Origin of the sequence: Methanimicrococcus blatticola, assembly GCF_004363215.1 — an archaeon.
Taxonomy (GTDB): domain Archaea; phylum Halobacteriota; class Methanosarcinia; order Methanosarcinales; family Methanosarcinaceae; genus Methanimicrococcus; species Methanimicrococcus blatticola.
Genome location: NZ_SNYS01000008.1, coordinates 1 through 57,671, shown reverse-complemented (window position 1 = coordinate 57,671; position 57,671 = coordinate 1). Strand labels below are relative to the sequence as shown.

53 protein-coding genes, 3 tRNA genes and 1 pseudogene (1 of these 57 running past the window's edge) are annotated in these 57,671 nt (G+C 41.8%); 35 read left to right on the top strand and 22 right to left on the bottom strand.

The genetic code is table 11. The features are described from left to right. On the bottom strand, positions 1–675 hold the 5' portion of the coding sequence (locus tag C7391_RS04690) for a hypothetical protein (protein ID WP_133517399.1). It extends 93 nt beyond the left edge of the window; 675 of the gene's 768 nt are visible here — the first part of the coding sequence; the start codon lies at positions 673–675; the stop codon falls past the left edge of the window. A gap of 747 nt (positions 676–1,422) precedes the next feature. Here C7391_RS04690 and pssA point away from each other — a divergent pair. Both pssA and C7391_RS04680 read left to right on the top strand, forming a co-directional pair. Further along, positions 1,423–2,127, top strand: coding sequence for a CDP-diacylglycerol--serine O-phosphatidyltransferase (gene pssA, locus C7391_RS04685; protein ID WP_133517398.1), 705 nt, complete (start codon positions 1,423–1,425; stop codon positions 2,125–2,127). Positions 2,128–2,143: 16 nt separating this feature from the next. Continuing rightward, positions 2,144–2,521: a dihydroneopterin aldolase family protein gene (locus C7391_RS04680; RefSeq protein WP_133517397.1), complete on the top strand. Its 378-nt coding sequence runs from the start codon at positions 2,144–2,146 to the stop codon at positions 2,519–2,521. Between the two features lie 56 nt (positions 2,522–2,577). Here C7391_RS04680 and C7391_RS04675 read toward each other — a convergent pair whose 3' ends face one another. Continuing rightward, positions 2,578–3,672, bottom strand: coding sequence for an AI-2E family transporter (locus tag C7391_RS04675; RefSeq protein ID WP_133517396.1), 1,095 nt, complete (start codon positions 3,670–3,672; stop codon positions 2,578–2,580). 257 nt (positions 3,673–3,929) lie between these two features. On the opposite strand from C7391_RS04675, the gene argS reads away from it, so the two are divergent. From argS to C7391_RS04660, 3 genes are all read left to right on the top strand, one after another. Beyond that, a complete protein-coding gene (gene argS / locus C7391_RS04670) occupies positions 3,930–5,690 on the top strand; it encodes an arginine--tRNA ligase (RefSeq protein WP_133517395.1) in 1,761 nt (586 codons plus the stop codon). Positions 5,691–5,760: 70 nt separating this feature from the next. Beyond that, positions 5,761–6,798 (top strand): methionine synthase, encoded by a 1,038-nt coding sequence (locus C7391_RS04665; protein ID WP_133517394.1) that lies wholly within the window; start codon positions 5,761–5,763, stop codon positions 6,796–6,798. Positions 6,799–6,807: 9 nt separating this feature from the next. Further along, positions 6,808–7,140 (top strand): ribonuclease P protein component 4, encoded by a 333-nt coding sequence (locus C7391_RS04660; RefSeq protein WP_133517393.1) that lies wholly within the window; start codon positions 6,808–6,810, stop codon positions 7,138–7,140. A gap of 88 nt (positions 7,141–7,228) precedes the next feature. Here C7391_RS04660 and C7391_RS04655 read toward each other — a convergent pair whose 3' ends face one another. Further along, positions 7,229–7,924, bottom strand: coding sequence for a YkgJ family cysteine cluster protein (locus C7391_RS04655; protein ID WP_133517392.1), 696 nt, complete (start codon positions 7,922–7,924; stop codon positions 7,229–7,231). 290 nt (positions 7,925–8,214) lie between these two features. Between C7391_RS04655 and C7391_RS08295 the strand changes: the two genes are divergently transcribed. Beyond that, complete coding sequence (locus C7391_RS08295) at positions 8,215–8,388, top strand: DUF5350 domain-containing protein (RefSeq protein ID WP_166627409.1); 174 nt, start codon at positions 8,215–8,217, stop codon at positions 8,386–8,388. A gap of 325 nt (positions 8,389–8,713) precedes the next feature. Here the strand turns inward: C7391_RS08295 and C7391_RS08290 are convergent, their stop codons facing one another. After that, positions 8,714–8,851 (bottom strand): hypothetical protein, encoded by a 138-nt coding sequence (locus C7391_RS08290; RefSeq protein ID WP_166627408.1) that lies wholly within the window; start codon positions 8,849–8,851, stop codon positions 8,714–8,716. 453 nt (positions 8,852–9,304) lie between these two features. Then, the gene (locus tag C7391_RS04650) at positions 9,305–10,195 is read right to left on the bottom strand and encodes a TrmB family transcriptional regulator (protein WP_166627407.1); all 891 of its coding nucleotides are present in this window, start codon (positions 10,193–10,195) and stop codon (positions 9,305–9,307) included. A 1,101-nt stretch (positions 10,196–11,296) separates the two neighbouring features. On the opposite strand from C7391_RS04650, the gene C7391_RS04645 reads away from it, so the two are divergent. The 3 genes from C7391_RS04645 to C7391_RS04635 all read left to right on the top strand — a co-directional run bounded on the left by C7391_RS04645 (position 11,297) and on the right by C7391_RS04635 (position 16,393). Then, positions 11,297–13,714, top strand: coding sequence for an efflux RND transporter permease subunit (locus tag C7391_RS04645; protein ID WP_133517390.1), 2,418 nt, complete (start codon positions 11,297–11,299; stop codon positions 13,712–13,714). Further along, entirely contained in the window at positions 13,711–15,120 is a 1,410-nt protein-coding gene (locus C7391_RS04640) for a COG1361 S-layer family protein (protein ID WP_133517389.1), read from the top strand. Before C7391_RS04645 ends, C7391_RS04640 begins: the two co-directional genes overlap by 4 nt. A 103-nt stretch (positions 15,121–15,223) precedes the next feature. Next, positions 15,224–16,393 (top strand): COG1361 S-layer family protein, encoded by a 1,170-nt coding sequence (locus C7391_RS04635; RefSeq protein WP_133517388.1) that lies wholly within the window; start codon positions 15,224–15,226, stop codon positions 16,391–16,393. Positions 16,394–17,084: 691 nt separating this feature from the next. Here the strand turns inward: C7391_RS04635 and C7391_RS04630 are convergent. Beyond that, on the bottom strand, positions 17,085–17,927 hold the full coding sequence (locus tag C7391_RS04630; RefSeq protein ID WP_133517387.1) for a TatD family hydrolase: 843 nt from the start codon (positions 17,925–17,927) through the stop codon (positions 17,085–17,087). Between the two features lie 121 nt (positions 17,928–18,048). Between C7391_RS04630 and lpdD the strand changes: the two genes are divergently transcribed. From lpdD to C7391_RS04610, 4 genes are all read left to right on the top strand, one after another. Next, entirely contained in the window at positions 18,049–18,396 is a 348-nt protein-coding gene (lpdD, locus tag C7391_RS04625; RefSeq protein WP_133517386.1) for a prenylated flavin chaperone LpdD, read from the top strand. A gap of 23 nt (positions 18,397–18,419) precedes the next feature. Continuing rightward, positions 18,420–18,977 carry a UbiX family flavin prenyltransferase gene (locus C7391_RS04620; protein WP_133517385.1) on the top strand — a complete coding sequence of 186 codons (558 nt, stop codon included), beginning with the start codon at positions 18,420–18,422 and terminating at the stop codon, positions 18,975–18,977. A gap of 146 nt (positions 18,978–19,123) precedes the next feature. Continuing rightward, a tRNA-Pro gene (locus C7391_RS04615) sits at positions 19,124–19,198 on the top strand. 65 nt (positions 19,199–19,263) lie between these two features. Beyond that, positions 19,264–19,338 (top strand) — tRNA-Pro (locus tag C7391_RS04610). A 1,400-nt stretch (positions 19,339–20,738) separates the two neighbouring features. On the opposite strand, the gene C7391_RS04605 is transcribed toward C7391_RS04610, so the two are convergent. After that, positions 20,739–20,810: transfer RNA gene (locus C7391_RS04605), tRNA-Thr, on the bottom strand. Between the two features lie 228 nt (positions 20,811–21,038). Here C7391_RS04605 and C7391_RS04600 point away from each other — a divergent pair. From C7391_RS04600 to hisC, 3 genes and pseudogenes are all read left to right on the top strand, one after another. Further along, positions 21,039–21,620, top strand: coding sequence for a flavin reductase family protein (locus tag C7391_RS04600; protein ID WP_133517384.1), 582 nt, complete (start codon positions 21,039–21,041; stop codon positions 21,618–21,620). A gap of 60 nt (positions 21,621–21,680) precedes the next feature. Then, positions 21,681–22,850, top strand: a pseudogene (locus C7391_RS04595) (acetylornithine/succinylornithine family transaminase). 31 nt (positions 22,851–22,881) lie between these two features. After that, positions 22,882–24,006 carry a histidinol-phosphate transaminase gene (gene hisC, locus C7391_RS04590; protein ID WP_133517383.1) on the top strand — a complete coding sequence of 375 codons (1,125 nt, stop codon included), beginning with the start codon at positions 22,882–22,884 and terminating at the stop codon, positions 24,004–24,006. 4 nt (positions 24,007–24,010) lie between these two features. Here the strand turns inward: hisC and C7391_RS04585 are convergent, their stop codons facing one another. Further along, positions 24,011–24,361 carry a UPF0058 family protein gene (locus C7391_RS04585; RefSeq protein WP_133517382.1) on the bottom strand — a complete coding sequence of 117 codons (351 nt, stop codon included), beginning with the start codon at positions 24,359–24,361 and terminating at the stop codon, positions 24,011–24,013. A 583-nt stretch (positions 24,362–24,944) separates the two neighbouring features. On the opposite strand from C7391_RS04585, the gene C7391_RS04580 reads away from it, so the two are divergent. Beyond that, a complete protein-coding gene (locus tag C7391_RS04580; RefSeq protein ID WP_133517381.1) occupies positions 24,945–25,703 on the top strand; it encodes an anaerobic ribonucleoside-triphosphate reductase activating protein in 759 nt (252 codons plus the stop codon). 194 nt (positions 25,704–25,897) lie between these two features. On the opposite strand, the gene nrdD is transcribed toward C7391_RS04580, so the two are convergent. From nrdD to C7391_RS04560, 4 genes are all read right to left on the bottom strand, one after another. Continuing rightward, entirely contained in the window at positions 25,898–28,213 is a 2,316-nt protein-coding gene (gene nrdD / locus C7391_RS04575) for an anaerobic ribonucleoside-triphosphate reductase (RefSeq protein WP_133517380.1), read from the bottom strand. A 203-nt stretch (positions 28,214–28,416) separates the two neighbouring features. Next, on the bottom strand, positions 28,417–28,671 hold the full coding sequence (locus tag C7391_RS04570; protein ID WP_133517379.1) for a glutaredoxin family protein: 255 nt from the start codon (positions 28,669–28,671) through the stop codon (positions 28,417–28,419). Positions 28,672–29,268: 597 nt separating this feature from the next. Continuing rightward, positions 29,269–30,273, bottom strand: coding sequence for a 4-demethylwyosine synthase TYW1 (gene twy1, locus C7391_RS04565; protein ID WP_133517378.1), 1,005 nt, complete (start codon positions 30,271–30,273; stop codon positions 29,269–29,271). Between the two features lie 60 nt (positions 30,274–30,333). After that, positions 30,334–31,506 (bottom strand): hypothetical protein, encoded by a 1,173-nt coding sequence (locus tag C7391_RS04560; RefSeq protein WP_133517377.1) that lies wholly within the window; start codon positions 31,504–31,506, stop codon positions 30,334–30,336. A 255-nt stretch (positions 31,507–31,761) separates the two neighbouring features. Between C7391_RS04560 and C7391_RS08580 the strand changes: the two genes are divergently transcribed. Together C7391_RS08580 and C7391_RS04550 are read left to right on the top strand one after the other, a co-directional pair. Next, positions 31,762–31,893, top strand: coding sequence for a hypothetical protein (locus tag C7391_RS08580; RefSeq protein ID WP_279526728.1), 132 nt, complete (start codon positions 31,762–31,764; stop codon positions 31,891–31,893). Positions 31,894–32,096: 203 nt separating this feature from the next. After that, positions 32,097–32,465: a hypothetical protein gene (locus tag C7391_RS04550; protein ID WP_133517376.1), complete on the top strand. Its 369-nt coding sequence runs from the start codon at positions 32,097–32,099 to the stop codon at positions 32,463–32,465. Between the two features lie 98 nt (positions 32,466–32,563). Here the strand turns inward: C7391_RS04550 and C7391_RS04545 are convergent, their stop codons facing one another. The 8 genes from C7391_RS04545 to C7391_RS04515 form a co-directional block, all read right to left on the bottom strand. Next, on the bottom strand, positions 32,564–33,526 hold the full coding sequence (locus C7391_RS04545) for a tyrosine--tRNA ligase (protein ID WP_133517375.1): 963 nt from the start codon (positions 33,524–33,526) through the stop codon (positions 32,564–32,566). Between the two features lie 216 nt (positions 33,527–33,742). Continuing rightward, the gene (locus C7391_RS04540) at positions 33,743–34,168 is read right to left on the bottom strand and encodes a flavodoxin (protein ID WP_133517374.1); all 426 of its coding nucleotides are present in this window, start codon (positions 34,166–34,168) and stop codon (positions 33,743–33,745) included. A gap of 149 nt (positions 34,169–34,317) precedes the next feature. Further along, entirely contained in the window at positions 34,318–34,548 is a 231-nt protein-coding gene (locus C7391_RS04535; RefSeq protein WP_166627406.1) for a hypothetical protein, read from the bottom strand. Positions 34,549–34,774: 226 nt separating this feature from the next. Further along, on the bottom strand, positions 34,775–34,927 hold the full coding sequence (locus tag C7391_RS08285; RefSeq protein WP_166627405.1) for a hypothetical protein: 153 nt from the start codon (positions 34,925–34,927) through the stop codon (positions 34,775–34,777). A gap of 61 nt (positions 34,928–34,988) precedes the next feature. Continuing rightward, positions 34,989–35,642 carry an ADP-ribosyltransferase gene (locus tag C7391_RS04530; RefSeq protein ID WP_133517372.1) on the bottom strand — a complete coding sequence of 218 codons (654 nt, stop codon included), beginning with the start codon at positions 35,640–35,642 and terminating at the stop codon, positions 34,989–34,991. Positions 35,643–35,794: 152 nt separating this feature from the next. After that, positions 35,795–36,052: a PRC-barrel domain-containing protein gene (locus C7391_RS04525; RefSeq protein ID WP_133517371.1), complete on the bottom strand. Its 258-nt coding sequence runs from the start codon at positions 36,050–36,052 to the stop codon at positions 35,795–35,797. A 168-nt stretch (positions 36,053–36,220) separates the two neighbouring features. After that, positions 36,221–37,840: an O-phosphoserine--tRNA ligase gene (sepS, locus tag C7391_RS04520; protein ID WP_133517370.1), complete on the bottom strand. Its 1,620-nt coding sequence runs from the start codon at positions 37,838–37,840 to the stop codon at positions 36,221–36,223. 95 nt (positions 37,841–37,935) lie between these two features. Then, positions 37,936–38,961 (bottom strand): presenilin family intramembrane aspartyl protease PSH, encoded by a 1,026-nt coding sequence (locus C7391_RS04515; RefSeq protein WP_223610998.1) that lies wholly within the window; start codon positions 38,959–38,961, stop codon positions 37,936–37,938. A gap of 290 nt (positions 38,962–39,251) precedes the next feature. Here C7391_RS04515 and C7391_RS04510 point away from each other — a divergent pair, with 290 nt between their 5' ends. The 13 genes from C7391_RS04510 (at position 39,252) to C7391_RS04450 (ending at position 51,061) form a co-directional block, all read left to right on the top strand. After that, on the top strand, positions 39,252–39,575 hold the full coding sequence (locus C7391_RS04510) for a hypothetical protein (protein ID WP_133517369.1): 324 nt from the start codon (positions 39,252–39,254) through the stop codon (positions 39,573–39,575). A gap of 208 nt (positions 39,576–39,783) precedes the next feature. After that, positions 39,784–40,596: an HAD family hydrolase gene (locus tag C7391_RS04505; protein WP_133517368.1), complete on the top strand. Its 813-nt coding sequence runs from the start codon at positions 39,784–39,786 to the stop codon at positions 40,594–40,596. Positions 40,597–40,817: 221 nt separating this feature from the next. After that, on the top strand, positions 40,818–42,590 hold the full coding sequence (gene atwA, locus C7391_RS04500; RefSeq protein WP_133517367.1) for a methyl coenzyme M reductase system, component A2: 1,773 nt from the start codon (positions 40,818–40,820) through the stop codon (positions 42,588–42,590). Between the two features lie 42 nt (positions 42,591–42,632). Continuing rightward, on the top strand, positions 42,633–44,240 hold the full coding sequence (gene mmp3, locus C7391_RS04495; RefSeq protein ID WP_133517366.1) for a methyl-coenzyme M reductase-associated protein Mmp3: 1,608 nt from the start codon (positions 42,633–42,635) through the stop codon (positions 44,238–44,240). Beyond that, a complete protein-coding gene (locus C7391_RS08450) occupies positions 44,237–44,905 on the top strand; it encodes a methanogenesis marker 6 protein (protein WP_208107062.1) in 669 nt (222 codons plus the stop codon). Before mmp3 ends, C7391_RS08450 begins: the two co-directional genes overlap by 4 nt. Before the next feature lie 57 nt (positions 44,906–44,962). Next, positions 44,963–45,442: a methanogenesis marker 5 protein gene (locus C7391_RS04485; protein WP_133517365.1), complete on the top strand. Its 480-nt coding sequence runs from the start codon at positions 44,963–44,965 to the stop codon at positions 45,440–45,442. Further along, positions 45,439–46,800, top strand: a complete 1,362-nt coding sequence (locus C7391_RS04480) for a methanogenesis marker 15 protein (RefSeq protein WP_223610997.1) — start codon at positions 45,439–45,441, stop codon at positions 46,798–46,800. Before C7391_RS04485 ends, C7391_RS04480 begins: the two co-directional genes overlap by 4 nt. A gap of 2 nt (positions 46,801–46,802) precedes the next feature. Beyond that, a complete protein-coding gene (locus C7391_RS04475) occupies positions 46,803–47,492 on the top strand; it encodes a methanogenesis marker 17 protein (protein WP_133517364.1) in 690 nt (229 codons plus the stop codon). Further along, positions 47,492–48,430, top strand: a complete 939-nt coding sequence (locus tag C7391_RS04470) for a methanogenesis marker 7 protein (protein WP_133517363.1) — start codon at positions 47,492–47,494, stop codon at positions 48,428–48,430. The genes C7391_RS04475 and C7391_RS04470 overlap by 1 nt, the downstream gene beginning before the upstream one ends. Before the next feature lie 11 nt (positions 48,431–48,441). Then, complete coding sequence (locus C7391_RS04465) at positions 48,442–48,843, top strand: hypothetical protein (protein WP_133517362.1); 402 nt, start codon at positions 48,442–48,444, stop codon at positions 48,841–48,843. A 3-nt stretch (positions 48,844–48,846) separates the two neighbouring features. Continuing rightward, positions 48,847–49,317, top strand: coding sequence for a hypothetical protein (locus C7391_RS04460; RefSeq protein WP_133517361.1), 471 nt, complete (start codon positions 48,847–48,849; stop codon positions 49,315–49,317). Between the two features lie 175 nt (positions 49,318–49,492). Next, a complete protein-coding gene (locus C7391_RS04455) occupies positions 49,493–49,879 on the top strand; it encodes a translation initiation factor IF-5A (RefSeq protein ID WP_133517360.1) in 387 nt (128 codons plus the stop codon). Between the two features lie 459 nt (positions 49,880–50,338). Next, a complete protein-coding gene (locus C7391_RS04450; RefSeq protein WP_133517359.1) occupies positions 50,339–51,061 on the top strand; it encodes a 30S ribosomal protein S3ae in 723 nt (240 codons plus the stop codon). A gap of 268 nt (positions 51,062–51,329) precedes the next feature. Here the strand turns inward: C7391_RS04450 and C7391_RS04445 are convergent, their stop codons facing one another. Next, complete coding sequence (locus C7391_RS04445; RefSeq protein WP_208107061.1) at positions 51,330–52,031, bottom strand: MIP family channel protein; 702 nt, start codon at positions 52,029–52,031, stop codon at positions 51,330–51,332. 75 nt (positions 52,032–52,106) lie between these two features. Here C7391_RS04445 and C7391_RS04440 point away from each other — a divergent pair, with 75 nt between their 5' ends. From C7391_RS04440 to C7391_RS04430, 3 genes are all read left to right on the top strand, one after another. After that, positions 52,107–52,310, top strand: a complete 204-nt coding sequence (locus C7391_RS04440) for a hypothetical protein (protein WP_133517358.1) — start codon at positions 52,107–52,109, stop codon at positions 52,308–52,310. A 26-nt stretch (positions 52,311–52,336) separates the two neighbouring features. Continuing rightward, the gene (locus C7391_RS04435; RefSeq protein WP_133517357.1) at positions 52,337–53,410 is read left to right on the top strand and encodes a formate--phosphoribosylaminoimidazolecarboxamide ligase; all 1,074 of its coding nucleotides are present in this window, start codon (positions 52,337–52,339) and stop codon (positions 53,408–53,410) included. 342 nt (positions 53,411–53,752) lie between these two features. Continuing rightward, the gene (locus tag C7391_RS04430; RefSeq protein ID WP_133517356.1) at positions 53,753–53,965 is read left to right on the top strand and encodes a hypothetical protein; all 213 of its coding nucleotides are present in this window, start codon (positions 53,753–53,755) and stop codon (positions 53,963–53,965) included. A gap of 433 nt (positions 53,966–54,398) precedes the next feature. Here the strand turns inward: C7391_RS04430 and C7391_RS04425 are convergent. Further along, positions 54,399–57,671, bottom strand: a 3,273-nt coding sequence (locus C7391_RS04425; protein WP_166627404.1) for an InlB B-repeat-containing protein, incomplete at its 5' end; no start/stop codon positions are given.

Below are 57,671 nucleotides of genomic sequence, written 5' to 3'. Positions count from 1 at the left end.
CTGACCGATGACAAAAGATTCCTGAGCGTAGATCAAATTCAAAGTTGTCACGCCGTCTTTTACCTGAGTCGGGATGTAAATTTCATACACGCCGTCTTCAAATTTGCCGGAAGATGTGATGTTTTCTTTGTCAACGGTTTCTGCGCTGCCGCCGAGAACAACATTGACATCAACTGTGATGTTGTTGCCGTCTGTGCCGACTGCGACGTCGCCGACAGAGCCGGGACCGTAGGAATAAAGTTCTCCGCCTTCAAATTTCAAGTCAGAAGTGTATTCCTTTTCAGTGCCGCAGTTAATGATAACCGTGTAGTCGCCATCCTTAAACTGATCTTTTGTTCCGAGAACAACTTCAACTTTTTCGTAACCGAAGTCTTTGGTGTTTACCGGGCTTGAATTGGTGACAGGAACATTGACATAAATTTTGTCGCCGATGATTGTCACGGTAATGTTTTCTTTGTCAACGCTCTGGCTGTGTGTTCCCTGAATTTGAACAAGAATGTCAGCAATCACATCATCCCCATTGACGGGGAAAGTGTAATAAGTAACGGATTGAATCGTCGCGGGATTGTCAATAATAACGGTTTTGTCGTCTCCGGATGCCAAGCAGCCGCTGAAGCTGACAGCCAGAACCGCGACGGCAAAGACGGAAAGTGCTAAAAGAATAGATTTTTTCATGTTTTCATCTCTGTTTTTGTTTTTGATAAATTTTGATGGATTTTATTGGATTGATAAATAAAATTGATAGATTTATTTTGGTAAATTTGATTTGTAAATTTGATTGTTAGATTTGGTTGTTAGATTTGGTCGTTAGATTTGGTCGTTAGATTTGGTCGTTAGATTTGATTGGTAAATTGAAACCGGTTAATGACTTTGCTCAGATTTTCATTATGGGCTTACATGTTTAAGCTTTCGTTTTGGGCTTTCATAAATGGATTTTTATTTTCAGATCTTTTATTTTGACGTGTTTTGATTGATACATTATAGATCGGATAGATGTCGGCTTCACCCTGAATTCGTTTTTGGATTCGTTTTTGTGAAAGGGCGAAACCGACCATTTTATTGTTTTTCGAGTTCGTTTTTATTAGGGATTTAGGGATATGGGATGAAAAACAAAACTCGTTTTTCCGTTTTTGTTTCTTTTTTCGTTTTTTTGTTGAATGTTTTGAAATATAATAATAGTTCTAAAACATTCAAGTAAATGATAAGTATACTTAATTCTTTATAACCGTTACTTTAAATACGATTTGGTTCGAAGTTACAAATACCGAATTTAAAAAGAATTCAAGCGGCATCTTTTCAAAAACAGAATATATCAGTCAAAACAAAAGTTTCCGACACATACGCCTTTTTTGTAAACCCGGTTCAAAAACGGAAATAGCCAGCCTGACTGCCGAAGAATATATAAAGAATACAGAGCAATCTATGAAGGTGTTACATCTTCTCAAAGCACCCGATTTTGTCTCAATGGTCAATCTTCTCTTTGGAATGATGGCCATATTTCTCGCATTCAGCGGTGCTTATGGAGCGGCTGCAGCCTGCCTTTTAGTGGCGGCGGCGGCTGACGGGATGGACGGCTATGTCGCCCGCAAAACATCAAGCGGTCCGCTCGGCCCCCACATTGATTCACTTATTGACGCCGTTTCATTCGGCGTTGCGCCGGCAGTCATCATTTACTGCATGAGTGAAAGCATCATTTCAACTGTTTTCGTTTTTGTTTACGTGGCTTGCGGCATTCTCAGATTGGCGCGCTACAATGCATTCCCGCCCGAGAAACCGGAATATTCCGGAATTCCGATAACCGGTGCTGCTGTTGCAATCGCGCTTGCAATCATATTAAATTTCAATGTGGAAAAAACAGGTTTAACAAATGCATACACGATGGAAATGTTAGTCATTTTCATGTTCGTTCTCTCATTATTAATGATCAGTACCATTCCTTATTCAAAGGTCATGAAAAAGAGAACATTCGTCTTATTGATTGTGTTATTCCTCGGAACAATCGCATCCGTTTTTGTTGAAACACCGTATGTCCTCATATTCCCGCTCATCCTCAGCATATTGATGCTGATGTACTTGGTGTCCCCGATAATCGGTTTAATCGGGAAAAAGAAAAGCGTTGAGCTTTAACCGAAGCGGTGATGAAATGACAGAAAAGAATCCGCAGGAAATAACGGATCGGGATAACGCCCTTTTTGAAGCCGGCATCAAACTCGGCGCGCTTTATCATCAGTTTGTCGGAAGCCCGCTCTCACCTGACGGAATTACTTCAATGGAAAAAGCGATTCAGGAAAGTATTTCAGCGCAGCCTTTTGTCGAATCCGTTCATGTTGAAATTGACAAAGAAAAAGTAACGGCAGAATTGAATGAGACATTTCGTTACACAGAATTAAAAGGATTTATGCTGACCGTTAAAGCGGCGATTCGTGTAAATACAACACGCGTATTTGTTTCAATGAAATTCGATGAAGAATTAAACTATCCGCTGATGCGGATTGATAAAATTGAAGAAAATATTGAATAATATTTTCAAATTTTTTAAAAATTCTAATGAATTTAGAAATCTTTTAAAAACTTTTTTTAAACTTGAGTTTCCGGGAAAATACGGATGAGAAGCTTATATGATTCAACCAGTATGATTTTACAGATGATATAAATCGGGATGCTGAGAATCATGCCGAGTGCGCCGTAAAGCTGAGAGAATGTCAAAATCAGCAAAACCGTTGTAAACGGATTTACGCTGACCTTGCTTGAAATCATGAACGGGACAAGATAAATGTTGTCAACGATTTGCGCGATGAGACAAACAACGATTGCCAGAAGCGCGATTTTCCAACCGATAACAAGACCGACAATGATGGGCGGAATGGTTGCGAAAATCGGACCGATATAAGGCACATTGTTTAAAAGACCGGCCAAAATGCCGAGGAAAAGCCAGCCAGGAAGACCGATTAAATAGAAACCGACACAACAGATGAGCGCAATTCCGATGCTTTCAATGATTTTGGCAACGAAAAAGTTATTGGATTGTGTGAGAATTGCGTTTGCCGTGTATTTAAATTCAGTTTCGAATCTCTTCGGAACGGCGTTGTTAATAATGGATTTAATTCGGGACCCGTCTTTGAAATACATTTTAAACATAATCGGATAAAGCAGAACGATGGCTAAAATATAGAAGAAAGCCTGAGAGAGAAGAATCCCGGTGTAAGAAAAAATCGTATTGACGATGCTGTCAATCATATTTTGAACCCAATTCGTCACGGCATCCGGCAAAACGGAAAGCATTTCAATAAAAATATCAGTGCCCTGCAAAATCATTGCCTGTAAACCGGAAAGATCTGAAAATAAATCAGATAAATTATTAATTTGGGTTAAAAAAACGGAACCGCAGACGACAACAGCCAACATGACAATCGCAATTGCCATGACCTGCCGTTGTTTACGCGTGTATTTGCCGGTATATTTGTTGAAAAGATTAACAGCTTTGTTTAATAAAGCGATGAAACATAACCCGAAAAGAATGACAATGAAAAGTTCAGAAAAATAGAACAATGTCATAATGACGGCACAAAGCGCGGCAAAAACGAGAATCATAGAAAGCCAAACGCGTTTATTTGTGGTCAGCGGCAAAGGTACCTGATAGAGGCTTGAAGTTGTTGTTTTTGTATTCGCCATGTCATTCCCTGCAAAAAATATTATTCATCTATAATTAACTAATCATATATGAACACATTCTTTAAACACTGCTATAACTAATCATATATGAACTCATTTTTTAAACATTGCTCATGAGTTGAACGCTTGAAACGGAAATAACCAATCAGAAATAGAGAAATATTTAAATTCTGATACCCGATTCAAATATCCATTTACAATTTACAATTATTCAATAATTTCAAATCATCGAAACGGAATAGTTTTCAGATGATTCAATGACTCAAATTCAGGGTCGGGTGATTTTTTTGTTTATCGAATTTAAAAACCAGGTTCAAAAAGTGCTCATCGCAGCCGCAGTTTCAGCAGGCTATGACATCAAAGAGGAAGAGATGTCTTTTGAAGTTTCCGAGCACGCAGATTTAGCGACACGGCTGGCATTTCAGTTAATGGCGCAGAAAAGCGGAAATCCTGCCGCAACCGCAAAAGAAATTGTTGACGCAATTTCCGCAGACGAATTAAAAAATGCCGATTTGGTCGGAAAAATAACAACACAAGGCCCGTACATCAACATTTTTGTTTCCGACAAATATTTGACAACAACGGTTGAAAATGTCGTTTCCGAAAAGGAAAATTACGGCAGCGGCAAAAATACGGGAAAAATATTGCTGGAACACACGTCTGCCAATCCGAACGGTCCGCTTCATGTCGGGCACATTCGAAATGCGATTCTCGGCGACACGCTTTCCAGAATTTTAAAGAAAGCCGGTTACGATGTTGAAGTTCAATATTATGTCAATGACATCGGCCGCCAAATCGCTGTCGTTTCATGGGCCGCGTCTAAATATCCGCTCGATATGGAAAAGAAACCGGATTACGCAATTGTTGACGTTTATGTCAAAGCGAACGAAGATATTGCTAAAGATGAAACCATCAATGAGCATATCGAAGCGCTTATGAAAAAAGTTGAAAACGGCGACAAAGAAACGATTGAGAGCTTTACCGGCGCTGTTGACATGGCTGTTGCCGGCATATCTGAAACCCTTCTTTTGATGAATGTCAAACACGACAAATTCGTCCGCGAATCTCAATTTATTGAAAGCGGCGCGGTTTGGGATGTCATTGACAGATTGGACGCGACCGGCAAAACCAAAGACTCCGACGGCGCGCTTGTTGTCGATCTTTCAGAATACGGTTTTGAAAAGACACTTGTAATCCGCCGCTCCAACGGAACGTCGCTTTACACGACAAGAGACTTAGCTTACCACGAATGGAAAGCACCCCAATGCGACCGCATGATTGACGTGTTCGGCGCCGACCACAAACTCATTTCAGGTCAGCTTCGCGCAGCGCTTCAGTTGCTCGGTGACAAAACGCCTGAAGTCGTGATTTTTGAATTCGTGTCTCTGCCTGAAGGTTCCATGAGCACGCGCCGCGGTGTTTTCATCACAGCCGATGATTTGCTGAAACAAATGATTGACAAAGCGTATGAAGAAATCGACAAACGTCGCCCCGAAGAATCGGAGGAATTCAAAAAGAAAGTCGCCCGAATGGTCGGAATCGGCTCCACCCGTTACGATATTATCAAAGTGTCTTCCGACAAATCAACGGTTTTTGATTGGAAAACAGCGCTTGACTTTGAAAAACAGGGCGCGCCGTTTATTCAATACGCACACGCCCGCGCATCCAACATTTTGACAAAAGCGGTTGAAGACGGAACAATCGGATCAGACGGCATCGGCCCAGGATTTGCGAATTACACACGCCTCATCGAACCGCAAGAAGCCGCGCTCATTAAGAAAATCGCACGCTTCGAACAACTCATTGAAGAAAGCGCAGCCAGCTTAAAACCGCACACCTTCGCGATTTATGCCAGAGAATTGGCGGACAGTTTCAGCCAGTTCTACAGATATGTGCCGGTTTTGAATGTCGAAGACATTGAGTTGAAAAAAGCGAGACTTGCTTTGGTTTACGCCGGAAAAACGGCGATTGCAAACGCACTTTCGTGCCTCGGCATCGACGCGCCGGAATCCATGTAAGGATTCCGCTCTTTTCTTTTTCTTTTTTTGCAGAAAACAATTTATTTGTTCATTCCCAATTGATTGAAAGATGACTGAAATTCTTTTTGACGATATCGGCAGTTTTCCGCTTCCGCCAAATGCTTCTAAAACAGAGTTGAGCGAAGCGGCTTTCAATCGGAACAATGACAAACTGCTGTTTCCGGTTTTAGACCAAATTTTTGAACTCAAAATGAATGCGGGCGTAACAATACCGAATTATTCCCAAGTCAGAGACATGACCGAGCAATTTTTGCGCCCGATGCGTGATGAAAATTGCACAAACGGCCCTTTCAGCCTGAAAGAAGAATGCGCCGAAATGGTCGAAATGGAGGCTTTGGATTTATATTGTCAAAAAGTCAGAGAACAAACCGGCGAAAAGCCGCTTGTTCGAATGTGTGTCACCGGTCCGACCGAACTTTATCTCAAAGAATTCGGCGGCGCTTCGTACACTGATATTTATCAAATTTTCGCAGAAGACGTCAACCTTTTTGTCAGAAACGCGATGAATCGGATGAAAAATTGCAAAATCGCGACAGTTTCAATTGACGAGCCGAGCATTGGAATCAACCCCGACCTCTCGCTTCCGGCAGACGACATTGTTGCCGCGCTCACCACCGCAGGAAGAGACGCTGCAAAAAACGGAGCGGACGTTGAAATTCATATTCATTCGCCGCTTTATTATGAATTGGCCTGTCAAGCCGAATCAATTAATGTCATCGGCATGGAATCTGCCGCAACGCCTTCTTACGCGGATATGATTGACAAAACCGTGCTTTCCGACTACGACACTTATGTCCGCGCAGGTATTACGCGAACGGACATTTTCAGCATGGTCGGAACGTTGAATGAGAAATACGGCGGCAACGTTTGGGATAAGCCTGAAATCATGCAGGAAATTGTGACCGTCATGGAAACACCTGAAACGGCTGAAAAAAGATTGGAAAAACTGTACACTGTTTTCGGTGACAGAATCAAATACGCCGGCCCGGACTGCGGTCTCGGATCCTGGCCGTCACAGGAACTTGCTGCTGCGCTTTTAAAAAATACGGGAATTGCGATTGCCGCGTTTAATAAAAATCATAAATGAGGCAAAACAATGGCTCAAAACCGCCGCAAGAAAAATAAAGATTTATCCAAAAAAATCGCTGAAGAGCGGATTGTTATTCTTTTTGAGCTGGCGGAACAGAATTTTAAAACGCATCCTGAAAGAACAAAACGCTACGTCGAACTGGCACGCGCAATCGGCATGCGTTACCGTGTTCGTTTGACGCGCGATCAAAAAAGAAGAATCTGTAAACACTGTTACAGTTACCTTGTTCCCGGAAATAATTGTCGCGTTCGGCTGAACGACAGTATGGTTCAAACGACTTGTTTTGAATGCGGTCGGTTAAGCCGGTATCCGTATTATGAAAGACCGGAAAACGAATAAAAACCGGCTTCCGAAGAGCTGGTGCCACGCGCGAGCAGCAGCGTTTTTTACAATACACCGGAGGAAACGTCGGTTTTATTTACTGTTTTTATTTTTGTGCTTTATGTTCATGAAAAGCGCCGTCATAATAAACAAAAACGGGGACTTCTTCGCCTTTTTCAAAATCCCGTATGCGTTTGTCATAAATTTTCGGGATGTGTTTTAATTTTTTTTGTTCAAAATGAGTGGAGACGGCGCGTAAGAATTCGATTTCCTGTGAGATATACCCAGATTCGTACTTTTTTGTCATTTCAAAAATTTCCGCGGCCTCGTTTTCATTGATTTCCGCGCCGTATAATCCGTGTTCATTGAGGCCGCTGATTTCGCGCCAATCATATAAACCCGAATCGTCTGTTTCGCGGTGAATCATATAAGGATAAACGCGGCAAATCAGAGGTCGGTTGTCGTAAATCCGGCAGCGGTTGTTTTCCAAAAAAACACAGCTGCCGACGTCATCGTTTTGCGTTTTCAAACTGTAGCCTGAAACATAAAAACGGCCGCCTTGGTCACAGAAATCAAAATAAGGCGACGGGATAACAGCATCGGAATTGATTTCAAAAATGCGGGAAGCGTCTTCTTTAAGCAGATAAACATGATCGTTAAACGCGCGCGTACAGCATTTGCCGCACAAATCGCACTCAAACCCGACATCTTGAATGACGTCCAAGAACCGGGATTGAGAATAATCGGCAAGCGCCTTTTCCTCATCCATAAAATACGCTAAATCGGAGTCCGCTTTTTTCATTAACGGAAAAATGCTTTTAACATTTTAAACCTGCTGTTTGCTTGGGGAGGAAGACGTAAGATTTATATTTGTAAAACTGTGTTATAGTCAAACCTTAAAGATGACGATTACTTTTCAAATCTTTATCATTTTACACTTATTGTAAAATCAGGATTACTCGGCGGCAATCCGAAAACATCATAAAATAATATCGTGTACACCATGAATCCGATATTGTTTTTTAACAATTATAACATTTCAAATTCATAAATTAATTAAACGGAATAAAATAAAAATAAGGAGGACTGATTATGGGCAAGACAGGAAGCATCATTTGGGTCAAAGTTAAAGGAAGAAAAGGAAACGCAAAGAAAGTCGAAAACGGATTGAGCGCAAAAGCACACCCGGGACCGGCACAGAGATTCACTTCTTCCGGACACAAAAGAAGATATTTAAAGAGATCCCCCAAGGCACTCTCCAAATAATCTTTTTAAAGTTTAATTTTTTATTAAATAAAAAAAGAACGAACAGAAATGTTCGTTCATAATTTTCGATTCTCTTTTTTATTGTTTTTTAAACCACGCCCTGTTTTTCGATATTTTTAAAAATGCTGCGGCTTGCGCGCGGCGTTGCGGCGGCAGTCGACAGCAGCAGCGTAACTTAAACGGCAGGTAGCAGCGGTAACTTAAACGGCAGGTAGCAGCAGTAACTTAAACAGCAGATAGCAGCGGTAACTTAAACAGCAGATAGCAACGGTAACTTAAACAGCAGATAGCAGCGGTAACTTAAACGGCAGATAGCAGCGGTAACTTAAACGGCAGGTAGCAGCGGTAACTTGAACGGTAGGTAGCGGCAGCACGTTCGCGCAAGCGAACGGATGTGATAAGAAAGAGCAGATGCACGCAGCAACGCAGGCGGTGTACACAGAAATTCAATTGACCGCGACACCGCAAACGCACACATTAACGCAAACACAGGCGAAATGTATTTTATTTGAAAAACGTTTTTTCAATTTTGCTGTATCGACGGGGTACGAATCCGCAAATTTCCGTTTTCTCATTTCATTCGAAAACGAAAATTAGCGGGTGGTTGTTTCGGGTTTTTATTTTTTAAGAATGATACGCCTACTCTCATAAATTTTTACAAAAAGCGATACATCCGTTTTTCTGAAAATTAGAGAAAAATCGAACGCCGTTTAACCCTTAAAATAAAAACCGACATTTTTATTTTGGGTTTTATCGGGCGTTCGGATTTAAAAATGAGAATGAGAAAACGATGTATCGTTCTACCGAGAAAATGAAATCGAATTTTAAAAAATTAAAAAATTAAAATGAAAAAGTCAATTCAATCCATTTTAGAAATGAATCGGATTTAAATTCATTTTAAAACAAATCTTTTGGATTATTTTTTTCGGCACAACGGGCCTGTAATTGTTATTGACGGCACCTTTTTTGAACAAGATTTTCTGCCGGAAGTCTTTTTTGCGGCAGATGCTTCGGGTTCATGAAATTCGGGCGGGAGGACAATTGTATCCGCATTGGAAACGAAGTAATAGATTGTTTTATAGAGATAATCAATGACGGGTTGAACAATGTAATGGGCTTCCAGCTTGGAGTTAATCTCTCCGATAGCAATCGCCTTTTTAACATCCGATATAATAAAACATTTTTGAACGGAAAGATGGCTGTCTTCCAATTCTTTTAAGAGCGGCCGGACGTTCTCGGGATAAATCGTCACCGGCAAAGAAATATCTTCATACCCATCCTTGCTGTCGACCAAAATGATTACGTTCACTCTTTTTTTGATTGAAACAAGCTCGCTTTCAATTCTTTTTAAGATTTCAGGAGAACGTGAAAAAATAATCAGATTTTTATTTGTTTCATCAAGAAGCTCACTGATTTTTTTACGGATGGTCCATTCGCTTCTCAAATATTGAATTCTTGTCGACTCAGACTCATGATCCGCTTCATCGACGATGTTAATCTCCATTTCTTCAAAATCCTGAATGATTTCTGCCGAAATGGATTCGAATGTTTCTTTAAGCATCCGCATCAGTTCATCGGGATCGGTTGCCGTATAGTGAATCGGTGTTCCCTTTAAGATTTGCGCAAATCTTTTTTCAACGAGACCGTCTAAAACTTCGTAGACTTTTGCCCGGGGAATGTCCGTAAATTCATGAACTTCACGCGCGCTGGATTGTTTTTTGATAACAAGGCAAACATACGCTTTCGCTTCATTTTCCGAAAGGCCGAGTTTTTTGAGATTAGAAATTAACGTTCCGCTTAATATCATTTTTAGTTCCATCCTGTATATTGAAAAGCAATGACTGTTTTTGTTTCCGTTATTGTTTTTGTGATAAATAAGAGAGTAGATACGTCATAAATTTGTTACTCCAAATGTGACAACAATGTTTATATACTTTCCTATATTTGAGATTTTGCAAATTGTTACCACAAACGTGACAACTTTTTGAATAACAGATAAAAACGAGAACAGGAAAGAAATTGTAACCATAGTATCCCTAACCAATGACAGTCAAATATTGCAGTCAACCAACCCGTGAAACTGCAATATTTGACCCTCCATATATTCAAGTTAGTGGTCGGCTGCATTTGATATTTTGTAAAATATTCTGTTATATTCTGTTATATTTTGAGATTGTCCCGTAAAACGGAGACATTTACAATTAAAATTTGCAACTGATTTGATAAGAAGAGACAGATTTAGAAAATCTCGTTACAAAATTGTTACTACAAAAGTAACAACAACTTACAAAACATATATATACAAGAACACTTATTGTACGAATGCTGATATTCTGTTACGCAGAAGGTAACAACAGATTAAATCGAAGAAATGCGGCAAACCCGCAAATCCGGTTCATGTTATCGCCTTCAGACAGAATACATATCTATATTCGAAAAACGGAACGAATTTAATTTCCTTTAAAACAGGATTCATCAAACGAATTCTATAACCCAAAAAACCAAAACCCTAAACTCAAACCACCCAAAAACAATCAAAAACAACCAACCAAAAACAAACCCCAATTAAAAATAAACCAACAACCCCAAAAACAAACCAAAATCAATAAAACCAAAAAATGATGAATCACCCCCAAAAACGACTTAAAGGAAATTAAATTCAGTTTTTAACAATACGGAACTTATTTAACTGTGGGAGCTTTTCAACGGTATTGCAAACCATTATTATTTATTAACACTCTTGCGGCAGCTTTTGTTATGAGTCTTGCCGCCGTTTCAGGAAAATTAAATTTTCGAAGTTTTAGAAAAATTAAGTTTTCAAAAATTAAGTTTTCAAAGTTTCAGAAATTAAGTTTTCAAAGTTTCAGAAAAATTAGATTTATAATATAGAATTAAGTCGAGGATTTTTATGTCTTTATCTTTATCAAGCCTTTTTGAAAAAATGGGAAAATTTGCGGATTCAAACCGCTGGCTTGTTTTCGTCGGCTTTATTGTTTTAATTTTAATTGCTTTTTACGGAGCGTCTTCCATTACAATGTATTCAGGAATGGATACATATATTGAAAAAGACTCAAAAATGTATCAAGATCTGGACAAATACAACAGTATGTTCAGCTCGGAAAACGTTGTTATTATGGTTGAAGGCGCAAACGTCTATGACCCGGCCGTTTTAAAAGCAACGGATCGGTTTGAATCCATGATGGTAAACGTATCCGGTGTCGACTCTGTTGTCAGTTCAGCAACAATAATTAAAGCAACCAACGAACAAGTTACAGGGCGTTCCGAAATACCCTCGTCAATTGAAGAAGTACATTCGCTTATTGATTTGAACCCCGGTGTATATGAAGGTCTTATTTATGACAACACTCACTGTCTGGTTTTAGTCGGCTACAGCAGCGACCTTTCAGAAGAACAGAAAAACGACATATTAAATGCGACCAAAGATGCGGTTAACTTTTCCTCATTTCCTCCCGGCTACAATTTAATCGTCACGGGAGACGTAGCTTTGAGTGCTGACATGAATGTCGAGATGTCAGGCAGTATGGTCGTGCTTCTTTTGCTTGCAGTCCTTTTAATGGTCGTCGCATTGGGACTTGTCTTTAAAGGCGTCCGCTGGAGACTCTACCCGCTCGTTGTCGTTATTATCGGTCTGATTTACACCTTCGGATTCATGGGAGTCGCGCAGATTAACATGACGATGGTCTCAATTGCCGCGTTCCCGATTTTAATCGGCCTCGGTATTGACTACGCGATTCAGTTCCACAACCGTATGGAAGAAGAACTCAGAAGATGCGCAACCCGGCGTGAAGCTGTCATTTCCACATTCAAATACACAGGACCTGCTGTTGCAACAGCCTTGTTCGTGACATGTATCAGTTTCGTTTCACTTTTGACATCGTCGATTCCGATGATTCAGGATTTCGGAAAATTGCTGATTATCGGCTGTGCGGCCTGTTATCTCGCCGCTTTGTTCTTTGGGACAATTTCTCTTTATTTCATGGATAAACTTTCAGAAAGAATTCATAGAAAAGAAGAACAGAAGGGACAAAAAACAATTCTCAGCAGAATATTTCCGGCGTTGGACAGACATAAAAACTGTGAAATTGAGGATGCTGACAAAACAGCAGCAGAGCCGGAAAATGAAAGTAATATTATTACAAATACTTTGAACAAAGTCATCAACTTTACACTCCGTCACAAAAACACAATCTTTATGGTTGCAATTGTGACCGGCGCGTTAGGCATTTATGCCGATTCAACGATTCCGGCAGAAACTGATTTTAAAACATACATGCCGGCACTTGTCGATTTCTATCACATGAGCACTGTGATGGGCGGAGACGGGTCAATCAATATTATGATTGAAACCTCGGACATATCATCGCCATACATTTTGAAATGGATAGATGATTTCGGCACGTATCAAACGGCGAATCAAGATTATGTTTACGGTGCCGACAGTTTGGCATCTATTGTCAAAGAATACAACGGCGGAACAATTCCGGACACGCGTGAAGAGGTTCGCGCGATTTATGACCAGCTCCCGGAAAGTACGATGGAGCAGTATTCGTACGGCAATTCCATGCTTCTTCTGAATTTAGATGTCGGCTCAGCCATTAATGATCTGCCGATGGACGGCGTCAAAACGCTTGTCGCAATCGTTCAGGAAGATTTGACATGGTATCAGATGCCGCCTGGAACAACAGCAACAATTACGGGCGCAACGGTTCCGTACACCGAATTGTTGGAGTCGCTTTTGTCCGGACGTGTCCAGCAAACACTTCTTGGTATCGTCCTCGTGTTCGTCGCGCTCTTAATTATTTACAGAGACGTTTACAAGGCACTCGGCCCGGTGCTGACAATCGGTTTGGTGATCGGTTGGTCAGGCCTTGTCATGTATGCTTTCAATATCGTATATACGCCGATGACAGCGGTTATGGGTTGTATGATATTGGGCGCGGGATCGGAATATTCGATTCTGCTGATGGAGCGTTATTATGAAGAAAAGGGACACGGTCTCGATTCAACGGAAGCCATGAGAACCGCGGTGACAAACACCGGTATCGCTCTTGTTGTTTCGGGAACGACGACAATTTTCGGGTTCCTGGCATTAACCGCATCAGCTTTTGGCATCATTTCCAGTTTCGGCTTGGTGACTGTGATTAACATGCTTATGACGCTTTTGGCCTCATTCGTCGTGTTCCCGCCGCTGATGCTGACGTTTGACAATTTCAAAGAAAAAGGTCTTCGACAAACGGTCGGAGACATGAAAAATTCATTGTTCGCAATGATAAAACCAAATAAAAAAACGGAGATGATTGAATGAGCATAAAAAATGGAATTCAAGACGGGATTCAAAATGAAATTCAAAATCATCCGGCAAATAAAGATCAATTAAGAGGCTACGGCATTATGAATACACAGAAAGAAAATCAACTCGGCCAAAGCAAAAAACAGTCTTTCAAATACGGCTGTTTGATTGCCGCGGTGCTTGTCTTACTCTCCCTTTGCAGCCCCGCCGTCGCTGACAGTTTCTCACCGGTGATGACATCGGATACGCTTGACTACTACACAGGCTACGGCGAACCCAACCTCACCGCATCCCTTCGCGGAAACAATGAATTCGGCAAAGGCGAATCGGCAACGGTTCAAATTTCAATTGCGAACAAAGGAGAGCTGGAGAAATTAGTTTACAAAGAATATATCGTCCCTGCGAATTTGTCATCGGAAGTCATGAAAAAATATTTGAGCTTGAATGACTCTGACCCGGGCAACGTATTTGCAGAAACGGAAGACGTTGCAGTCATAAAATTGGAAGATTATCTGACATATTCACAAGAATACAGCAACATGACGACTCAAAATGCGTTGGCAACCGCAGAAATGCAGATTGAAGCGGGACGTACGACTGCGAACTATCTGAATGTAAAATTTGTTTGCGACAGCCCGTATATTGAAGTTGAAACGGGCGGAGATTACACGTACATTCAAGCCATCCCCAGCGGTTCATATAATGTTGCAAAAGTTCCGATTCGCATCAGTCCGGATACACCGGCCGGCGAATATGTTGTGAACATGACGATTGATTACCAATATCCGTCAAACGCAAAAATGATCCGTTCAGGCGTTTCTGAAAACGGCGGCTTTACGACATTCATGTATTCCGACTCTTATGTTCAGGAATATGAGCCGCGTAAAGTTGTTTTGCAGATTCCGATTTATGTAAAAAGCGGTGCCGTGTTTGAAACATCCGAAATTAACGGAACTCTTTCAGCCGGAAAAACAAGAACTGTTTCCGTCACATACACAAACATCGGAGACGAAACGGCTTACGACGCAGAAGCAAAACTCAGTTTGATGCATCCTCTCAGTTCCGCGAGAAACAAAGCATTATTGGGAGATGTTGCGCCGGGAGAATCTGTTGTTATTGAATACCCGATTTCTGCACACGCGACCGCCATTGAAAAGGCGTACGGCGTGAACACGGACATTCGATACTATGATGAAGACGATAAACTCCAAATTGCGCCCAGCGTAAAACTGGATATAAAGATGGTGAATCCGTTTACGATTTTCACGTTTAAGAACGCTTTAGTCGGCGTTTTAATTCTCGTCGCCGCGTCATTGGTTTATGATTACACCAAGAAAAATAAGAAAAAGAACGGGAAAGAGGATGAATCAGAAACAGGTTTAATCGACTCGGAAACAGACTCAACGGAATCGGAAGATTAAGGTGATTTTAAATTACCTTTAAAATTAAATTATCTCTAAAATTTAATTATCTCTAAAATCTCTAAATTATCTCTCAAAAATGATTGGAAAACTTGTGATATTTATGTCAACAAATATTAAAAAATACATGACCTTTGCCGTTTTGGCAATTTTAGCTTTCAGCGCGGTTGCGCCGATGGCTTTGGGTGCAGCAGCAAATCAAACATATTACGGCAGCTTAAGCAGTAACTACTACTCATTCTACGGCGGTCCGGACATTCACGCCAGCGTCCAGGGCACCGGCGAATACTCACGCGGCCAAACGGCAACAGTTCCGGTGACGCTTTCAAATCACGGCGTTATTGAAGGATTCAAAACAGAAAATGAAGTGAAAAAATCAAACGATAAAGTCCAAGAAAGTTTAAATGCAACTCTTCAGAACATGGAAGTTCAAAACATTAATACAATCTTAACCGCCGTCGGCGTTTCCGCAGTTTTGGAGTCTGACATCTCGGGAATTACGGTTAAAACCGGCCCCCAAGAAGCAGGAAGCATGACACAGGGCGCAACCACGATGCCGATTAACTACTATGTTGACATCCAAAAAGATGTGCCTGCCGGCGAATATGAATTGACTTTGAACGTGACTTACAAACATTTAAGAAATGTGATTTATGAAGCGGATGCAGTCAATAACAGCGGCATGTTTACAGGAATCCGCAACTTAAACGCTTCTTACTGGTACAACGAAAACGTATCTCAGAAAATCCCTGTCACGATTAAAGTGAAAGAAGCAACGAAGTTCGAAATTGTGAATGTGGAACAAAATCTCTCATCAAAGAATGATGGGATGCTTTATGTGACATATCAAAACAATGGTGAAGAAACCGCTAAAAACGCATTCGTTCGTTTGAGCACAGCAACACCGTTCAGTACGACTGACGACCAATCTTACCTCGGCACAGTCGCGCCCGGAGAAGAAGTTGTCGCCGCTTTCAAAATCAGTGTTGATGCAGATTCTGTCATTTATGACAAGCTTTACGCAATTAACAGTGAAATTCTGTATGAGGACAATTACGGTCACCAGACAGTAACAGATGCGTTAAAAGTTGAAGTTCAGGTTGGAAAAGACCCGATTTTGACACCGGTAACGGCAATCATCGGCATCTTGATTTTGATTGTGCTCGGCGTTGCCATTTACTATGTTTTGACAGCACGCAAATACAAGAAGCAAGGCATCGACAAGAAACCGTTTGATGACCTTCGGGAAAAACTTTCAGGCGGAAAGAAATAACGTAAACGAAGAAATGAATAAAGAATGAAAAGCGGATTTCGCTTTTCAATCTCTTTTCTTTTCGGTTTTTATTTTTCTTTTTTCGATTTTTTATTTCTCATTTTCAGTTTCATTATTTTGATTTTTTACTTCTTTTGTTTTTAAGTTTGATTAATTCAACAAACAACGTTTTTTCAAATTAAATTAAAAAAGCGAACGCCGTTAAAATTCTAAAAATTATCTTTTTATTGATTTTAAAAGGCGTTCGGGTTTTAAAAAAGATAATGAAAGCGATGTTTGGGTTTAATTTAAAGAAGAAAAGTTCACATACGACCGCTATTCAAGATTTTGTGAGCGACAGCGAATGAAATTGAGAATTGCGGCTTATTCCTCTGCGTTGATAAAACAATTTAATCCGACTGAGTTTAATCTATGTTGTAAACGGATTCTGTTGTTTATTCAACGAATGAGTACGAATCTCCAACTCCTTCTTTCACTCACTTCGTTCGTGAAACGCGTCGTTGGAGGCGGTTGCTTTTTTTTTCATTTATTGATTAAACTTAAACATCGTTTTTTCACAATTTAATAAAAGAGCGAACGCCGGTGAAATTCAAAAATTCATATTTTTTTGAGTTTCAGCGGCGTTCGGGTTTGCCGAATATTATCAAAACGGATGTTTCGGTTTGGTTTATTTTATTTAATTGAAGGTTTTTTAAAGTTCAATTTCAACATCATAGATTTTGCTCGGGATTTCCTGATGAATTCTCCAAAACGGTTCTTCGCCATAAATTTCAATCAGTTTTTTCGTTTTCTTCGGCACGGTTTTGGGGCCGAGAACAAAACCGGGCTTGTCGGGGTCGTCAACGTAATCGGTTTCCATTAAAAAACGATTTCCTTGCTCAAGCGCGATTTCAATGTTGTCTTTGCCGGCGGGAATGCTTGGGAAGATGCCGAATTTTTCGGCGGCGGAAACCAGCGGGGTCGCGTGATGATTGACAATTTTCTCGGTGCTGATGCCTGCCGCCTTGGCAATTTTTGAAATGTCTTCGACGCTTTCAGGCGTCATATCTTCAACATGAAGCTGAACGGCGCACTTCAATTCTTTGCCGAGTGAAAAAACGTGACTCATGACACGATTGGAAGCATCGTGAATTTCAGGCGCGACGGGAAAATGAGGACGGCCGCTTTTGAGCGCGATTGCTTCGCCTTTTTGAACGCAAGAGGCGGCAATATCAAAACCGCCGCACATGATTTCAACGGCTTTATCAATGCCGTTTTCTTCGGCAAGATAAAGAATATCCACCGGATGAATGCCTAAAACGGGAAAAGCGGTAACGCCGAGTTCATTGATTTTGGCGGCGGTTTCAATCGTTTGATCAAAAACGATTTTGTAATCTTCCGGTTTTTTGACGGAAACCCCAAGGTGACAGCTCGGAAGCGTGACTAAAAACATGTGCGTTCCGCCGGCATTTTGAAAATCAGAAACTGCCGCTAACCCGCGGCCGCGTTTCATATCAATGTGAATGTGATTATCCGTTATCGGAAGTTGAGACATAAAAATCATTTTTCCATTTTTTCAATCAAATTGAATTAAATATTTATTGTTGTCTTTTCATTTTATTTTTATAAAAGATTATCATCAATAATTTTACAATTTTACAAAACGGAGATTCTCAATGAAAACATCTAAAACCATCGGCCGCCTGACACTATTGTTGGAAGGAAAAGAAGTCGGCAGCGATTTACTGGTAACGCTGACCGGCGGAAAAGCGCACATCGGCGCAGCCGCTTTGGCCTACCCGGACAAAGAAACGGGACGAATCACAGCATCCGTTCTCTCAGCACCCGGCCATAAAGAAGAAAAAATCGCGCTTGACGGCGCAAAAACGCTCAGCAAAGAAACGAAAAAAACCGTTTTGTTTGCCGCCGGAATTCATTTAGATGATATTTCCGCCGAAGAAATTGAAGAAATCAATAAAACGTGCGCGGAAATGGTTCAAAATTGTTTGAAAAATTTAGATTAAACAAAGGAACAAAGGGGAAAAATATGGAGCTCATTATCGGGATCAGCGGGGCATCCGGAGCAGGTTACGGCATTCGTTTGCTTGAAATCTTAAAAGAAACGGACATCAAAACGCATTTGATCATGACAAAAGCCGCCGAAGAAATTATTCAAACGGAAACCAATTACGATCCGAAAGAGATTCGGAAACTGGCGGATTTCGTTTGGGATGAAAAAGATTTTTCAGCACCGATTGCCAGCGGATCTTACAAAACCGCCGGCATGATTATTGCGCCGTGCAGTATGAAAACTCTCGGGCAAGTCGCAAACGGCATTTCCGACAACTTGCTTGTTCGCGCCGCTGATGTCTGTTTAAAAGAAGAGCGGAAACTGATTTTAATGGTCAGAGAAACGCCTCTCAGTTTGATTCATTTAGAAAACATGGTCACCGCAAAAAAAACGGGCGCCACGATAATGCCCGCAAGCCCCGGATTTTACAGCCGCCCGGAAACGATTGATGATTTGTACAATATCATGGCCGGACGCGCATTGGATTTGGCAGGCATTGAGAATCATGTTTACAAACGCTGGAAAGAGGACTGAAACCGGAAAGGAAACAGGATCGAAAAGAAGACTGAGTATTGAAAAATGAAAAAATCAATATCAGGATTCGACAAGGAAATCAAAATCTATATAAATCAAAAAGTGTTTTAATGTTCCGCTGCTTCGGCGGACAAACAAAACCACATGGGATAGTAGGGTAGCTTGGTCCATCCTCGAGCGTTTGGGACGCTTGGACCGCGGTTCAAATCCGCGCTATCCCATAAGATTAAAATATCAACAAATTCTTTTATCATTCCCGAAAAATCCGAATTCTGTATTTCAGCATGGGATAGTAGGGTAGCTTGGTCCATCCTCGGACGTTCGGGACGTTCGGACTGCGGTTCAAATCCGCGCTATCCCATTTAAATTAAATCTTATTTTAACAGCTAATTTTCACAGCTAATTTTAACAGCTGATTTTCACAGCGTCTTACGTTGCGTTTTTTATGACGATTTTTGATTTTTATCGTTTTAAAGTATATAGAATATGTAGAGAAGATATATATCACCCCAATTCGTTTTTAAAAATGTCTGAGAAACAAAAGACAGGTTTAAACCACCACGTTCAATTTGAACGAAAACAGGTGATTAAAAAATGTTCGATGAAAAATTCTTCGACAGCGAAGAAATCGATACAAAAACGCAAAAATTAATCAACACCAATCAAGCTTATGAGCTGGATGTTGACAAATTCATTCGAGCGTCTAAATGAAACGCTTTTGAATGACTGATTTTTTATTTTTTCAAAATTTTGAAAAACGAATCTGATTGTAAAAGAATACAGATAAAAATACAAATTAAAAAGAATACAAATAAGAAAAATAAAAAAAGAAATTATTGCACAGCAATTGAAAGCGCGATGCGCATTGTGCCATGCAATTAATACAAGAAATTTGCTTTTTTCTGTTTTTTCGCGGTCATTATTTTAACGCCCGGAAGTACTTGCTGACATCGAATGTCGAATGATTTTCGACACCGACATCATTTCTTGTTTCAAATTGAAGTTCCTCAACTTCAAAAAAGTCTTCTTCAAACATATTATCACCTTTTTGAGCTCCTTTGAAGAGGAGCGATTGGGCTTTATTTTATTGTTTTTTGAAATTTTCATTTCATTTTTACGATACCTTCGCATTTATAAAAATGCGGATACGCATATTCGAAATTATGAAAAGATATCATAATAACAAATGCGTATACAATAATACTACTAATATAATTCAGACTATATAAACGTTCCTGAAAACGGAATGGGAAAAACAAGCCAAAATTTAAAGATTAAACTCAAATTTTAAAAACTCAAATTTTAAATTATCATTAAATCGGCAGAATAATTCTCAATAATATTCTCAATGAAATTGTCAATGAAATTGTCATTAAAGATTATTCTGCAAATTTTAATTTTAAAAAAATAAGAAGCCAATTGATTTCGATTTAAAAACAGTTAAAATCTTTATTTTATGTTTAATTTTCTATAAAATTCTGCTACCAATCAAAAATCATATATAACCCTCAATCATAAACATTATTGTTAACTCAAAAACCGGAAAAGTGTTTGGTTAACAACAGGGTGTCGTTCGGCTAAATTCAACCCCGGCCGAGCGACCATAAATTTTATTTTAAAAACCTATTTTTAAAAACGAGATGTTTGAAAATGTAATGCAGATCAGGATTCTGCGATTTAAGAATATTAGTTTGTAATTGAAAAACAATAAGAGAAGAGAGAAATCTTTAATTTTTCAAAAAACAAAAAAATGAAAAGGTAAGCCGTTGGGGGGACTTGAACCCCCGGCCTGCTGATTACGAATCAGCCGCTATACCGCTAAGCCACAACGGCGCTTTTTTGAATTGAAAAGAGAGTTTGTAAGTGGTTTTTAAGATATTTAAAGATTCTTTTTAATTACGCTTATTTGTTCTGATTTGATTTTATTTGATTTTATTTGATTTTATTTGCTCTTTTTTCATTTGTGATACATTAATTTAATAAGCCGGAGTGTATTATGCTGAAATATTCAAATCATTAAAAAGATCAGATAATTAAAAATCAATCACAGGTGAATAAAATATGGCATTTAAATCTCTCGGCCCGTCCACAGCAGCATTTCCGACCCCGACATGGGTCATTGCAACTTATGACAAAAATGAACGCGCAAATGTTATGACCGCCGCCTGGGGTGGCATTGTCAATTCCAATCCGCCTTCCATTGCCGTTGCGATTCAGCCGCCCAGATACACATATGAAAATATTCTGGCCAAAAGAGAATTCACGGTCTGCATTCCGTCAGAAGAATATGCCAAAGAAGCGGATTATTTCGGCATCACTTCCGGAAGAGACGAAGATAAAATCGCGAAAGCCGGATTGACTGCCGTTCGCGCAGAAAAAGTCAACGCACCGTACATTAAGGAATTTCCGATGCATTTGGAATGCAAATTGACTGACAGAATGAATCTCGGAACCCATTTCGTTTTGATCGGCCAGATTATAGATGTGAAAGCGGAAGAAGACATTTTGGACAACAAAGACAGCATTGAAATCCAAAAGCTGAAGCCGATTGTTTATTCCCCGACAGACAGAAATTATTACAAAGTCGGCGACGAGATTGGCAAAGCCTTCTCAATCGGAAAAGAAATTAAAGATAAAGACTAAACAAAAAAATCAAAAATATTCAATTAAAATCATTCAATTAAAAATCATAAGAGGGAAAACATGGACCCCGAATCAATTTATAAATCCGTTGTCGAAAAGGATAACAAATACGTTATGCCGACATACGGTCGCAAGCCGCTTCTCTTTACGGGCGGCAAAAATTCAACGTTAATTGATATTTTCGGAAAAGAATATATCGACTGCCTTTCGGGAATTGCCGTCAACGCAACCGGATATTCTAACCAAAAACTCATCAACGCCATCAAAGAACAAGCAGAATAGCTGATTCACATTTCGAATTATTATTACAACATTCCGCAGGCAAATGTTGCCGAAAAATTGGTGCAGATTACGGGACTCTCCAAAGTGTTCTTCTGCAACTCCGGCGCGGAAGCCAATGACGGTGCCATGAAATTAGCGAAACTGCACACCAAGAAAAACAGTTTCATATCAACAAATAATGCCTTCCACGGCCGAACCATCGGTTCACTCGGCGCAACGGCCAACATAAAATATCGTGACCCGTTTGTGCCGCTCGTGAAACCGGCGACCTTTGTGGAATACGGCGACGCGTCGGCAATTGAAAAAGCGATTACTGCCGATACAGCCGGTGTCATCTTAGAACCGATTCAAGGAGAAGGCGGCGTTCACATTTCCAACAAAGAATACCTCAAAGAAGTGCGTGAAATCTGTGACAAAAATGATTTGATTCTCATCTTTGACGAAGTTCAAACCGGATTCGGCCGCACAGGAAAATGGTTCTGCAAAGATCATTATCATGTTCAGCCCGATATCTTGACGATGGCCAAAGCAATCGGCGGCGGTCTTCCGATGGGCGCAATCGCGGCTCGCGACGGTTTGTCCTTTGAAAAAGGCGAACACGGCACAACTTTCGGCGGCAGTCCGCTGGTTTGCGCAGCATCTCTTGCCGTTATTGAAACCATTGAAGAAGACAAACTTCTTGAAAATTCAACAGCAATGGGACAATATTTCCTTGAGAAATTGGGACAAATGAAGCGGGACGATGTTGTCGGCATTCGCGGCATGGGTTTGATGATCGGCATTGAACTGAATCATGAATGCGGATATTTCATGGATGCCGCCGCTGAAAAAGGTGTTTTGTTAAACGTCACCGCCGGAAATGTGATTCGTTTGCTTCCGCCGCTCACCATTCAAAAAGAAGAAGTGGACCGCGTGGTTGAAGTGATTGAATCCATTCAAAAACCGTAAAACCAACACCCCGTAACATACGGAGAAAATTATGGCTCAAAAATCAAAAGAAGTTTACGCTTCTTTGCTCAAAGATTCCGTTTTAAACGTTCCCGAATACGTTCCCGGAAAAACAACCTCTCAAATCGTTGCCGAATACGGATTAAATCCGGATACAGTCATTAAATTGAATGCGAATGAAAATCCGCTCGGCCCGTCAAAAAAGGTGACGAAAGCGATTCAAAAAGAAGCTGAAAACGCTTCGCTTTACCCGACAGCGGATGCTTCAGCTCTTCGCGCCGCTTTGGTCGGATACACCGGTTTTCCGGCAGAGAACATCGTGGCGTCGGGCCCCGGAATGGACAGTTTGATTGACGGAATAAACAAATTATTCGTCGGCGAAGGGGATGAAGTCATCGTCCCCGTTCCGACTTTTACGTATTACGGCATTTCTGCGGCAAGTCTCGGCGGCGTTCCCGTTTATGTGAATTTGAATGACGATTATTCACTGAACGTGAACGCGATTCTTGACGCGGTGACGGAAAAAACGAAAATCATTTGGCTGTGTTCACCGAACAATCCGACCGGCACCGTTGTTGATGCCGAAGATGTTCGAAAACTGGCAGAGCAAACCAAGACAATTATTTTCATTGATGAGGCTTATATCGAATTTTCAAAAGCCGGCAGCTTGTCAGCTTTAATTAAAGAATATGACAATATTGTAATCGGAAGAACATTTTCAAAAGCGTTCGGCTTGGCCGGAATGCGTTTGGGTTATGTGATTGCGTCTGAGCAAATCGTCTCAGGTTTGTTGCGCGTGCTGCCGCCGTTTGCCGTCAGCATTTTAGCGGAAGTCGCTGCGATTGCGGCAATCGATGACAAAGAATATTTGGAATCGGGCGTTGCGATGGTTCAGGCGGAACGCGAAAAGCTGGTTGACGCCATCGAAAAAACGCCTTACAAAGCTTATCCTTCCGAAGGCAATTTCATTATCGCGGATGTTTCGCCGAAAGCTTCTAAGGAAGCGGTTGACGCGTTTTTGAGAAAAGGTATTATTATCCGCAGCTGTGATTCATTCCAAAATATCGGCAAAAACACGGTTAGAATTACCGTCGGAACGCCGGAAATGAATCAAAAAGTAATTGAGGCGTTTAAATATTTGAGTGATGAAAAATAATTATTTATTTTTCATACCTTCCAAATGTTTTATTTTTGAAAATGCCTTCGCCGGATTCTTCGGCCAATGAAAGCCTTAACTCGATTTTATCATCGCTATGCGTCTTGATTTTTGCCGTTTGATAAAGAGCATTTTCTTCGGCGACAATTGAAGATAATTTGGAACTGAGCATAAAAATGGCTCTTTCATGTTCGTCTTTGCTCTTATGAACATGCATCGGTGTAATGTATAAATCATAATAATCGTCGAATTCTTTTTGATAACCCATCTTTTCATAATTATTTTTCATTTTGACCAAGTCTGCATGAACCCGAATGAGATCTTGTTTTTGAATAGAATCACCTCCAACCTGCATCTGCAGTATACAGCAAATCTTCGTTCTGCTGAATCAAACCCAATGGAAGGTTTGGAATGATTCCCCTACGCTCAAAAACCTCTCTTAATTCGTTACATAAATATATTTCTAAATTTTTTCGAATAGAATAAGTCTAAAAAATATAGAAAGGTATGAAAACAAATAACAGAAAGGTGAAAGAATAAAGCACTCTGTAAACAAATAATTTTATTTATCATTCAAAAAAAGAGAAATGGAACAAAAAATTACGCTTAAATTTTGAATTGTAAAACATCCGCAAAACAATTGTAAAATTATTAAAATTAAAGCTGAAAATTTTTCGGTTTGAGGCAATCTTAAGACTAATATAAAATAGATGAGAATAAAATGATATATTGACTGATTTGTTGCGGGTTCATTACGGGGTTTATTACTCGTTTGTTACTGTTTGTAGGGGTTATTACTTGTTTATTATGGATTTGTTACTTGTTTATGTTACTTGTTTATGTTACTTGTTTATGGTTTATTACCTGTTTTTCGAAATCCAATTTGATACATTCATAAATCTGATACATTCAAATAATTCCGTTTCCTATTCATCCTCATGAATGCAAATGTCGGCGGCGTCGTTCCGCTTTCAACGGTTGACTGGCACGGAAAATCCGCTGTCGTCGTCTTTTTGAACGGATGTTCTTTTCGCTGCGGCTACTGTCACAATTATGATTTGCTGACAAAATCAAATCCGACAGACTTGGATCTTGTCAAAAAAAGAATTATGGAATCAAAGCCGTTTATCAGTTCTGTTGTTTTTTTGGGCGGCGAGCCGTTGATGCAAGGCGATGCCGTTGAAGAAATCGCCGTGTTCTCCAAAGAAAACGGTCTTCTGGTCGGCATCCACACAAACGGTTATTATCCCGAAACAGTTTCGCTTTTGATTGAAAAAAATCTCGCCGACAAGTTTTTCGTTGACATTAAAGCCCCGTTTGAAAAAGAAATATACAATAAAACCGTCGGCGTTCAAGCTGAAAATATCATAGAACGCATTCAGGAAACGATTCAAATAATTGATAAAAGCCCGGCAGAATTGGAAATTAAAACAACCGTTTTCCCCGAAATCGTCGGTACAAAAGAACAAATTGCCGATATTTCAAAATGGATGAATGAAAATATCCGACAAAAAACAAAGTTGACATACGTTCTTCAACAAGGAAAAGGCGGCAACTCCAATGACCCCGTTTTCCAAAAAATGACTTTTTTATCACCGGAAGAAATGAACGAATTGGCAAAAACCGCTCTCGAATATTTGAAAAATACGCCCGTGATTACGCAAACCGATGAAGACGGGCGCGTTGTTAAAAATTAAAAAAATAAAAAAGGAAGAATGGAAAAGAGATTTAGTGGCTTCTTTTCAATTCGTTTTTCAGTTTTGTGTTTAAGTTTTTATCAAAATTCGTTTTTTTGTGATTAAGAAAAATGAAAGTTTGAAAATCAAACTTTCAATTCATTTTGAATTAAATTTCAATCAAGTCTTTGATTAAATTTTCAATCAAAATTTGATTAAACTTTAAGATTTCTCGGATCGGCGCGTGTTCTGTCCACCAACTCCTGTCTTTTGCCGGCGTTCCAGCCGTCAACGGACTGGAGATAGCCTGTGATTCTGGACAGGTGGTCAATGTTGTTGGAACCGCATTTCGGACAGCATTCTTTGATGCCTGACGCGACATAGCCTTCGTCTTTACAAACCGTCATGTCGCGCGTAAACGCGAAGTAACCGGTGTGTGTGTTCTTGGCGATGTGCATGGCCATTTCCTGAAGCCCGTCCGGGTCAGGCGTTCCTTCGCCGAGCCAGATGTGGAGAATGTTTCCGCCGTCAACGATCGGGAAGAAAGTCTGTTCATAATTGATTCTTTCAATCACGGAAATGTCTGCGCCTGGCGGAATGTGCGTGCCGTTGGTGTAGTAAACCGGAAGGTCTTTAGTGGTTCCGAGTTCCTTTTTGGTCAGCTCGACATCACCGTTCATGTTGTTTTCAGCCTTGTCGGCGTACTCAGGGTGGAGCAAATCAGACACTGCGAATCTCTGAGCGGTGGTTTCGGCAGGCGTTCTGGCAAGCGCGATTTCAATGCCGTTTTCCTGAGACAATTTCTGAGCGTGCATTTTCATTTCATACATGACACGAATGCCGAACTTGAAAGAATCTTGGGATTCATACATGGATTTGCCGGTGTGGTATTGAACCATTTCATTGATACCGATCACGCCGATTGTGTAAACGAGTGCATCAAAGTCAACGGCGACAGCACCTTTTTCACCGGTGTTCGGATCCTTGGGTGTCATTGCCGCAAACGGAATTCTGTTGCATTCCAAAAGGTGGTCCATCCATTTCTTTTTCACGCGGAAAACTTCAACGGATTTGTTCATGAGATATTTGAGCTCATCAATCAGTTTTTGGTCGTCGTGTTCCGCCTTGTAAGCGGCACGCGGGCAGTTCAAGGACATAACCATCCAAGAGCCCATCGAGAAGTGTTTGCCGTCTTTGAAGTAAAGCTTCTCATCGAATTCATCGTCGTCTTCGGGGTTGGCGGAGAACTGGTAAGCACAGCACTGATAACAGCTGATGCCTTCACCTGCGCCGCGGTATTCCGGAATCTGGTTGTCAAAGTAGGGTGTTCCGAACTTGGCAGCCAATTCAAAAGTGAGACGGTAGAGTTCTTTGTAAGACAAAACATCAGGGTTGGCGGCGTTAAATGCCTCATCTTCTTCCATAAAATCGGGTTCGATGGAAATTTCGGGTTTCGGGAAAGAAAACGGTTTACCCCATGCGTCGCCTTTGAGCATGACAACCATCAAAGCGCGGAATCCCTTACGGACTTCCTTTTCGAGTTCGCCGTATGTCCATTTCTTGGTGCCGTTTGTGCCGTCCCAAACTTTACCCATCGCGACAACAGGTTTGTCTTTCCAAAGTTTCGGAATGCCCGGAGAAAGCTGAACGGATGAGAAAACCGTCTGGCCGCCGCGGGCGCACATCATCTGCATCATTTCATAAACGAACATCTGCATGAGCTGTTCAAGCTCCTTGTCGGTTTTGTCAACGAAATAAGGCGCAAGGAAAGCAAGGAAATTGTAGAAACCCTGACCGCCGGCAAAGTTTGTCTGGGCGGATCCCATGACTTTAACGGCATGGAGAATTGCGACTTCCGCGTTCATGGCAGGGCCTGCAACGCTGGACTGGACGCCGACGCCGTCAGGCATTAAACCGTAGTAGAAGAAATATCTGAGATCCCAGTCCTGACAGAACGGGCGCGTTCCGAAGTATTCCAAGTCGTGAATGTGGAAATCGCCGTTTAAGTGAAGGTCGGCTAAATTGCCGGGCATTAAGAGAAGATTCTGTTCTTTAGACATCTTGTCGGCTTTCTTTTTGTGGGAGGTTTCCGCATTGTCCAATTGGTTGGCGTTGTCGTGAGATTCGAATCCGAGACCGGTGTCAATTTCACAGGCATCGTACACGGATGCGCCGACTCTTGTCATGACGTTACGCCATTCGGGATGGTTGTGTTCTAAGAGAATGCAGTTTACAATTTCACGGACGAGCGGACCGGAAAGGAAGTCTACGCCCATTTTGCGGATGCGTCCCTCAGCTTCTTTGGCAATCTCGGTGGCCTCTTCTTTCATGATTCCGGGAACGCCATAGAAACGTTCTGCGAGCGGCGTTTCTTTCATTAATTGGCGGACAATTTCGTTGCGGTTCCAATCCATCATGTAACCGTTGGTCGTTCTGACTTTGGGCATTGCCGGAACGGTACCGCCGTCAAGTGTTTTTTGGACTTGGCGAACATCTTTTCCTTCTGTGTTTTTGCTGAGATCTGTTGACATAAGTCATTTCACCGTGTGTGTTAATAGTTTTTGAAATTGATGATAAGTTGATAATTGATAAGTCAGTCGTAAGTTCTGTGAAAGTAATCGGAACAGAAATGTGTGAAGATTTCCGTGTCCGTTTTTAGGGATAGATGGCGTTTTAGGAGCAGTCTGTGAGGGGTTAATCACAAACTGCGTGTGTGGCAGATGAATGCGTTCATTTACGCAATCAATGTCATGATTTGTTCTTCTTTGACGGCGGTTCCTTCAAAGATTTCCTTATATGTGAGGAATTTATCATCAATTTGAAGAACCGGAGCGACATTTGTAAAAATGTTGTTGACTGCGAGTTCCGTCAACGCTGCGGGCGTACCCATGTCCATTTCTTCATATGTGACGTTTTGGGATTGGAAAAAGCCCTTTAATATTTTGCATTTCGGGCAGACTTCCGTTGTATAAATGATAACTTTTGACAAACCTTTCACCTGTATTATGTTTTGTTAAATAAAAAAGACAACAAACAAAATGTGTCTTTGTTTTTTGTTTTCGTTACCAACCGGCGATTCAAAAACATTTATGAAAGTTAATTTATTAAATTCCGACAATTAAATAATCGGAAACTTTGGTGAAACGTTAATAACTGTTTTGTTATTTAATAAGCTTTTTACCACCACCTTTGAATACAAACCTTAAAAACGAATACAGTATCCTCAAAGTCTTTGTATTCAAAAGAAAGTGTTCTTTTATATACCGAGTAGATTATAGTTTGGTAACATACTTGGTAAAATAGATGTGACGGGCTTTATTGCATATTAAATCTAAATAAGAATAATTATTAATATTTTATAAAAAATTTAAATTCACAATTTGGTTTATAATTATGATTGAATTGAAAAGAAAAATTCGAATAATCAGATGAAAAATCAAAATAAAAAATGAAAAATAATTAAGGCAAAAAATGAAATTGAAATAAGAAATTAGAAAAAAGAAATAGAAAAACAAAAATTAAAAACAGATAAAATTAAAAGAGGAAAAAATTAAAAAAACAGATTAAAAATTAAAAAATAAGAAAATCAAACATTTGATAATTCGCCGTTCTTTGTCAGCACCACAACCCGACTCGGTTCGGATTCGCCGGCATATTGATATCCGGCAAGATCGCCTATTTTTCGTGCAAATTCCAAAATTTCATTTTGCTCGGCCATGTTGGCGCGTGTAAGGCGCAGCCTGGAAAAACCGACATGCATATATGATTTCACTTCAATAAAATCGGGTTCCGCTTTTTGAATCAGTGCCGCAAATCCGGTTTCATCTGCCATGTTCAACCCTTTAACTGCCGTAATCCGAATGGCGGTTCTGACGCCTTGCGCCTTCTTTTCTTTGAGAACATCCAATGATTCAACCACTTTTTCCCACAGATGCGGGCTTTTCGGCCGACAGACTTCATTATACAGTTCAGGCGTTGACGCATCCAAGCTCATATAAAGCTGGGTCGGCCGGATTTTTCGAAGCATTTCCGGCTGCGTGCCGTTGGTCACCAGAAAAACCGTCATCCCTTTGGATTCATAAGCCGTGATGAGTTCAGGCAAATAAGGATAAAAAGTCGGCTCGCCCGAGAGTGAAATTGCGACATTTGACGGATTGCGCGCTTCGTCGTAATGACCGGGAACGGCATTTGGAGACCCGCCGAACCCCGTAATCAGTTTTCGCTGGGCTTGAATGCTTTCTTCAACGATTTTATCGGGAAGATCCCATTCGCCCGGAGAAACAGCCTGAACTTCAGTCGGGCGCCAGCAGAAAATGCATTCCTGGTTGCACATCAGTGTCGGTGTCATTTGAAGACAGCGATGAGATGTCACGCCGTAAAAAGAAGATTTGTAGCAAACGCCTGTGCCGTTCATGGAATTTTTGAGCCAGGCGCAGGTTTTAACGGCGGAATGCGCGCCTGCTTTCGCGTAGCCTTGGCGTGCCATCAGCTCGTCCATGGAAATATCTTCAAGAGAATAGCTGAACCGAATGCGTTCATCCGACGGAGATTCCGTCTTCTTTTTGATGTTGTTTGCATTCGTTTCATCCATTTTTTGACCCTGTTAAAAAATAAAAGTAAACAAAAATAAAAATAACAAAAATAATAAAAATCAGACAATGAAATACCGGTTGTTGCCGCTCGGTTTTTCTTCCTCGATTGCATCTGCGCCGATCAAACTGGCAATTTCCAACCCGTCACCGCCGATGTTGGCGAGTGAGGAATACAATTCATCTTTGGAAATGTATTTTTCAGTACGGGTGCCGTCTTCAAGCTGCACTTTGATGGAAATTTCAGATTTAATCGGGCTTCTGCGAATGCATTCTGCGACAATGGAACCGTATTGTGTCGCGATGATTTTCATGCAGTCAAAGATGAGATTGTTGGCAATCGCGTCGTCATCGTCGATTAGAATTTCTGTCAATTCGAATGAAGAGACGTTCTTGCGGATATATTCAACAATGTTTTTCGGGATGCGCTGAAGCGCGGCATCTTCGACCAAAGCTGCTAAATCCGTGTCGGCTGTGATGTCACGGCCTTCATCATAGATAGAGAAGTTGCCGTTCTTGCGAACGATGCGGATAATTTTCTTTTTGTTTTCCAATTCCAATGAGAAATTGTATAAATCATCATATTGGATGGAAAGAACAACAAATTCCGCCAGGCTGAGAACGCGGGGCTTGTGCTCTTTTGTAAACAGCCCTGTTGTTGCCATGACCGGCAGGGAGAAGTCGCCGAGCAGACGCTGAACGGTCAGCCGCTCGTCGGAGAAATTTAATTTGTAATTGAATTGAAGGCCGGAAGAATAGCAATAAAGCGTTCCGCCGAGAACTTCGTGATAAGAAATGTCGTAAACGCGCTTAGCGCCGTAAACGCTTGAAATCAAAAACGGGTTTAAGATTTTTATGATTTCGAGTTCTTTGGATTTGATCTGCGCGCCGGAATCTCTTTTCATGACGAAAATTTCAGATTCGTAATCTTCATGCGTTTTGCGGATGAATTTGTCGCAGACTGAGAGAATTTCAGTGACGCACGGTGCTAAAAGAGAAGCGTCGTCAGCATCTAAATTGGAAGGCATTGAATGGATTAAATTTTCTTTAAAGCTGCTTAAAATGGCAACTTTTCGTTCAAATAAAGCGCCCTGGTCTTTTTCCAAATCTTTGAGTTCCATGATTTGGTTTTCAAGCGGCAGAATTTTTTCAAGACATTCCACATAGTTTTTCAAATCTTGAATGAAGTCCCTCTGAATCGGGAGTTCCGTTCCGTCTTGATAAGTGTAAAGCATAATGCACCTTTGAATTGTCGATAAATGTAATAATGATATCAATGCCGATAAAATGAATGATGTATGAGTTTCTATTTACTCACTTCAAGAATATAACTGTAATTATTGCCGTTTTCTTTTTAATATTTTCGTGACATGAAGAAATAAATGACGAATCAAGAATGTCACACAAACTCATGACAACGCCCCGACAGATTCCGTTTTGATAAATAAGAATAAAAGAAAATGAAAATAATTTGAAAAATTTCTGACGAAATGAAAAACGACAAAACATCAAATAAAAAACAAACAAAACAAACAAAACAAACAAAACAAACAAAACAAACAAAACAAACAAAACAAACAAAACAAACAAAACAAAAACAAAAATATAAATATAAAAAATAAAACCGAAACATCGATTTTGATAAAATTCAAAAATCCGAACGCCGCCAAAAATCAAAAAAAATATGAAATTTAAGATTTTATCGGCGTTCGGTTTTCATAAAATTAAAGAAAAAGATGTTTCGGATTTTGTAAATATTAAAACTCCAAGTACGACCGCTAATTCCGAATTTCGATCTGAGCAAAACGAAGAGCGAAATCGGAATTTGCGGCTGCTCAAAGAAGAAGATGATGCGGATGGAAACGCTGATTTAATTTCTATGACTGTTTCAGCTGACATTGCTGTTTTTGTTTCAGCTTGTGTTGCAGTTTCAGTTTTGGTGCCGGCACCGACTGTCGCTGCTGCATATACCTGCTCCTTTTTATTACACCCGTTCGCTTGCGCGAACGGAAAGCGCGGTCACCTTGCCGTTTGCATTGTGCTGCCACCATCGCTGCCTGTCACCGTCACCGCTTACTGCTGTCGTCACCGCTTGCTGCCGTCGCCCACGCGCGAGCCGCACAAATTTTTAAAAAAAGAACAAAACCGAAAGACTGATTTTAAAACCAAAATGAAAACGAGAGGGCGGTTTTAAAAAAACAAAGCAAAAAAACAAAAGACAAATTTGAAAAAACAAAAAAGAAAATGAACGGAGAAAACTCCGTTGTAAATTAAAGTAAATTAAAAATAAAATTACAATAAAACCGCGCGAACCGGGTCCAAAATTTCATTAAGATATTTGACGCAGGCGGATTTCAAGTCCATTGGGTGAACTTTTTCTTCGGCGAATGCGGTTTCCAATTCCTGATACGAATTGAATGTCACGTTGCCGCCGAATTTTTCCGGCTTCTCAATTGTAATTGATTCGTAGCGCGGATAAATGTGGTATTTGAAAAGTTCCATGATCGGATTTTGTTCAAGGTCGCCCTGCTTGCAGTAGGCTTTTTTGATCTTGTTAGCGACATCTTCGGCGGTGTCGTCAACGGAAATGAAATTGTCGTTTGAAGAAGACATTTTATTGCCATCGAATCCGGAAATAATCGGCGTGTGAATGCAGACCGGCGTCTTGAAGCCGAGTTCTTTGAGGTGCTCGCGGGCAAGCATGTGAATTTTGCGCTGGTCCGTTCCGCCGACAGCGATGTCAACGTCCAAAAGCGCGATGTCAATTGCCTGCATAATCGGGTAGACGAGTTGAGAAACCATCGGATTGTCCATGGCGCGGCCGACCTCATCCATACTGCGGGTGGCACGGTTCAAGGTGACGGTTTTTGCCATCTTCAAAACGTTGAGCATATATTCTTCACCCAGCTGATAATCGGAGCCCAAAACGAATTTTGTGTTTTCTTCGCTCAAACCGAGCGCGATAAAGCAGCGCTTGTTATAGTCCGCGATTTTACGGACTTCCTCAAAAGTGCCTTTCTTGTTGAGATAAGCGTGGACGTCCGCAAGTAAAACAATCACTTCACAGCCGGCTTTCTGGCAGTCCAACAATTTGTTGACCGTCAGAACGTGTCCCATATGAATTCGTCCGCTGGGCTCATAACCGACATAGACCTTAGGCGCAGGGTTGCTTTTGATCAATTCAGTCAGTTCTTCGTCCGTGACGACTTCGTCCACGTTGTATTTAATTCGTTCGATCTTCTCTTCAGGGGTCATCAAAAAACTCCGTTGAATAAATTAGCAATTCAATGCCGCTTCCTTTGGGGCACTGTTTTAGTTGAAAATAAAAGAATCAACTCTGAGTTTTACATGAGTGCCTTTTAAAGATATAAATCATTCTGTTATTGATAACAGCAATCATTAAAATAAAAGAAAGAGAGGATGCGTCACACTATTGTGTGACGCGAGAGGGTTTTGAAAGGAAAGGAAAAATTACATGCCGGCGATATCTTTGCCGAATTCGCGGCATTTATCAATATCCGTGCCGGCCGGTGTTAAATTGACAATCAGCCCGTCTTTTAACAAAACAGCACCCGCTTTTTTGACATCGGATTCCCAAGTGCGCATCCATTCGCCGTCCCCCCAGTCGTAAGAGCCGAAGAGACCGATTTTTTTACCGCCCAATGTATCCGTCACGGATTTCATGAAAGGTTCGAATTCATCTTCTTCCAAAATTTCATCACCCATCGACGGGCAGCCGAAGATTGCGATATCAGCTGCTTGTATATCGCTGACAGATGCAGATGAAACTTCTTTAAGCGTTACGTCGGCGCCGGCAGAAACCGCGCCTTCACAGATCAAATTGGCCATAGCTTCCGTGTTACCGGTGCCGCTCCAATAAATAATGCACATTTTCATAAAGTAAAATCCTCCTTTTTTAAGAAGTAAGCTTCAGCAAGAGAAAGATTTCACTAAATATAAATATTTTCGTTGAGGCGAAATATATTATATAAGGCGAAAATGGAAGTGACAAAAATAAAAATGGCGAAAATGAAAAGGAAAACAAATTACTCGCATTTCAATTTACGAGACATGAAATAATTCATCATTTCATCACTCACTTGAATTCTTAAAACCGCATATCCGTTCATCGGATCCGGATGCGTTCGGAAATAATGAGAACGTACATCATCCAATGTGTCATCCATTGCTTTTTCGACAATTTTATGGATTTCCGAATCCGGAACAAACGAGAGAAATCGGGATGTAAAAATATGACAATCAGCACGGCCGGTCATTTTATTCGGCACCAAAATAACCATAATTTCGGAATTCCCAATATCAGATAACAGCTCTTTAAACTTTTCAAGTTCAGAAGGTATTGCATTATTCATACCCTTGAAAAAGAAGAGGAGAGGTTAAACGAATTGATTTTTTCAAAATGCAAAAGATTATAAAGAAAAGAAAAAACGGAAATAAGAAGAGGTCAAAAGAGAAGCGAGAAAGAGGAAAATAGGAAAAGAGTTAAAACGGCAAACCCGCTTTAGCTCGTTTCATGCGTTCTTCCCAATCTTTTTCTGCCAATTCATTAATGGTTTCAAGCTCTTTCAATTCTTCAGAAGAAAGCTTAACATAACCCTTAATTTGGAACATGGCATTAAACGGTTCAGAATACACAAAAATCACTCACTGAATTCTTTGATGGTATAAACTTCTACGTCCCTGTATAAATCCGTTTTTATTTCCATTTCCCGAACTTGCATTTTGAAAAGATATAAGAAATGCCACGCGGACGCAAGATCTCATATTCTGCATTATCAATAAAAAGAGCAGGCATTTCAGGCGTTAAATACAATTGAAGAAGAATCGGATGATCCGGATTTGTATAACTCAAAGCATTTTCCGCCCGCAAGCTGAAACTTCCATATGCATTTTCAGTAAAAGACAATTTGGAAGAAGATTGAACAGGAGATTGAGTTGAAAGGTCAAAAGGAAGCCAATTTAAATTATCCAGGCCCCGAAAAGCAAATCCGAAAGAAGGAAAACGGCTTTTAGAGATAGCGGAATCAATATTAGAAATGTCGGTGCATACCAATTTTTGATCGCAATCACCCAGAGATTCTAAAAAACCATCATACCTGCAACATGAATTCATAATATAGCAATAAGATTTATTTTTCCAATTTGGAGGAATTTCAATACTCCAATTGTTTTTTTGGATATTATAAGAATGAATATCCTGATAATGACCGATTGAAATTTTTTCTTCATCGGTTAAATCGTTTCTGGAATAACAAGACTTTAATACAATATATTCGGCAGATTCTTCTGCAATATAATTTGGAAACGAATCATAAAAAAGATTTGGATAAAGAAAACCTGATTCTGTCATAAAATTCTCATAATTCGAAAACGAATTAAAGAAATCGAAAAAACTGAAAACGAAAACATTATCAATAAGATAAAAAACGTCAAACAAAAAAAGACTAAATCAGAACTAAGAACACTAAAAGAAAAATGAATAGAATAAAAAAGGAAACGAACTCAGTCGTCGCCTTTCTTTTGGAATCTGCGAATCACGTCGCGAATTAAAACAATGTCTGCTGCGGTGACAACCCAGCGGTACGGGATGATAATACCATCGCCTGCGACGTCAAAAACGTCGGTATTAATATAATTTGCAACGATTCCGGAAACGGATTGGCTTTCGACATCAATGATTAAATCAACGACTTTGCCGACATAAATACCGTTGACGGTATAGATGTCAAGTCCGAAAAGTGAAGTCAGTTCAGTACGCATATTTTCTCGCCTTTGAATAATGTGTGAAATAATTAAAGAAATGTGAATGAATGATAAAGTATAATATGGGAATACAATATAAATTATTTGTTCGCTTTTATATCTTTTGACGAACAAACCTCTTTTCTGAATTTTGTTTTAAATATCCGAAATCGAATCTCAGCCGTTTTATTCAATTTTAAACTGAACGGTTGTAAATACCGGCCCGCGAACATCGATTTTCTTATTGTTTCCGGTCATGTAACGCTGTCCGAGATCAGTCAATTTCATGTTAACTTCGGAAAGCATCTTCACCATGCGAACACGTGATTCGTGCTCGGTTGCGCCGGCCAAAACAGCTTCTTCAGCTTCTGCCGCCGCTGCCGCCGCAAACGCATTGACAAACGTAAATCCTGTTCTTGCCGAATGATTTTCAAGCGCCTTTTCCCACTTCTTTTGATTGGGAACGCCGAGAAGATCACCATTGTAAGCGACCACTTCATTAAACGTAGCCGGCCCCGCAAGCGATGTATCAGATTCGGGCTCGACAACAGAAACCGTAACGGTTTTACCGCACAACTCTCCGCTCCAAATTTCAAAAGAGCAGGGACCTGCTTCTTTGCCGTACTGTCTGAAACCTTCAACAATCGCGCCGGCGATTTCTCTTCCGGCATCGGTTTTCGGAGTTTGGATCAATTCCACTTGGCGCGCCAATTCGGAATCTTCCATTTCCCAGTCACCGTATTGTGAAAACTGCGGATACGTCATGTAACGCATGTCTTTGGCGTCGTAAAGAATCATTGCCAAGCGCTCAACACCGAGCCCGAGATTCATGACCGGCATCGGAATGTTGTATTCGGAAAGCGCGGGCGCGGCATAAATGCCGAACGTGGCCACTTCAATCCAGCCGTCACTGTATTTTGTATTCGAGCCGTCAAGTTTCGGATGATAAGCGTAAACTTCAATTTGCGTATCGGGCGCGTAATATTTGCTGCGCTTGTTGTCGGGGCGGAACATGAATTTTTCAAACCCGAATTGAGAAAGCAAACCTTCGGCAACCATTTTACCGTGGTCAATGGTGACGTTTTCATCCATGATGACACAGGATGCGGAATAATAAGTCATGAGGCGGGAGGCGTCTTCCTGTTGTTCGCGGCGGAAACAGCGGTCAATTGAAAAGAGAGAAAACGGCGGCTCATTGCGTTCAAGAAGTTCGGAAAGGGTGATAAACCAGCCGCTTGTCATGTGACTGCGAAGCGTTTTACTCGTGCCTTCCGGTTTGAGTTCTTTGAATTCGGGGAAAACTTTGTCGATGAGCTCGGTCACGAAAACGTCAGTGACATTGAGCTGCTCGGCAAGCTCCGACACCAAATCGTCGCCTTCAATCGTTCCTTTTTTGTAAGCGTGAAGCACTTTTCTGATAATTTCAATGCCGTCATCATCAATTCCGACAATAATTTCTTTGATTTTACGGATACGCTCATCGGAAATTCCGACATTCGGTCGCGGTAAGCCGGCCAAATAGAAACAGCGGTCCAAAACAGCGGGTGCTTCGTCGCCGAACTGCTTGTAAATGTCGCGCTCTTCAACGATGAGCGGGTTCATGTATTCGGCAAAACCCATGCGCATATACGCTTCTCTCAGTTTTTGGATTGTTTCATAAACGGGATGCGGTTTTCCGAAGACCGGTTTCAATCGCGGATAACTTTCTTCAAGCGTGTTCTTTTGGATGAATTTTCCCGATTCAATCCACGCTTTTTCAAAGTTTTCGTTTTTTTCCCGACGAACTTGTTCCGGATCAAATTTCATAATTATGTGCCTCAATATGTGAATAAAATATAATTTGTAATTTAAGAATCTAAATTCATTTCAGAATAATAAAGATTCCCCACTTTCGAATTCTCTCATAATCCGAGACTGAATGAAACGGTTGCCCCCGAGATGAGAACGCCCGCGGCAAACCCGAGAATTGCGCCCGTATTCAAAAACGGCAAACCTGCTTGCGGATTCCCTTTTGAAACAACATACATCAAAACGGCAAAGCCGACAAATGTACCAATCATTGTAAACAAGGAAGGCATGGAAACCAATCCGTCGTGTTCGATGAAATGATTGGCTGCAACAACAAGCAGCGTCGGAATGACAGCGTCACCGAGACCCATGAAAAGCGCGTCTGATTTTTTCTTCTTCTTTTTAATTTCAGCGGCAGGATCAGCGACTTCGGAGTCGGCTGATTCGGTGTTGATTTCTTCAGAAGATGTTTCACTTTCTTCATCGTCGTCGTCAGAGAAATCCTCATCGATGTAAGAATAATCCCACCGCTTCGGAATCACAAACAAAATCGGCAATTTCAAATCCATCATGCCGTTTGCCAGCGTCAGCATGTGTTTGGTTTTGTAAACGGAAATGAAATCGTAAATGAGCAAACCAATCATCAAAACAATAATCGGAACGTAAGAGAGAGAAACACCGATCACGGCACAGGCGCCGATTGAAATCATCAGGCCGGCAAAGTCAATAATATACCATTCCGGATATTTGTAAAGCAGAACCGCAAAAGCGATGGCGGCAACAACTGCAAGAAGGAACGTGAAAGTCGTTAAGCCGACGGCTTTGTCTAAAAGTGCCCTGAAAACGTAATAAAGCGTCATGGCAATCGCAGCGTAAATGATACCGCGGATGATGAAAGTTTTATTTTTCTTAATCAAAAAAATAATCAGTGCCGTGAATAAAATCAGCATCACGATGTAATAAACCGAATACCCCACACTTTCCGGATTATCAAGCGGCGGTTGGCTCGAGATGTAATCGGTTGCAGACAGCCACAGCGATCCGGCCTGAACAATCAAAATAAAGAGCCCCATAATGAAATACGGAACTAAATTTTCCAATTTTTGAGTCAATGTCAAAGGGGATTTTTCGGTGCTCAAGAAAGAAACCTCATCAATCAAATAAAAATAAATAAGAAATAAACACAAGATACGGAACTGCTGCGGATTTTGATTTGAAAAACGAAATCGACATACAGAATTCAGAATAACAATATTGGGTTAATGTTTATATACTTTCGTAAACTCTTTTATATCAGATACGGCATGCCTTTTGCGAAATGTATATAACCCAAACAAACGGCGCCTCGCAAAACGGATTTTAATTATATTATTTAAATTGATTTTCACAACACACATTTATTCAGATATTAAAGAACAGGTGAGTACCTATGGACACAAAAGACATCATTGCTTTTCTCCTGATTGAAATCGCCACACTCGTCATGGCGTACGCATGGCTTCAAAGATTTGTTTACAACCCTTACAACTGGGTCATCATTTTCTGTCTTCTCATCGTCGTCGGCGTTGCAGCATACATGATTTTATCCGTCAACAGCCGTCTCAATGAAATTGAAGAAAGAATGGAAAGCCGCGACAAGTCCATTCGCGTCAGCATTATGACCGTTGAAGCAGACTTGGAAAACCAGCTCCAAAAACTCAACAGCAACGTTGAAAGCGCTGTGACTGAGATTAACAGAAAGCGTTTCATTTAACTGAAAACGCTTTACACTTTTCATTTTCTCTTTTTTTATGTCAAAACTATTTTAACATCTTCAGCGTTTTTTTGCCATGCTGAGCCTTCGCGCGCGAAACGGCCAAATTTTCAAAAATTGAAAAAACAATCTGCATTTTTTAACAAAATAAAAAATCAAAAATTGAAAAATCAAAACCTTTTTACACATCTTCGCCGTTTTTTCTGCTATGGAATCATTTAAACAAAACGCTGTCGTTTTCGATTGTGCCGGAACGCTGGTTGAAATGTATCGGGTCACGAAGGACTTGGAAACCGGAAAAATCATGCACGACGCCGACAATTTAAAACTTATTGCCGATTCAGACGGGAGAGGTTTGATTATTATGGATGCGCCGCTGGATTTGGTGCAGAGTCAGCCGCCTGAGAGATTGCTCTCGGACTTTTTGAGAAAAGAAAAAATTCCGTTCGGTGTGGCTTACGCGACAAAGGGATTCAACAGCGGCGACATTTCACGCATTCTTTTGAATGACCAAACGACAATGGCTGAATTTTTGGAAACGAATCGGGAAGCGACAGCTTTTTTTGAAGACATTATTTACGAGGTTTTCGGGTTTGTCGCGGATTCGAAGAAAGATAAAGTGACGCACGCAATGAGCACGGGCGGCAAACTTTTTGACACAGCGAAAGACGTTGTTGAAGCGGCAAAGGAAAACTGTGACATATTTATCGTATCGGGAGACGATTATGCAAATTTGAACCGCGTTGCTGACAGACTTGAGATTTCAACGGAAAATGTGATCGGACTTTGCAATGATACAAGAAAACAGGAAATCGTTTTTGATTTGCAAAACCATTACCCGAAAGTAATCATGATCGGCGACGGCCTCAATGATATGCTGGCGCTTCAGGCAGCCGATTACGGTATTTTGATTAGCCGCAGCAATTACCACACGCCTAACGAACTGAAAGACGCGGCAGATGATATTGTTGACGATTTGGGAGAATGCGCCGACCTTTTACAATCATATATATTAGAATAATTCTGTTTGTCATTATAGAATACATAGACTTCTGTAACGTTTATAAAGAAAGAATCTAACATGAGATACAATTTATTTTAAAATTTTTTAAAAAATCTGTAAAAATAGAAAACTGCCTTTTCAATATTGCAACGGTAGCAGTATAGAAAATTTGCAAGCTCAGGAAAGGAAAAAAGAAGCTTTCAAAACAGATGAATACCAGGAAAGGATAGTTGAGAATTATGTCTGCTTTCATTGAAGTGAAAAACCTGTCCGTTGATTTTGACGGCAAATTTGTATTAAAAAATGTGAATTTAACGGTTGAAGAGGGAGAAGTTATTGGCATTCTCGGGAAAAGCGGTTCCGGGAAAACAATTTTGATGCACGTTTTGAGAGGAACGGAAGCCATCGGAAATGTGACGGGAGAAGTTTTGTATCACGTCGCCCGATGCGAATGCTGCCACCATGTGGAATTCCCGAGCAAAATCGGCAAGAAATGCAATTGCGGCTGCAACGGCAAGTACGAACCGTTTACGATTGACTTCGCGTCCGCCGGCTTGCACGACGAAGGCCGAAAAGATGTAACAAAACGCATCTCCATCATGATTCAGAGAACGTTTGCGCTTTACGGCGACGACAGCGTTCTGACAAATATTTTAAACGCGCTGAATGAAGTCGGCTACAAGGGAACCGACACGGTTAAAAAAGCGGCGGATTTGCTTGAAGAAGTCAATGTTTCCCACCGCATGCTTCACATCGCCCGCGAATTGTCCGGCGGCGAAAAGCAACGTGTTGTTCTCGCCCGTCAGCTTGTCAAAGAGCCGCTGCTCCTGCTGGCCGATGAGCCGACCGGAACGCTTGACCCGATGAACGCGGATTTGGTTCACAAAATCCTGATGAAAGCGGTCGATACACGCGGTATGACCATGGTGATTACATCCCACTGGCCGGAAGTTATTTTGGAACTGGCGCACAAAGCCGTATTACTCGACGGCGGCGAAGTTGTCGACAGCGGAGACCCGAAGAAGATTGTTGACAAATTCATGGAAGATTATGTTGAAATCAAAACGGAGAAACCGACTGAATTCGGCGAGCCGATTATAAAAATCGAAAATTTGACAAAGAAATATGTATCAGCCGACCGTGGTGTTGTCCGCGCGATTGACGATATTTCGTTTGAAGTTTACGAGCGCGAAATTTTTGGTTTGATCGGCGAGAGCGGTGCCGGAAAGACGACAACCTCAAAAATTATGATGGGCATTGTTCCGCCGACAAGCGGCGAAGTAATGGTTCGCGTCGGCGAAGAATGGGTCGACATGGCTGTTCCCGGCGTCAACAACAAAGGGCGCGCGACGAAATATATGGGTATCCTGTATCAGGAATACAGTTTGTATCCCCACAGCACCGTAATTGAAAACTTAACGGAATCCATCAGCTTGGACCTGCCGTACGAACTCGGCATCCGCAAAGCGATTCAAACACTCAAAATTGCCGGATTCAGCGAGCAGAACGCAAAAGACATTCTGAATAAACAGACATTCGAACTCAGCGAAGGCGAAAGACACCGCGTCGCAATGGCGCAAGTGCTCATGAAAGAGCCCAATATCGTGATTATGGACGAGCCGACCGGAACAATGGACCCGCTGACACGCGCTTCTGTGACAAATTCGATTTTAAACGCCCGTGAAAAACTCGGCGAAACGTTCGTGATTGTGTCTCACGACATGGATTTCGTTCACGAAGTTTGTGACCGCGTGGCATACATTAAAAACGGCAAGCTTGAATCCATCGGCGACCCGCATGACATTGTTCCGAAATTGATGGAAAAAGAAAAGCCCAAGAAAAAGGACGACAAAGAAAAAAAGGCGGCCAAAGACGAAAAGAAAACAAAGTCAAAGCCCGCGTCAAAATCTAAAAAATCCGACTCTTCCAAAAAAGCCGAAATCGGCAAAGCGGAAGAAAAGGCGGCGGAAAAAGAAAATATTGATATTAATACAGACGGCGGCTGCGTTTAATTCGGCTGCCGGAGAATAAAAACAAATCCAACCGGAGAGGGAATGGTGGCATCCAAAATCAACGTGACAGTCAACGGAACCGTGCATTCGTTTAAGGAAGATATTACGCCGGCTGAAGTGATTGAAAAAACAGGCGTTCCTTACACCGAAGGGGCAAGCGTCTGTATTGTCAAAAAGCAAAAAGAAGAGGAAAAAACTCAAACAAAAGAGTATATTCTTCAAACGAACAAAGGACCGCTGGTCATCGAACTGAAAGATCCGTCTTCACTTTCGTCTCAAATTTGGATCAACTCATTTGAAAAACTGACACCTTTGCCTATTTTAATGGAAAGTTCCGACGCGATTTCATTCGGCCCGTTTGAAACGGAATATAATTTTGTCCGCGGCAGCAAACGTTACCGCAAATATGAAATTGTATTCAGCGCAGGTGGTTTTGACACTTCCAAAACCACGCTGATTATTTCAAAGAAGGATCATTATGCCGAATACGGCGTGCCCGAAGACGGTGTTTTCGCAACGCTCATTGCCGGCCGCACCAATTTGGATCAAATTGACAAAGGCGACGTGATTGAATCCATTACGCCTTACATTGAAGAAAAAGAAGCTTACGGCGACGGTTATTGTACAACGGATTTGTCCGTTCCGCTCAAAGACGGCGACCGCTTAATTACGGCGGCTGAAATTGAAATGTCACCGCATTCGCCGCAAGGAACAGAAACATTTTTCGCAATTATTAAAGACGGAACTTACACCGTTGACGCAACGGCAAACGCTTTCAGAGCCGATGAAACGCTGAAAGGGGAACCGTGCGAATATGAAAATTTTGAACCGCGCAAAATCGGCGCCGTTTGTTTGAGAACGGCCGGAACCGGACGCGGTCAGGCGTATATTTCAACCGCGAACCGCGCGTCCAGTCTGCTTCACTCGGTTGTCGGTCACGTGACATCAGGAATGGAGCTGGCGTATTTTGCCAAACCCGGAGACAAGTTTACGGTTGAGACCGCACCGCCGCGCCTTTTGCTGCTCGGCCATGACATCGGCGACTCCAGGGAGTTGCTGACCGCGCTCGGCATAAAAATGAAAGTGGACGGCTTTGGCGGAGATGACAACGTGATTGTCGCGCAGTCACCGGCAACCACGATTGAAATTTTAAGAGAAGGCGAAGTAACGGTGACAACCGTTCCGAAATCCAAACTGATTGAAGTTGAATTTTATTATGATGACGCGCCGAAAAGCGTTGAATTCTTCCGTCATTCCATTGATTTGAAAACACAGCCTGTCGGATCTCTTCCGGTTTCAATGGTGTATGACGAGACATTTATTTTCAAAGCAGTCAAGCAGGCTGAAAAATACAAAGAAATTATGCCTGAAAACGTGCCGAAAGGAAGTGTCAAAGCGCATGATATCGGTATTACAAACCAGTCGGCCAAAAGAATGGGATACATCGGCGTCCGTCTCGCGGATGAAACGATGTTCGGCCCGACCGGCGAGAAATTTGAAGCAACAAATATCATCGGCCGCGTTTTGAATCCGGAGAATTTGAAGAATATTGAAGAAGGCGATGTCATTTATATTCAAGAAATCAATGCCCGGAAAACAGAACAACCGCACGAATCAGAAGATGAAATGCCGGAGGAGGCGGAAGAATGAGCAGCGAAATCGCAAATGAGACATTCAAAAATAAGAATGTGAAAAAACCGCTTTCGGGACAAAAAGAAATTACGAAAATTGTTGCCGTCAGCTCCGATAAAGTGCTTCCGGCAGACGCTGCGCAAGCGGCTTACGCATCCGGATATCCGGTGACGCTGAAAGAAACTTGTTACGGACTGGTGATGACCGGAACAGAAGAAAACGTGAACGCCGTCATCAAAATTGTTCAGGATTTGGATAAAAATCATATTTTTGTTAAAGACCGCGGATTCCCGGCAGGTGACCCGCGCCGCTGCCGCGCAACGCGAAACGGCGGACAGCGCCCCGGATTTTATACGCTTCACGAAGAGATTTCAAAGATGGGAACCGTCGGCGAAGCGCTTGATAATTATGAAGCGGGCGTTGAAAAGACAGAAGCGGAATGGCCGACGCGCCTGAATTCATTCAAGATTGAAGATTACATAACGGCAGAACTTGGCAAGAACAAGAAAAAGCCTGAAATGACGCATATTGTCACGGATCGGATCGCCGCCAAAAAAGCGGAAGCGGACAAGAAAAAAGAGCCTGCGAAGAAAACGGCCAAACCCGATGAAAAGAAAACGGCAGCAAAAAAGACGGCTGCGAAGAAAACAACTAAAAAAGAAACAACGGCCAAAAAGAAGTAACGGCTGATTCAATTTATCATTCAATAAAATAGAAGGAAAAAACAAGAGGTGGATACTTTGGTGAAAGTTTTTATTTACCCCACAAACAGCTTTATTTTGGCCGATCTGGTCACGCGCGCAGGCCATGAGCCGCTGGTTATAATGAACCAGGTTCGCGAAAAAGTCACATCGCTCAGCGTTGATTCGCCGCCGCTCAATATTACGCCCGAAGACCCGAATCTCGGATTAAAATACGCAGCCATTGAAGTGCCGGCAGGCGTTCGCGGCCGTATGTCTTTGATGGGACCGATGGTAGAAGAAGCGGAAGCAGGCATTATTGTTGAAGATACGCCGGCCGATTTCGGCTGTTCCGGTTGCAACCGAACCAATGAATTGGTGAAATATTTGGCCAGAACAAATCTCGACAGAAGCAATGTTTTGGAAATTCGTTATCCGACAAATGAAGATCAAATGCATGACTTTGTTTACACGATTTTGGAATTTTTAGAAACGCTGCCGACTGGTTCTGAAACAAAAAAAGGCGGTGACAAGAAATGAGCAAAGCCAAACCTTTGAAAATGGCAAACGCCGGCGAAGAAAAATTATGTTTGGATTCCGAGCCGCCGAAAAACTTTGAAGGCGGACCGGAAACAAAACCGACCAAATCCAAGCAGGCCAAGCCCGAAGCGAAAGTCAAAATCGCGCTCGTTTCCTGCGGAACGGAATACGGCGGCGTTCAGCCCGCTTTTGAAGAAGCAGCGGCAAAAGTCAACGCTGAATTCATTTATCCTGAAATCGACATCAAGTCCCTTGACACAATCGGCAAGGATTTCGGCATTGAAGCGGCCAGCGGTGACCTCAGACTCATGATGGCACGCGCGCAAGCTGTCGTTCGCGGCGAAACCATTGCAGACGGCGTTTTTGTGACGACTTGTTTCAGATGCGCAGAAGCGGCAATTGTCAGAAACGAAGTTCGCCGATACATTCACCAAAAATCAAACATTCCTGTTATCAGTTATTCATTCACCGAGCAGACCGATGCCGTTACGCTTTACACACGTTTTGAAGCGCTGACAACCATTGCCAAGCGCCGCCATTTGTTGGCACGCGAAGTGCAGCACGGAATTACAGCCGGCATCGACTCGGGATCGACGACAACCAAAGCCGTCATCATGAAAGACAACAAGATTATCGGCATCGGCTGGGGCCCGACAAATGAAGTTTTGGACAGCGCCGAAAAAGCGTTGGTTCAGGCTCTTGAAATGGCAAAAATCGACCGCTCCGAAATTCAAGCCATGGGAACCACCGGTTACGGCCGCTACCTTGTCGGTGAGCATTACAATGCCGATTTGATTCAGGAAGAAATCACAACCAACTCCAAAGGCGCCGTTTATTTGGCGGATGTTCAAAAAGGACCTGCTACCGTCATTGATATCGGCGGCATGGACAACAAAGCGATTTCCGTTGAAGACGGCATTCCCGGAATGTTTACAATGGGCGGCATTTGTGCCGGCGCTTCCGGCCGTTTCTTTGAAACCGTCGCCAAACGTTTGAATGTTGACATTACCGAACTCGGCGACCTCGCCATGAAAGGGTTGCAGGAAAACGTCAAGATGAACAGTTACTGTATCGTTTTCGGAACGCAGTCCCTTGTCAATTCGCTTGCCAAAGGCGCGCTTCCAAAAGATGTTGCCGCCGCTGCCTGCCGCAGTGTCGTGGAACAGATTTATCAGCAGCAGCTTCAGGAAGTTGATGTGAAGGAGCCGGTCATTTTGGTCGGCGGTTCTTCTTTGATTAAAGGCGTTCCGCGCGAATTGAGCAACTTATTGAACGTGAAAGTGATTGTTCCTGAAAATTCACACCTCATCGGCGCCGTCGGTGCCGCGCTTTTGGCATCGGGATTCGTGGAGGAGTAATCATGAATATGGAACCGCTGGAGATATTTACGGTATATTCAGCCGTTGAGTCGGAAGCGGCCGTTTATCGCGATATTACGGCTGACGTGATGTCTGACCTTCGCCTGGCTTCCGCTGTCGGGAGAATCAGAGTTGAAATATATCCCGCCAAATCCCTTTACATGATGACGGCGATTCTTCGCGATGTGGAAATGCCGATTCGGATTTCAGATATGGCAACCGTTGAAACGTCATACGAAAACGGTGAGGACTACGTCAAAATTACGATTGACCGCGAAAAATACATGCCGGATTTGACGCGTTATTTGTGGGATAAATACACGCCTGCAAACGTTGTTCAGGCAGACCGCTGGACAATTTTGGTCCGTGCCGAGGATTCCAAAAAAGATGCGGCAGACCTTCCGGCGCACATCATTGCGAATCCGTCTAAAAATCTGCACGCGGATATGGTTGAATTTTCAATCCGCGCTGTCCCCGAAGGATTCCGTGTCCGTTATCATACATTTGAAAACAATGAATTCACGTTTATCGCCTCTGAAGACATCATTGAACCGAACCAATTGAATCACGCAAAAAAGATGATGGACGAGTTAAGAAGTGCTGTTCCCGATGTGACGGAGACGAAAAATGCGGACGGCAAAGAAAAGCGTGAAGCGAGAAACAGAGCAGAAAACACAGAGGAGGAGCAGTAATGGGAACGGTTTACGAGCCTTATGTTTTCAACGGCGGCGTTTACAAACACGGCCGGATTATTGAACTTTTAGAAGATGTCGGCGGCTATTTGGTCAACAAAATGATTACGATTACGGAAGTCACGATGGACATGGTGATTCCCGAAGACGATGTGCCGCTGATAGAGGAACTTGCGAAAAAACAGCTCGGAACGCTGACAAAATCACCGCTGACAGGCGTTGAAATCGCTGTCGTCTCCCCGACACTTGCTTCCCACCACCTGCCGCATTCGGCCTGCGATATCGCGGAATATTTGCGCCACCCGGGTGCGAAAACGACGATGATCGGATTGGCGCGCGGCATGGGACGCCGTGTTTCACTCAATGATGATTTTGAGCGCAAACTGATTAACGAGCATGACATCGCGCTTTACTGCCTGGGATCGTTTAAAGATTGTATCGTCAACAAAAAGCCGCGCCTTTTTGAAGGCGTTGAGGTGCCGATTGTCGCAACCGGCGGCCCTGAAGACATTGATGTTGAAGAAATCAACGGCGCGGATATGTATATCGGAAGCATGGGTCGTTTGTCTCACAGAATGCGCAGCACGAATGAAATCAATGCGCTTGACACGATGAATGATCGCGTGGCCGAACTTGTGGAAGAAATGCGTCGGAGACAATCAAAAGATCCGCCCGCTATTTTGCCCGCGCGCGCGATGAAAGAAATCGAGAATCAAATTCCCGAAATCGGCAAATCTCTTGCGCCGTCACCGCTCGTTTTGAAAATATCGGGCGTTCGCGTGAAGCTGCCGTATGATTTGTTCCATGAACGCGTCAGAAATGTTGAATTTGACGAAGGCCCGAAGCTTGGCGAAATTGCCGACATCACACGGTCGAAAATGAATGATTATATTTTGGTTCAAATTAAACCGAAATCGGAAGTCGGGTTTGAAATTTGAAGGGTGGTTCGATGGACAAATGTTTTAACAGAGAAAAAGATGCACATGAAATTCGGGAAAAAGAATTCATATGGGAAGGACCGTTTTCATGGCCAGGATATAAGGATAAAACGGGACTGGATGAAGTTCCCCTTAATAAGTCTGGAATTTATTTATGGACTTTTGAATACAAAGATAAAAAAAATGAATATATAATCTATCTGGCAGGTGCTGCTCGTACATTTAAAGCAAGATTTTTGACAGATCAATTTAATCATCAGACTTATTTTGAAAATGGATGGTATACAATTTTAGATGTAGAATTTGCCAAAAACGGAGAGCGAGAAGAGATATGGAGCGGTTGGCCTAATGCAAAAAAACCTCCCGAATGGATACATGACTCAGAAATAATCAAAGAGATCGAAAAAGAGTAGGATATGGAAGAACCTATTTCGAATGAATGTATTGAAAAAATATGGTCAAAATATAACTATAAAAATAGTGAATTCAAAGAAATATTAAACAAATATTTAGGAAAAAAAGAAATTGAAGAAATATTAATCAAACATTTAAAAAAAGTTGATTACAGGTATGCAGAATATTTGATAAAATTCAAATCTGGTAAAATTAAATCTAAAACAGGTTTAGAAATAGATTTAAACAAGGCTCTTGAAAATCAATTACGTTCAATGCGTATATTTGTAGCAGAAGAAACGGATGAACGTCTTCGATATCGAATGGAAGCTACATTAATGCATGGGATTTATTATTCAAAAGAACCTTGGTCGGAATTAGCAGACAGAGGAATGAGTCTAAACAATGTCAGGTTCAATAATGAACTGCCCGTTCTTGCAATAAATTCCTATGAAAATAAAAACATAAAAATACACGGCTTATTTGACGAATAGGAAATATAAGCATTACAAAAACGATTATATATTCCCTATTCCGTTTTAGCATATCAATTTCTAAATTTATAGAGTATAAACGGTTTTAGAAATATTATAACGCTTCACGGAAGCGTATTTACATTCATCACATCATTTTTCAGAAGGTTAAATCTGATTTTTGGAGGATTCATAAATGAAAGAACAAGTTGAAATGAAGGAATTAAAAGAAGGCAGATACGTTATCATTGACGATGAAGCCTGTGTCATTAAAAGCATTGCAAAATCCAAGCCCGGAAAGCACGGCGCAGCAAAAGCGCGTGTTGACGCAATCGGTCTTTTTGACAACTCCAAGCGTTCCATTGTCGGCTCCGTCGCAACAAAAGTTTACGTTCCGATCGTCGAGAGAAAAACCGCACAGGTTTTAACAATCACCGGCGATGTCGTTCAATTAATGGACCTCGCCGAATTCAACACTTTTGAAATTCCGCTTCCGGACGAATACAAAGAACGCGTTAAGGAAGGCGAAGAAGTTTCTTACTTGACCGCGCTCGGCAAAATTAAACTCGATTTGAGAAACTGAGGTTTCTCATATCATTTTTACATTTCTTTTTTCGCGGTTATTACCCCGCCCCGTATTTGTTTTATTAGGTTTTCACATTTATTTTACATTCACTTTTACAGATTAGGCCAAACCATTTCCTTTATATACCTAAAGTCTCTTTTGAAGTTGCCAATTAAAATGCTATTCTTATTATTCTGATTTCGTTTTCGAAATCAGGCAACTTCTTTGAAGGAACGGTTCATCAAACAGATGATAACTCTCAGGCGTATGCTATGGCTGCATGACGCTTTTGCTTCAAACAAGTTTTATTAAAATTGAAGAAAACAAATTTTGTTTTCAGGCTTATGAACTTTGAGTCACAGCTTATTCAATTTTTCAGATCATCACTCGTGTTCATCACGTTTTACGCATTAAATCAATTTAAAATCAAATTAAAAATTAAATAAATCATTCCAAAATATCTCGGAAGAAAAAATTATGGCAAGAAAACAACAAAAGAAAGTGGACAGCTGGAAAGAAAAGAGATGGTACAACATCGTTGCGCCTGAATTTTTAAACCGCACCGTTGTCGGTCAAACAATCGCATCCGACCCGGCACTTCTCCCCGACCGTATCATTGAAACAACCGTCGGCGAAATGTCCGGTGAAATGTCCAAGAACAACATCAAAATGAGATTCAGAATCATCAGCGTTAACGGCGATGTCGCTGAAACCGTTTTCCTCGGTCACCACTTGACAAACGACTACCTCCGCTCCATCGTGAAGAGACAGACTTCCAAGATTGACGCAATTTTGACCGTCAGAACCGCAGACGGCTACATCGTTACAATCAAACCGACCTGCTTCACCGTGAAGAGAGCAAGAACCAGCCAGATTAAGGCCATCCGCAACATGATGACAAGAATCGTCGTCAGACGCGCTGTCAAAACAAACTTCGAAGACCTTGTCCAGGAAATCGTTACAGGAAAGCTTTCCTCCATGGTTTACAAACAAACCAAGAACATCTACCCCTTGAGAAGAGTCGAAATCAGAAAGACAGAAGTCGTCAAGACCCCTGCTCAGCGCAGAGTTCCGAAAGTTGCTGAAGAAGAAGTTGCGGCCCCCGCAGAAGCACCCGTCGAAGCACCGGTGACCGAAGTCGCAGAAACCCCCGCAGCTGAAGAAGTTGCAGAAGCTGTTGAAGAAACAGCAGAAGAATAATTTAAATTAATTTCCAAGAGAACCAAAGCCCGTAATAACGGGCTTGTTGCCCCTTTTTTTGATTTTTAAAAAAAATAAAAGATTTAAAATTTAAAGATTTTTTTTGATTTGAATCTTAAATATCTAAATCTTAATCTCAAATATCTAAGTCTTAAATATCTAAGTCTCAAATATTTTAATCTTAGATTTTTAATCTTAGATTTTTATTTGATATTGTTCATTTTAAATTGTATTTTTAATGATTATTAAATGATTAAAAACACTGAGCTTATGCTTTGTTTTCACTTTTGTCGTATTTGAAAACACGGTAAACAAGAGCTGCCAACGAACCGCCGATGAGCGGTGCGATGATGAAAACCCAGACTTGCTGAAGTGCGAGGCCGCCGATAAGCAAAGCGGGCGCCAAACTTCTGGCGGGATTCACAGATGTTCCGGTGAGCGGAATGCCCATGATGTGAACGAACACAAGTGTTAAACCGATAACAATTCCTGCGATTGCGCTTGTTTTCTCGTTGTCTGTGACGCCGAGAATCGTGAAAACGAAAACAAAGGTCAAAATAATTTCAACGATGATTGCGCCAATCATGCTCAATCCGACGGCAGATGCTTCGTCAAAGCCGTTTTGGCCCAAACCTGTAACTGCAAATCCGCCGAGGTCGGCAGAATTGATGATGAACGCCAAAAGCGCAATACCGACAATCGCCCCAATGACTTGGAAAACGACGTAGCCGACAAAGTCTTTCGGAGACAAGCGTTTGTCAATAAGCATTGCAATCGAAACGGCGGGATTGACATGGCATCCGGAAATGTTACCGATGACGTACGCCATGGCAACAATTGAAAGACCAAAAGCCATTGCAATCCCGAAGGTTCCGAGAACAGAACCTGCAATTGCCGCGCTGCCACACCCGAAAAGAACCAAAACCATAGTTCCGATAGCTTCGGCAATGTATTTTTTAATAGAATTCATAAAATATTCACTCCTCATTAAAGACATTCATCCGAGTTTAATATCGAATATTAATATTGAATAGAGATTCGAATAATGTCTGAGGATTACATGCCATCGAATGGATATAAATTTTTTACTACGGATACCTTAAAAGAAATTATTTTTATTCGAATTATTCAAAAAATAAAAAACATTCAAAAAATAAAAAATATCCAAAAAACAAAAAGCTCTTTAATTTCAAGACTTTACCCTTTTCAGCTGCTGAAAAATATCCTTAAATATGATAACTCCCTTTAAAGCCAAAAGCTTAAGGAACATTATTTATGAATTTTACAAAAGAAGAAATCCTCGGTGTTCTGGATACATACGATTTGGACAACATTACGATTGCCACAATCTGTTCTCACTCCAGCCTTCAGATTTTTGACGGTGCTCGCAAAGAAGGTTTTAAGACGCTCGGGATTTGTTTAAGGGCTCCCCCGAAATATTATGACGCTTTTCCGTTGGCCAAGCCCGATGAATTTTTGGTTCTTGACCGCTACGATGAACTTTTGGACAAAGTCGAAGAACTGAAAGCCAAAAATGTAATTATCGTTCCGCACGGCTCTTTTATCGCATATATGGGAACCGACAAATTCGCGCAGCTCGGCCTTCCGACATTCGGCAACCGCAATGTTTTGGAATGGGAATCTGACCGCAAAAAAGAAAGACAATGGCTTGTCGGCGCCGGCATTCATATGCCTGACGTGATTGAAGATCCGAGAGACATTGACGGCCCCGTGATGGTTAAATACGACGGCGCGCAAGGCGGCAAAGGCTTTTTCATCGCCAAATCCTACGAAGACTTTTTGGAACACATTGATGATACCAAAACGTTCACGATTCAAAGATTCATCACCGGAACACGCTATTATTTACACTACTTCTATTCTCCGATCAAAGAAGACGGTTACACGCTCAGCAAAGGCACTTTGGAAATGCTCAGCATGGACCGCCGCGTCGAATCCAATGCGGATGAGATTTTCCGCCTCGGCTCTCCGAAAGAATTGATGGAAGCAGGCATCATTCCGACATATGTTGTGACCGGAAATGCCCCGCTTGTCGCCAGAGAATCCTTATTGCCGCTCATCTTTGAACTCGGCAGCCGCGTCGTTGAAGAATCGCTGAAGAAATTCGGCGGCATGATCGGTCCGTTCTGTTTAGAAACCGTTTTCACCGATGATTTGGAAATCAAAGTGTTTGAGATTTCCGCAAGAATCGTTGCCGGAACAAACCTTTACATCTCAGGATCGCCGTACGCGGATTTGGTTGAAGAAAACCTGTCAACCGGCCGCAGAATTGCCAGAGAAATTAAAACGGCAAAAGAGATGAACAAATTAGACGAAATTATTTCTTAAAACCACAAAGGTGAATATGGATTCATAAATTCGAATTTATAAATTCAAATTCACATTCTTCCTTTAATTGCTCTTTTGATTGAGAAGTACATAACTTCCAATCCGCTTTTCTTTTTTATTTTTTTTAACAAGCCTCATTTTATTGTTTTTTAAAACAGTCCTCACTTATTGTTTTTTAAAACAGTCCTCTGTTTTCGATAAATGAATAAAATGTTGCGGCTCGCGCGCGGCGTTGCCGGTGGCGGCAGCGGAAACTCAAACGGCAGGTAGCAGCAGAAACTCAAACGGCAGGTAACAGTGCCCACGTTCGCGCAAGCGAACGGATGTGATAAGAAAGAGCAGATGCACACAACAACGAAAACCGGACCGACAGCAACGAAAAACCAGATTGATCGCAACACAAACCTGATTGGCAGCAACACAAACCTGACAAACAGCAGCAGAATAGAATCAGATTCGAAAAACGTTTGTTTGATTTTGCTGTATCAGTGGGGTACGAATCCGAAAATTTCCGATTCCTCGCTTCATTTTACTCAGCTCGGAATCGTAAATTAGCGGGCGGTTGTTTGGGGTTTAAATTTTTAAAAAAGGCATACATCCGTTTTTCTTAATTTTTGAAAAACGAACGCCGACTAAACCTTAAAATAAAACCGGCGTTTTGTTTTTGGATTTTAACGGGCGTTCGGATTTTAGTAATATTTGAATAAAACCGATGTATCGTTTCGCTCAAAAATCAGGGACTAAAAAGCCGATAAGGTAAGAAAAATTAAGATGTGTAAACCAAGAACAAAATTAACAAGTAAAAATAAAAAGCATAAACAAAAAGCATAAACAAAAAGCATAAACAAAAAACATAAACAAAAAACATAAACAAAAAGCATAAAACGAAAAGCGATTCAAAAAGCATAAAACGAAAAACGATTCAAAAAAATAAGAGAAAAATGAATTGTAAAAATTCATTTTTCAATACATTTCTGCTTTTACGTCTTTATCTGAAGAAAGACAGGATGAAGAAAATGAAGGATTCAAAGAATCCCATCCTCTTGACATTTTCGTCTTCTTTAACGAATCCTTCAGCGGGTTCGGCAGGTTCTTCTTCGGGCAAAGGATCAATCGGTTTTTCAGGAACGGTAATACTTCCGCTTCCGTAAGAACTGCCTGATCCGCCTGTTTTCGGGCCGGGACTTCCGGATTTCTCGTAGTTCCAGTTCGCTTTCAGAGTCATGGATTCTGTGACAGGGTCATCAAAGTTCCAAGCCTTGCCGTCTGTACCGACCCAAGTCACTGAAACCGTGTCATCGGGCATGACATAGCCGAATGATTTGGACGAATACTCTTCAGGCTCAAGAATCGTTTCTCCGGATTTCACGACAATCGAATATTGGTTCAATTCATTGCCGATGTTACCCAGAATGAAGACACTTGAATTTGCGTCAAATGTAACAACCCGCATTAATTCATCGCTCCAGACAGCGTACAATGTGAAGTCAGGCTCTTGAACAATAAAGTTCTCAAAGTCCCAAATTCTGTTGTCTGCCGTGACCCAGTAGACCACTTCAGCACCATCCTTGGACGGAACTTCAGGTACAGTCAAATATTCACCGGAGTTCACAAGCGTGGATTTGCGTGTGTGCCCGTCAGCAAATTCGCCGGTTGTGGCATCGAATGTAACTTCGATATCACCTTGAGAGTCCCAAACAGCGAACAAGTAGGTCTCGATCTTGTCGATTTTAATTGTACCGCCGGCAGGGATTTCATTTCCGTTCTGGTCAACCCAGTGACTGAATGAAGCGCCTTGGTTGTAGACATTTGCTGCTGTCTGGTCCAAAACAACATAGTCTTGGTCGTGCGTCAATCTGAACTTGTGCGCAGTTGCGTATTCAAGCTTTGACACGCCTTCTTCAAATTGGTCAGCGACGCTGATGTCATTGAAGTAGTAGACACGGTGGCAAACAGATTCCCAGTACGGTGCAAGAACAACATTGCCGTTGACAATCATCGTATCGTCTTTTGCATAAGTTGAACCGGCAAAGCCTTCTGTAACATCAACCCAGTGACTGACTTCATAGAATTCAGCAGTCAAGCCGAGCTCTCCGACAGTCAAAATGGCGTAGGCATCTGTTGCAGGAGTGGAGTCCGTATACACAACATTACCTTCGAGATCATCGAGGTATGTCACCGTGAATTTCGCGATTTCAGGCGTCCAGACAGCTGTCAGATACATATCAGTTGCAACGCCGATCCGATCTCCCGGATTGAATATTGCTTGAGATGTGTCTTCCCAGTGTGAGAAAACGTATCCTTCTTTTGCCGTGAAGCCGAAATCTTCAGTTGACAAAACGATATGGTCAAGACCGTATCCGACGTCGCGCGAGTCGGGGTCGCCGATTCCGAAGTCTCCCGGAGCATAGACAACCACCTTACATCTTTCATCCGGAGCCCAAACCGCCGTCAAGGTAACATTTTCCTTGATTGTGATGATATCACTTACAGCGAACGGTGTGCCGTTACCGGCAACCCATCCGGAGAAGAAATATCCGTCCTGAGCCGTGAATGAAACGTCTTTTTCGGATTTGACAACATAATCGACGTTGTAATCCAAACCGCCGTCTGTTTGCGCGGTTCCGATTCCGGCACCCGGCTCATATGTCACCGTGTATCCGGTCTTGGGAACCCAAACAGCCGTCAATGTCTTGCTTGAAACGAATTCGAACTTGGAACCCGGATTGAAGATGTTATCCGTATTGGATTCTCTCCATGTGCTGAACACGTAGTCATCGTTCGTCGAGACAATGCCGGTTTGTTCCAATGTCAAAACCGTATAATCTTCGCCGACAACAGGTGTTTTGTCAGGGTACCAGCCGCTTCCGTAATCACCGGACACATAGGTCACTGAATTACAAGCTGTTGTCCACACAGCCGTCAAAGTCTCGTCGCCGGTAAGATGTGCACCGATTGTGAGAAGTTGGTCGGGACTGTATGTCGTTACGCCGTCAGAAGCCAACCAGTGTGAGAAACTGCAGCTTTCATCAAGTGGCAAGAAGTTGAGCGGTGCATCATACGGGCTGCGGACAGTGTATTCGGAGTCGCTGTAGTAGAGTGTATCACTGTAACTGCCTCCGATACCTTCGCCGCTCAAATAAGTGACCTTGAATGAGCCGTCATCCAATTTCCACATTGCTTTAAGATTCAGGTTTTCCTTAATGGTCACCAAATCTGCCGGCTGATATCGTGTGTCTCCGGTACGGTCAGAGAGATCCATCCAGTAGTCAAAGACATACAAATCGGGTGCCTCGATGTTAACATTGGTCGGTGATTTGACCTGATAGGAGGAATCGTATTCCACCATATTGTCAGCATAACCGAGTCCGGGGCCGTTGTATGTGCCGTCTCCCGGATAGTATGTTACAACGTAACAGTTCGAAGCGTCCCAAACAGCAACCAATGTCAGGTTTTCTGTAATGGTTATCTGCTCAGGCGTACGGTATTTCTTCGTGTCGCTCGGGTCCTCATTCACCCAGTAGGAGAAGTTGTATCCGACCTTAGAAACACCGGCAGCATCTTTAGACAAGATGTTGTGTGTGTCACCGTAGTTGAAATCAGGGACGGTAATTCCGCCGACTCCGCCTTCTCCGGGCTTGTAAGTCACCGTGTAGTTTTCTTCAACCCACATCGCCGTCAATGTAACATGACAGTCAACGTCGAGTGTTGCTCCCGGCTGGCAGGTGTTTTCAATTGCTTTTCCATCCGGATCAACAATCCAACAGTGCAATCTGTAGCCTTCTTTTGAGATACCGACATCTACACAGCTCTTAACGAGATATTCTCCGAGAACATCGGAGTCAATGTGAGCTGCGTTTTCACCGACATCGGACAGGTAGCTGACAGTGAATCTGTTTTGCGTTTCATCGTACGAGGCGGTGTAAACAGCGTCTTCGGTGACTGCAACAATCTCGGGCGTCCAGCCGGCAAACGTGTAGGAAATACCGTTTTCGTCAGCGCGGACAGGGTCGGCGAGCTTGTAGGAAGGCATGTCGTTGAAGTTGTAGATTTCAACATCAAGTTCGGTGCCGTCATAGTCTTTCCAAGTGACGGTGTAATCAATCAGAGATTCATCGTACGAGGCGGTGTAAACAGCGTCTTCGGTGACTGCAACAATCTCGGGCGTCCAGCCGGCAAACGTGTAGGAAATACCGTTTTCGTCAGCGCGGACAGGGTCGGCGAGCTTGTAGGAAGGCATGTCATTGAAGTTGTAGATTTC

Coding starts and splice junctions, on each gene's coding strand:
- pssA (WP_133517398.1), top strand. CDS start 1,423: ATGAAGGTGTTACATCTTCTCAAAGCACCCGATTTTGTCTCAATGGTC.
- C7391_RS04680 (WP_133517397.1), top strand. CDS start 2,144: ATGACAGAAAAGAATCCGCAGGAAATAACGGATCGGGATAACGCCCTT.
- C7391_RS04675 (WP_133517396.1), bottom strand. CDS start 3,672: ATGGCGAATACAAAAACAACAACTTCAAGCCTCTATCAGGTACCTTTG.
- argS (WP_133517395.1), top strand. CDS start 3,930: ATGACTCAAATTCAGGGTCGGGTGATTTTTTTGTTTATCGAATTTAAA.
- C7391_RS04665 (WP_133517394.1), top strand. CDS start 5,761: ATGACTGAAATTCTTTTTGACGATATCGGCAGTTTTCCGCTTCCGCCA.
- C7391_RS04660 (WP_133517393.1), top strand. CDS start 6,808: ATGGCTCAAAACCGCCGCAAGAAAAATAAAGATTTATCCAAAAAAATC.
- C7391_RS04655 (WP_133517392.1), bottom strand. CDS start 7,924: ATGAAAAAAGCGGACTCCGATTTAGCGTATTTTATGGATGAGGAAAAG.
- C7391_RS08295 (WP_166627409.1), top strand. CDS start 8,215: ATGGGCAAGACAGGAAGCATCATTTGGGTCAAAGTTAAAGGAAGAAAA.
- C7391_RS04650 (WP_166627407.1), bottom strand. CDS start 10,195: ATGATATTAAGCGGAACGTTAATTTCTAATCTCAAAAAACTCGGCCTT.
- C7391_RS04645 (WP_133517390.1), top strand. CDS start 11,297: ATGTCTTTATCTTTATCAAGCCTTTTTGAAAAAATGGGAAAATTTGCG.
- C7391_RS04640 (WP_133517389.1), top strand. CDS start 13,711: ATGAGCATAAAAAATGGAATTCAAGACGGGATTCAAAATGAAATTCAA.
- C7391_RS04635 (WP_133517388.1), top strand. CDS start 15,224: ATGTCAACAAATATTAAAAAATACATGACCTTTGCCGTTTTGGCAATT.
- C7391_RS04630 (WP_133517387.1), bottom strand. CDS start 17,927: ATGTCTCAACTTCCGATAACGGATAATCACATTCACATTGATATGAAA.
- lpdD (WP_133517386.1), top strand. CDS start 18,049: ATGAAAACATCTAAAACCATCGGCCGCCTGACACTATTGTTGGAAGGA.
- C7391_RS04620 (WP_133517385.1), top strand. CDS start 18,420: ATGGAGCTCATTATCGGGATCAGCGGGGCATCCGGAGCAGGTTACGGC.
- C7391_RS04600 (WP_133517384.1), top strand. CDS start 21,039: ATGGCATTTAAATCTCTCGGCCCGTCCACAGCAGCATTTCCGACCCCG.
- hisC (WP_133517383.1), top strand. CDS start 22,882: ATGGCTCAAAAATCAAAAGAAGTTTACGCTTCTTTGCTCAAAGATTCC.
- C7391_RS04585 (WP_133517382.1), bottom strand. CDS start 24,361: ATGCAGGTTGGAGGTGATTCTATTCAAAAACAAGATCTCATTCGGGTT.
- C7391_RS04580 (WP_133517381.1), top strand. CDS start 24,945: ATGAATGCAAATGTCGGCGGCGTCGTTCCGCTTTCAACGGTTGACTGG.
- nrdD (WP_133517380.1), bottom strand. CDS start 28,213: ATGTCAACAGATCTCAGCAAAAACACAGAAGGAAAAGATGTTCGCCAA.
- twy1 (WP_133517378.1), bottom strand. CDS start 30,273: ATGGATGAAACGAATGCAAACAACATCAAAAAGAAGACGGAATCTCCG.
- C7391_RS04560 (WP_133517377.1), bottom strand. CDS start 31,506: ATGCTTTACACTTATCAAGACGGAACGGAACTCCCGATTCAGAGGGAC.
- C7391_RS08580 (WP_279526728.1), top strand. CDS start 31,762: ATGAAAAACGACAAAACATCAAATAAAAAACAAACAAAACAAACAAAA.
- C7391_RS04545 (WP_133517375.1), bottom strand. CDS start 33,526: ATGACCCCTGAAGAGAAGATCGAACGAATTAAATACAACGTGGACGAA.
- C7391_RS04540 (WP_133517374.1), bottom strand. CDS start 34,168: ATGAAAATGTGCATTATTTATTGGAGCGGCACCGGTAACACGGAAGCT.
- C7391_RS04535 (WP_166627406.1), bottom strand. CDS start 34,548: ATGACCGGCCGTGCTGATTGTCATATTTTTACATCCCGATTTCTCTCG.
- C7391_RS04530 (WP_133517372.1), bottom strand. CDS start 35,642: ATGACAGAATCAGGTTTTCTTTATCCAAATCTTTTTTATGATTCGTTT.
- C7391_RS04525 (WP_133517371.1), bottom strand. CDS start 36,052: ATGCGTACTGAACTGACTTCACTTTTCGGACTTGACATCTATACCGTC.
- sepS (WP_133517370.1), bottom strand. CDS start 37,840: ATGAAATTTGATCCGGAACAAGTTCGTCGGGAAAAAAACGAAAACTTT.
- C7391_RS04510 (WP_133517369.1), top strand. CDS start 39,252: ATGGACACAAAAGACATCATTGCTTTTCTCCTGATTGAAATCGCCACA.
- C7391_RS04505 (WP_133517368.1), top strand. CDS start 39,784: ATGGAATCATTTAAACAAAACGCTGTCGTTTTCGATTGTGCCGGAACG.
- atwA (WP_133517367.1), top strand. CDS start 40,818: ATGTCTGCTTTCATTGAAGTGAAAAACCTGTCCGTTGATTTTGACGGC.
- mmp3 (WP_133517366.1), top strand. CDS start 42,633: ATGGTGGCATCCAAAATCAACGTGACAGTCAACGGAACCGTGCATTCG.
- C7391_RS08450 (WP_208107062.1), top strand. CDS start 44,237: ATGAGCAGCGAAATCGCAAATGAGACATTCAAAAATAAGAATGTGAAA.
- C7391_RS04480 (WP_223610997.1), top strand. CDS start 45,439: ATGAGCAAAGCCAAACCTTTGAAAATGGCAAACGCCGGCGAAGAAAAA.
- C7391_RS04475 (WP_133517364.1), top strand. CDS start 46,803: ATGAATATGGAACCGCTGGAGATATTTACGGTATATTCAGCCGTTGAG.
- C7391_RS04470 (WP_133517363.1), top strand. CDS start 47,492: ATGGGAACGGTTTACGAGCCTTATGTTTTCAACGGCGGCGTTTACAAA.
- C7391_RS04465 (WP_133517362.1), top strand. CDS start 48,442: ATGGACAAATGTTTTAACAGAGAAAAAGATGCACATGAAATTCGGGAA.
- C7391_RS04460 (WP_133517361.1), top strand. CDS start 48,847: ATGGAAGAACCTATTTCGAATGAATGTATTGAAAAAATATGGTCAAAA.
- C7391_RS04455 (WP_133517360.1), top strand. CDS start 49,493: ATGAAAGAACAAGTTGAAATGAAGGAATTAAAAGAAGGCAGATACGTT.
- C7391_RS04450 (WP_133517359.1), top strand. CDS start 50,339: ATGGCAAGAAAACAACAAAAGAAAGTGGACAGCTGGAAAGAAAAGAGA.
- C7391_RS04445 (WP_208107061.1), bottom strand. CDS start 52,031: ATGAATTCTATTAAAAAATACATTGCCGAAGCTATCGGAACTATGGTT.
- C7391_RS04440 (WP_133517358.1), top strand. CDS start 52,107: ATGTCTGAGGATTACATGCCATCGAATGGATATAAATTTTTTACTACG.
- C7391_RS04435 (WP_133517357.1), top strand. CDS start 52,337: ATGAATTTTACAAAAGAAGAAATCCTCGGTGTTCTGGATACATACGAT.
- C7391_RS04430 (WP_133517356.1), top strand. CDS start 53,753: ATGCACACAACAACGAAAACCGGACCGACAGCAACGAAAAACCAGATT.